The sequence below is a fragment of the Caballeronia sp. AZ10_KS36 genome (genome assembly GCF_023631105.1).
GTDB lineage: Bacteria > Pseudomonadota > Gammaproteobacteria > Burkholderiales > Burkholderiaceae > Caballeronia.
Genome location: NZ_JALQDQ010000009.1, coordinates 55,218 through 107,816, shown reverse-complemented (window position 1 = coordinate 107,816; position 52,599 = coordinate 55,218). Strand labels below are relative to the sequence as shown.

The window sequence follows — 52,599 nt, the reverse complement described above, 5'->3', positions numbered from 1 at the left end:
GCGCGTTGAGGTTGATGATTCGGCCGCGCAGTTCTTGCTTGCGCGCAAACGCGAGCAGTTGCTGCGTGAGCGTGGACGCACGCGTGATGGCATCGCGCATCCGCTCCACCGGCATCACGAACCGGCTGAGATCAAACCGCTCTTCGATGCCGAGCTTCATCACATCGACATAGCCGCTCATCACCTGCAACAGGTTATTGAAGTCGTGCGCGATGCCGCCTGTCAATTGCCCGAGTGCTTCCATCTTCTGCGATTGCCGCAGCGCCTCTTCCGCGTCGCGGCGGCGGCTGATGTCGAGCTGAGACGCGAAGAAATACACGATATCGCCGGCCTCGTTTCTGACCGGCGAGATAAACAGTGCATTCCAGAAGGTCGATCCGTCCTTGCGATAGTTCAGCACCTCGATATTGATTTCGCGGCCTTGCAGGACGGAATCGCGAATCTCGGACACGGTGGCCTGGCTCGTCTCGGGCCCTTGCAAGAGCCGGCAGTTCTGCCCGATCAGTTCCTCGACGCTGAAGCCCGTCAGGTTAAGGAACGCCGAGTTCACGAAGACAATCGGGTTGTCGGGCTGATTCGGGTCGGTGACGAGCATGGGCATGCGTGTCGTCGAAACAGCCGCGAAAAAGATATCGTTCGAATGGTCGCTGAAGGATGGGCGTACGTTGCTTACGGTGGGGCGCTCGATGTTCAATTTTTGTCCTCGTTCTGGCCGCATCCACCGTCTGGCGGTGCGCGAGGACCGCCGAAACCCGGCGATGTGTCGACGAGGATTCTAGCTTGCGGCGCGCAACGTTGTCGCGTTCGCGTAGGCGTGAATCACGCTCTGGCCGCGCCGCTCAACTGCTCTTCTATCGTCCTCGTCAGCGGCGACTGCACGTCGCCCGTGTGCTTCGTCTCAACAGGCTCGATCAGCACGATCCAGCATTCTTCGTCGGCAACCGGGTTATGCAGCGTGCCGCGCGGCACGACGTGCATGGAGCCTGCGGGCAAACGCACGGCTCGGCCGCCTTCGTATTCGATGGTGAGATTGCCGCGCACCACGAAGAACAACTCGTCTTCGTTCGCGTGGTCGTGCCACGCGAGTTGACCGCGCACCTTGGCGACCTTCACATACTGATCGTTGACCTGCGCGACGACTTTCGGCGACCAATATTCGCGGACATCGCCGAACGCGGCTTCGAGGTCGAATGATTCGGCAAACTGAAGAACAGACATGGGCATCTCCACATGAACAAGACGTTTGGTCGAGCGTGACGCGGACTCTAGCGCATAAGCGGACGATCTGCCCGAACCGCCGTCATTCGATCAGTGCCGCGAGTTCATCCGCCGTGCCCGACGGAAACGATGCCTTGAGGTGCGCGAGAAATGCGGAAACGCGCGTGCTCAGCAAGCGCCTCGAAGGATACAGCGCCCACAACGCGATCTCCGGCCCCTCGACATCGCCCCAATGCGCGAGTTTGCCGGCGGCGATATCGCGGCTCACCAGCGACAGCGGCAGACAGGCGGCGCCCACGCCGAGGCGAACGGTGTCGCGCACCATGACGAGCGACGACAGTTGCGCGACCGGCTCGATGAACATGCGCGCCTTTCCCCGCGCGCCGATAACGTCCCAGTACGCAGTGCCTTCAGGCGCCACCCGAACGACTGCGCGAACGCTGGATTTGGCTGCCGGTCGCTTCAGTCCCGGCTGCGCGACGACGACGAGCCGGTCGCGCAGGAAGATGCGCCCGACCAGCGTCTCGTTCGGTTCAGGGTTGACGCGGATCACGAGGTCATACCCTTCTTCGATCATGTTGACCGGGCGATCTTCCGTCGTCACTTCGATGCGGACCTGCGGGTGCTTCAGGACGAACGACGCGACCAGCTTTCCCATGGCTATCTGCGAGAAGAGCGCGGGCGCGCTGATGCGCAAGCGGCCGCGCGGCTCATCGCTGCCGGATGCAATGGCGGCGGCGCTTTCATTGAGCTCGGCCAGGAGCGCGCCGGTGCGCTCGTAGAGCGCGCGGCCCTCCTGTGTGAGCGTGACCCCGCGCGCACCGCGTTCGAAGAGCCGTATGCGAAGGTCGTTTTCGAGTTCGGCGACGCGTCGCGAGAGGGTCGCCTTGGGCCGCTCGGACGCGCGAGCGGCTTCTCCGAAGCTGCCGTACCGCGCGACGAGGTTGAAGTCAGCGAGAGCGAGAAGGTCCATGCGGGTCCTAGTCAGCGTTCCTGGGGTGTTCCATGGGTGAGACGCCTCGTCTCTATATCACATCTTCCGGACATTCAGTGGATCACTTACCTTAGGTGCATGCCAACCACTTGAAGGAGTTCCACCATGACTATTCTCGTTACCGGTGCCACCGGCCGCGTCGGCCGTCAGGTCGTCGAACAACTCGTCAGCCGCAACGCGGACGTGCGCGTGCTGGTGCGCGATCCATCGAAAGCGCAGTTCCCGGGCAACGTGGCGGTCGCACAGGGCGATATGCTCGATATCGATTCGCTTCGCCGGGCCTTCGCCGGCGTGCGCACGCTGTTCCTGCTCAACGCGGTCGCGGGCGACGAGTTCACGCAGGCGCTGATCACGCTGAACATCGCGCGCGAGTCGGGCGTCGAACGCGTGGTGTATCTGTCGGTCATGCACGCGGAGCGGTTCGTCAACGTGCCGCACTTCGCGGTGAAGTCCGGCGCCGAGCGCATGATCGAGCGAATGGGTTTCAGCGCGACGATCCTGCGCCCTGCGTACTTCATCGACAACGAACTGATGATCAAGGACGTCGTCGTCGATCACGGCGTCTATCCGATGCCGATCGGGAGCAAGGGCGTCGCCATGGTCGACACGCGGGACATCGCGGAGGTCGCGGCCATCGAACTGTTGCGCCGCGACGAGGCCGCTGCGGATCTTCCCGTCGAGGTCATCAATCTCGTTGGACCGGACACATTGACGGGCACCGCGCTGGCGTCCATCTGGTCCGACGTGCTGGGCCGGCCGGTGGCCTACGGCGGCGACGATCCGAGCGGATTCGAGCAGAACCTTGCGGGCTTCATGCCGAAGTGGATGGCTTACGAGATGCGCCTGATGGCCGAGCGCTATGTCAGCGACGGCATGGTGCCGGAAGCCGGCGACGTCCAACGCCTTGTGCGCATGCTGGGGCGTCCGCTGCACACGTACCGCGACTTCGCCGCGCAACTGGCGAGTTGAGCGTCGCGCTTGCTGATCGACGAGGACGAATCGGCACCCACGGGTGCCGATGAAGGGAGGCGTCGGCGCGCATTGAGAAGCTATCGTGGTCCCCCCGACAGGAATCGACGACTTCCTCTGCAGGTTATATCAAAGTTGCAGCAAAGCTCATCAAACCCCTTCCCATAAAGGCCGTCGGCAGTTTGCTGCCGCACTTTTGCGGCCCCAAAGAACTATCAAACGCCACCAGATTTCGGATATGCTTTACGCCAAATTTACGCCAACGCATGGTGAAGCATGGCAACGTACAGGAAGCGCGGCACGAGCTGGCGAGCGGAGGTGGCTAAGGCAGGCATTCGCGAGTCAGCCACGTTTGACACGAAGGCGGAGGCCGTTGAGTGGGCGACGAAGCTAGAGGCGGAAATTGCTGGTGGCAAGCGGCGCGCGTATTCAAAGGTCCAGAAGACGCTCGGCGACGCGATGGACAAGTACCTCGACGAGATTTCGCCTAGCCACGCGAAACACGAGTGGAACGTCACTCGAATCGCATTTTTGAAGTCCGACTTGGCATTTGTCGGCGAGACTGTCCGGAACGTCAAACCTGAATCTATCGGCAAATGGCGTGACGCGCGCCTGAAGGAGGTCAAATCTTCAACGGTAAATCGCGACCTGAATTTGCTGTCGGCGGTGTTCGAGGCTGCCAAGACGGAGTGGAAATGGATTCACGACAATCCGGTCCACGACGTGAAGCGGCCGAAGGATCCGCCGCCGCGGCGCCGGCGCGTCCCTGACGCTGACGTTACCTTGATGACGACAGCATTGGGTTTGAGCGACGGGAAAGCGATCGAAACGACGCAGCAATACACGGCGATGGCGTTTCTCATCGCCATCGAGACGGGTATGCGGCAGGGTGAAATTGTCTCGACTGTCCGCCCGAACGTCCATGCCGAGCATCGCTACGTTCATATTCCGAAATCAAAGAACGGAGACGCTCGGGATGTACCGCTCAGCGCCCGGGCGTTGGCCCTTTGGAATCGCCTTCCGATTGTGGCAGGAGAACAACGGTGCTTTCCGGTCTCACAGGGGAGCGTCGATGCTCTGTGGCGAAAAGTCAGAAAGAAGGTGGCGCAAACTCATCCCCACATGGCGGACCTGAATTTCCACGATTCGCGACATGAAGCTTGCACACGCCTTTCGAGGAAACTGAACGTCCTAGCGCTCGCTAAAATGATCGGTCACCGAGACATTCAATCGCTCATGATCTATTACGACGAGACACCGGCCGAGTTGGCGGCGCGGCTTGACTGAGTTTCTCAGCGTTATCGCGACACGCTGTGATTTGAGCGCGAGTACGGACTCAACGACTTGCACACGCGCTTCTGACTGTGATGGCCCTCTTCCAATCGGATCCCGGCGTGCGCCACTGCCGCAGATGCGAGCACTGGGGTGGAGACCTTGCGAACGGCCTCCATGCGCTGTGTCTGCATGGAGGCCGCCAACAGGTGAAGGCGCTGCCGGAGAACGGTTGCGCCTTCTGGGTCCGCGCGATCGGGCTAGACGAAACAGAGCCACCGCAAGGGAAAACTGAAAAGTTCGAAGACGAACCCGCATGGCCAGACGGAAGCGCGGATTAGACGGGGTGCGCCGCGATGAAGTTCTTGACGGCGGTATATCGTCCCTTCTTCGTGGTCGAGTCCGTGCCGAGCAGGCCGAAATTGACCTCGTTCGTGTTCGAGCCATCGGACGCCGCATCGGCGAGCTGGTACAGCATGCAGCTGAGGATCGGCTGCGAGTAGCTGTTGCGGATCGCGTACCACTTGTCGAGGAGATACCCCTGCGTCGTGAGCGCCGCGGAGATCGATGCCTCGTCGGGATAGAGCGCCGTGTACGTGCCGTCCGTGTTCCGCTTGTACGTGTTGACGCCGTACTCCGAGATCACGAGCGGCTTGCCGTAGCCGCAGGCGCGCGTGATGCCGTTGCTGATCGGCTGACCGACTAGCGCCTCGAAGTTGTCCGAGCTCGTGCTGTTCTGCGTGTAGACGTGCAGAACAGTAATGTCCCACGTAACGATCTTCGTGGAGTCGTACGTCGTCGGCGCGGAAGGCGTCGAGCCGTCCGACAGCATGTCGAGAAATCCGAAGTGGAGCCACGAGATAGCCGGGCCGCCGACCTTGTATGCCGGATTCACGGACTTGATGCCGGCGATCATGCCGCGCACCGAACCGCGCGCGCGCAGGAACGCCGCATTGTTGTAGTCTGTCTTGGAGTTACCCGAATTGCTGACGTAGCCGTTCTCGAATTCGTTGCCGCACTCGAAATACGGCACGCGACCGCCGAGCTTGGTCGCCGCGTCGACGCCCAAGTTATAGCCCATCGTGTACGCGGTCGTTTCGGTGCCTGTGGTTGCGTTGTCGTAGGCTTTGTCCCACCGTGGCAGCAGGACCGGGACGACCGTAATATCGGGATAGGCGTTCATGAACGACAGGAACGTATTCCCGTCGCTCGACGTGATTGCGCCCGTCGACGAGTCGTAATTCGCGCTGTACCCGTTGCGATACGACATCGTCCCCAGATCGCGAATCGCCGTCGCGTTGTTGCCCCAGTTCGTCGACGTGTAGCCGGGTTGGCTCCATGTCAAATGACCATTGATGCCCCAGAACGGCAGCAGCGCGCTCGTGCGCGGATCTCCCGACACCGACACCCACGCCGACCCGCTCCATGACCACCAGTTACCCGCCGCGTTCGACTGGTAGATCGTGCCGTTGTAGTAGAGCAGGATCACGACCTGACTGGTATAGCCGGCCGCCGCGCCGTTGCGCATGATGCGACCGTCGTACGTCAGATACCAGCCGTTCCCGCTCGCGTCGATGAGCCGGGAATTGCTTTTCGAGATCGCCGTGCCGGAAGCATGCGCGGGCAACAGAAGCGGGTATGCCGTCTTCGTGAATATCTTGCCCATGATTATTGATTCCAGACGCGCACGTGCCAGTGATTCAGCGTCACCGTATTCGCGGTCGAGCCCGCCGCGAAGCTGCAGGTAACGGTCAGGGTCTGATCCTGCGTGAAGTCGATCGCCGTCTGCTGCATGCCGATGATGCCGGTCTGAAACGGCGCATTGTTGTTACTCGCGCGCACCATGTTCGCGGTCTGCGAATTGGCGTTCTGAATCTGGATATAGCTGTCGAAGCTCGTCGAGCCCGAGCCGTTCGAATACAGCCAGAGCGTGACGCCGCCGATCGCGATCGTGATCGTCTTCGCGTTCGACGTGTCCGTCATGGTCAGGGCCGGCAGGAATTCGAGCAGGCCCTGCGGCCCCATCGTGTTCGCCGGGATAACCAGTGACAGCAGACTGAACGTCGTCGAAAGACCTTCGCCGGCGTTATGCGCGACAGAGACGCCGGTCTGTTTGAACCAGATGTTGCTCGTCACGGCGTCCGCGCCCTGATACGCGACCGAGTAAGCCGTTGACGTGCTCGCGTCCGTGTAGGTCGTGACGGTACGCGTCCACAGAAACTGCCCCTGCGTAAGAGCCGGAACGGATCCGGACCATGTCCCCGTTGGAACCGTAGTTCCCGACGCGGACGTCTGGTACGTCACCGCAGCCGATGCGACTCCGACGCCGGAACTACCGGGGTTGCCGTCCGCGCCCTGATACGCGACTGAGTACGATGTCACCGTCGACGCATCGGTCATCGTGAGAATGACTCGCGACCAGAGATACTGGCCCTTGCTCACAGCCGGAACGGCGGCGGTCCACGTGCCAGTGGGAACGGTCGTGCCAGATGAAGACGTCTGGTACGTCGTCGCCGACGAAGCGACGCTTACGCCGGCGTTGGCGGCGAGATACGCCTTCAACTGCGCGGCCGTCATCTTCTTCTCGAGGCCGCCCTGCGCTGCGAATATCAGATCGGAGTCTGAAATCGTCCCAGCCGCGTCGAAGTCCTTAAGCTGCTTGCCGCCCGCGTTTGCCATGTTCGGAGCCTAGAAATGAGAACGCCCGCGCAAGGCGGGCGTGGGTTCGTAACGCTGCTGGATTCCAGCGATAGATTAGGGATTCAGAATGGACAGCTTGTAGTCAGCGCAAGTGACCGTCGACGCAGCGTTGGTGATATTGCCGATGATGTTGATCGTGCGCGCGACAGTGAAGTCGAGCGCAAGGTTTAGCAGTGCCGTACCGGTGCCAAAAGCAGAGACCGTGCTTGACGAGGCGGCGACCTGAGCCTTTTGGTTGTTCTGGTTCGAGACCGACGTGAGGCTGCGCAGGCTTTGACTGGCTGCGAAGCCCGTCGACTGTAGAAGGACGATGCCCGTCGCGTCGTCGGTGATCTTGATCGTCTTCGTGTTTGAGTCGCTCGAAAAGCCCCAGAGCACCTCCAGATCGAACCTGCCAACAGGCCCTAGCGCGGGGATGACTATCTGCTTGATCTTCTGGTCAGCGTTAAGCGTGGTCGACACAGTCGATGTGGGTATGCCGTCGCGCTTTGTAGTGCTGGAGGCTGACGATAGACCGGCTACCGAAAGCAGTTGCATGAACTCGGCGTAATCAAGGCTCATTGTTTCACCCACACAGGCTTTCCCGACGGTTTCTGCACGCCGTTGACGTTCGTGTATGCGTAGGTCTTGACCCACGTCGCGCCGCCGTAGCTGATTGACTCCGTTGCGAGCGTTCCGTCGCCGTTGTAGGCATATGACGAAGGCAGTTGCTCGCTATCGATGTGCCCGGACGGCGACAGGTCCGTATAGATGATGGTCATTTCAGTCCTTCTTCTGTGGACAATTTCTCGTGTAAGCAAGGTCGTGCGCGAGGATCTGTTGCTTCGTCTCGTACGTGTCGGAGCTGCTTGCTGTGATAGGTCTGACCCAGTCGCATGCAGTGTCAATCACGCGGGTGACCGGCTCCGGCGTCGGCGTCGTCGCGCAACCAGCGATTGCCAGAACGCAGGACATAAGGATGGCCGGCCTCTTCATTTGTTGCTCCTGAGTGCACCGATTGCGGCGAGCTGTGCATCGATGTCTTCTCTCGGTACAGCCGCAGCCTGCTGATCAGCCTCCGTGCGATTGACGACGGCTTGTTCGCCGGCCGCAGACGCCGCAGCATTCGCTTGATCGACCTGGCTCTGCTTCGCTGCAACAGTTGCGGCAGCCTTTGCTTCGACCTTCGACGCCTGCTGATGACGAAAAAAGCCGAAGGCGAGACCCCCGGCTCCGAACAGTGCCGAGAGGATAGTCACGGCGTGGGCGATGAGGAAAGTAACGATGAGAGTCATGACCAAACCCCTGTTAGGAAGAGACTGCGTTCTCGCGCGCGGCGCTTCACAAGCCCCGGCATGACTTTTCCGGCGGCGATATTCCAACGCGTGAACTGCTCGGCTGCGCCGTCGTAATCACCGGTGTTGAGCAGCTTGAGCAGCGTCGAGGTCGAGAGACTGCCGGTGCCGACGTTGAACGAGAAGTCCACCAGCGCGGCTTTCTGCTGAGCAGTCAAGGGAACCTTGACAAGTCCATCGACGGCCGCGCCGAAGCGCAACAGGTCCGCCGTCAAGCGAGTGTCCGCTTGCTCTTGCGTCCAAACCGTGCCGCGCCCGATGCCTTTACCGGTCGCGCCATAGCCGCACGTCCACGGATCGCCGCCGCTCGCCGGGTCCGGATAGGCTACAAGCTCGCAGCCCTCAGACGCCTTGACTAGCGGTTCACAGAGCGCATACCACGCCGGATTGGCGACGGCCGGCGTCTCGACTGTCTCTTCGAGCGGCGGCGTAGCAGCGGCGGGTGGCTTGCTTGGCGAGATCGACGGCGTTGGCGCCGCGCGAAGCGGCGGCGGAGGCTTTTGTCGCCAGAACATGGCGACTAACGTGTCGAGCCAGTTCATTGCGATACGGCCGGCGCCACCGGCTGAGGATTAGCCGCAGCGGTCGCCTCGCGCAGCTCGTACTGCTTCACGATGCGAGCCAGCGGCACCGCGACCGAACACGCGATCGTCAGCAACCCAAACACGTTCTTCGGCACGAACGCCTGAATCATCGGTAACTGATCTTGGAACTGCGCGAGCGCGCCGAAGAACGTCGCCAGCATGCCGAAGCGCGAGGCCCACGACTTCAGCAGCACGGTGCGCGCTTTTCCGACCAGTTCAAATCGAATAGACATGACTTCTCCTCGCGCGGGCTGCGCGTATTTGAAATAGATGGGTGACTTTTTCCGTTATCGGTATTTCGATAACGAGAGGGCTATCGGCGGTTGCCGGCCCAAGGCGTCGGCGGGACAGCTGCCGTCGGATGTGTTGCGGTTTCCAGCTTCTTGCCGACAGACTTCACCGCGCTTGCCGCCTCGTCCGCTTTAACGACGGCGACGTTGACCTTCTGGTCGACCTTCTCCACGGTCTGCTTCGCGTCCACGGCCGCCGCCGCGGCTACCTTGGATTGCTTCAGCATTGCGGCCGTGCGCTGATCATTGATTCTTGCGCGGTCCCCGAGAAAGCGAAGCGTGTACGCAGCGAGCTCGTGTGTATCGTCCATCTGCTTCTTGAGGTCGGCCAGCGACTGCGCGCTCTGCTCGTTCAACTGTTGGAGCTGCTGCACTTTGCCTTCGTATTCGGCGACACAGGCGTTCCGCGTCTCGGCGCGAACCTCCGGGAAGCGCTTGATATACCCCGCGCGCTCCGTTTGCCAACTGGAACGCTCGACGGACATGCCCCACTGCCCCACGAAGTAACCTACAGCCGCCACGCCGAATAGACCAACGATGATGCAAAAGCCGACCACCCACCAACGCCAATCACGAACTCGAGACATCTGAACCCCTCCGGTTACCGACCGTCGCTTCAAGGCGCTCGATCCGCGTCTTCAGTTCTAGGACTTCTGACTCTGCGCGTAACGCGCGCCGGTTCGCCTCATCGGCCCGTTGCTCCGCAGACCGCATTAACTCTTCTGCTCGGTCGGCACGCTGCACCGCGAGAAGCTCGCGCGCTTCGGCGCGGCCGGCGCGCTCTTCGGCAAGAGTCGCGAGCCGCTCGAAGCGCGCGATGGCCTCGACCTGTCCCGCTGAATCTGCTGCGGTGATGCGCGCCTCGCCTTCGCTTTCGGCCTGGCGTCGCCGGTCGATCTGCCGCCACATGCGGCCTCCGACCCAGAACGTCCCCACACTGCCGAGTGCCGTCACTATCGACTTGACGCCCTCGTTCCAGAATTCCGACATCTGGCACACCTCGTACTTTTGCCGGTCATCCGGGCATAAAAAAAGCCGCCTCTATGGGCGGCTATTGGATCCGGCTTCAGTTAGCTGGTGCGGTCGGCCAGACTGGACTCGCTTGCGTCAGGTCTACTCGACTGACGGCGACGCGGTATTGCTTCCACTGCTTCAGCAGCGTTGTCTCCGCGTCAGTTGCCTCGTCGATATCCACCGCATCCTGCAGCGGCGCAATCGCGAGCGCCGCGATACCAAGTAGGTTATCGCGCATCGCCGTGTTATTAGCCGCGATCTGCTCCGGCGTCGGTCCTATCACCGGCGCGGGCCCGAACGTCGAGCCGTCATAGACCCAACCGACTTGCGGCACCGGGTTGATGTTGCCGATGTCGACGCACTGCGCGACGAACTCTGGTGTGTAACGATCGGCGATAGCGATTTCCTGTCCGGTTCTGGCGACCCATGCTGCCCAGGTATCGGGGTCCACCGAATCTTTGGCAGATTCGTCCGGTTGAGGCCAGACGACAGGAGTGATGATTTCGCGAACCACGTTGTCGTCGATGTAAGCGTAAGTGCTCATTTAAGTTGCCGCTCCGAATTCGTAAACGATGACGACCCCATTCCCTCCACGACCGCCAGCTATAGCCGATTGGCTTGGGCCGAGCATTGAACCGCCGCCGCCTGCACCTTGACTCGGCGAAGGGAGTCCCGCAACGTTGATAACGCCGGGTCCACCGCCGCCCCCGAAAGGCGACGAGCCACCCGCAGCGCCGTAGCCGGCCGTCGTAGAAAGAGCCACCGAAATACCGCCCGAGGCACCGGCCGCCCCGGTTATGTTGCCGCCTGTTGGCGCAGCACTGGTGTTCACGCCTGTAAACCATGGAGGTGTCGTGGGGCCCGCCGATGTTCCGCCCAGGCCTCCGGGGCACGACACAAGCGAACCGAACGACGATGCAGTGCCAGGGTTGCTCGCAAATCCGCTTGCCGGCGCTCCGCCGACACCGACAGTAACCGCAACACCGGAGAACCCGCTCGTAATGAGCGCCTTGGCATATGCCCCAGCACAGCCACCAGAGCCTACGGAGATCTGGGACGCACCGGTGGCGGCACATCCGCCGCCCGATCCAGCACCGCCAAGAACTTCGACGATGACAAACTTGGTTCCCGCAGTGGGCGTGTACGTGCCATTCGAGGTGAACGTCTGAACGTTGAGAAGTTTCCCGTTCGTCAACGCCTTAATCGCAGACAGCACCTGGTTGTATGCCGTCTTGCTCGGCGTTAATCCTCCGGCCACAACGATGGCGCGAAGCTCTTCCTGAACCATGTTGAGGAACGAGGCGCGCACCAGTGTTGCGGGAGTTCCTGTCGCTGGGTTGCCCTCCGTCCAGTAGCCTTCCGTACCGGCCGCTTCAGGCGTGGGCAGGCTAGACGCAGCGGTTGCATCGTCGATTCGAAACATGTGACCTCGTGGATTCTTAAAGTGCTATGACGCGGTGACGACTGGCGTCCCGTCGCTTGTGATGACCATGGTTCCGTCGGAAGTTAGAACAGATCCCGCGACGGTGGCGCCACCGCCATAAGAGAAGATCGGTACCGTGTGTGCCGGCATAACGGCGCGGATCTCACATTCGAGGACAGAGTTTCCCCATGACGCTAACGGGTCACCCGCGACTGATGAGCCAGCCCGAGCACGCACGATGGTGTTAGCCGGCGCGTTGATCTGCCATGCGAACGCCCAAGCCACCCCGTTGTCTGCTTGCCCAGCCCGAAGTTGCCCCACACGCGCGGGCACGAACTGTGTGATCGAGATCGCGTACCCTAGAGATGCAGCAAAAGCAACGATCTGCGGTATCGACGCGCCGCCGACGGCGGTGAAGCGCGCGATGACTTGAGCACGCCGTTGCGCCAAACTTGGCGCAGGACCTGCACAAGGGTCTGGCAAGCCAAGCGTCTCTTCCCATTCAGGAAGAAGCTCATAAGTTGTCGACGGGAATGCGTCGACCAGCAAATAATTTGCGCGCGCGGTCTGACGCTCGTAGCACGGCGTCAATCCTGAAAGGGTCTTCGTCTGAACCGAGTCTGGATCGCGAGGCCAGACTCTCCCGCGTGGAAGCAATGCCTGCATCGCGGCAAGGAAATCGGCCGCTTTATAGTTCGGTGCGAGCATTGATACCTCAGACGTAGTTCACGCCGGCCAGAACCGGCAGCTGCCCCACTCCACCGGTGATGTTCCCCGGATAGGTTGTCGTGGTGCCTCCGACAACTCCTTGCACGAGCGTGATGACGAATCCACTGGTTCCCGAGACAGACGCGATCGCGGACTCGATGTCAGATCGATTGATTGTTCCCGAGCGGGGATCGCCGTTCCGGAAGAACACGTCGGAGATAGCCGCAGAGATCGCGGCACGGGTTGCCGTCGTCGCGCTCGTCAATCCTGACAGTGTGAAGGTGAGATTGTTCGGGACTGGTGCGCACGAGTAGACCAGAGCGGTAACCGGCTGCTGATTGATGATCGAGTCAGCGACAACGAGTTGATCGCCGGTCGCCACCGTCCCGCGCGGCGCGCCGCCGGGCCCTTCGTCGTACTGCGATACCCCGTTCGTTCCTTGGGGAAAACCGTTATGTGAAGCTTCGGCCACATCCCACATGGTATAGATGACGACCGTCCCCGCTCCGAACCCGTTCGGTGCGACCCACGCGCGAGTCACGCCAGCAACGTCCGTCGCCCAGCCGACATAATCCTGCCGGTCTCCCCCTTGAGGAGTGTTCTGATAGGCGGCGAGCATGCGCGTACGCAGAGCATCGTTTGTCTCGATGTCGGATCCCGATTGCACTGTGCCAGTCACGACGCCCGTCGACTGAAGACCTGCTACGGCAGTGCCAAGATTCATTGCCGTGCCCGCGTCGGCGTTTCCCGCCGTGCCCGCTGTCGTCGCAATGATCGTCACGGCGAGCGACCCGCCACTGCCGACGGTTGCCGTGGCCGCTGTCGTGTACGTTGCGCCGTCACCACGCACGACCTGAGAGCCCGCACTAAGGACGGTTCCCGGGGTTCCCTGGAATGATGCAGTCAATTGCGCCTGCGATGCCGCCTTTCGATAGACGCTCTTGAGCGCCGCCCAGCCCTCTAGATATTCGTCCGTCGCGGTGAATGGCACCGCTTGCTTCGCGATCCAATCGAGGAAACCGAACTGCGCATTCGACAAGCCCGCCTGCACCTTGCCGATGACTTTCAGCACGGTGAAACGCAGCGTGGCATCGGCACCTTGCAAAGCCGAATTGATGTCGGCCGCCACCTCTGCGATGAGAGTGGAAAGTGTTTTTCTCGCGAATGGCATGTCAGGATAGCTGTTGCCATGCCCATTCGAACGTCAACGTGACGCCCGGGCCGGCCGGTTGATAAAGCACGATCTGCGCACCAAGAAACGTGGCGCGAGTCCATTCCGTCTGCACATCCATTCCAGCTACCACGCCGTCGTCAACAAGCCATTGAAGCGCCTCGATGATGTAATCGCGCGCGTTGCTCAACACCTGCTGAGTCTGTTTCGATCGATCGAGCAACCATAGCCGTGATCCGATCGGCTTTTCCTCACCGAAGTCGCCCCACCATCCGCGCGGGTCGCCGGATCCATCGGGGATAACATCGTCGGTCCGCGCGATTCGGTCTGTGAAGAGGCTGAGAAGGACGGAGGTCTGCAGGTCGTAACCGGTCAGAAGATCGGGTCCGAGTTGCTTCCAATCGCCGCGACTACTCGCGACGTCCCAGACAATCCGGATGTCGGACATGCATCACTCCAATGTTGTCGGGCCGTCAGTGTTTCCGCTGCCGCGCTGCACGCCGCTATGTACGTGCGCATTCGCAATGGCACGCATCCCAGCGACGGTACGTGTGTTGGTCTGATAGTTGTCGAGGATGTCGCCTTTGCACTTCAGCATTGGCGTGTCTGCATCGATCTCCGGCGTGTTCGTGATCGTGACTGGTTTTCCTCCACCGTCGAGCACCATACCGGACTTGGAGAGATAGACCTTCTGCCCCGTGTTGTCATGCACACAAACCTCGCCGCTCGCGAGACCGGTAACTCGGTACTGGGCGTTTCCCGTCGCGATCACCACGCCATTAGAACGATCTCCGGCGACGAAAAGCACGATCGCCTCGGAGTTCGCCGGCGGGTTCGAGGTCATGCCGTACTCTGCGAACCGCGGCACCTTATCGATCGTCTGCATCGCGCTCGCGACGACTTGGATCAGTTGCACCTTGCCCGAGTCATCGACCAGCGAAATGGTCGCGCGCGCGAGCGCCGACATCACCCTCTGCGACAATCGCCGCAGGGAATGCATTAGGTTTTCCGACATGGTCTATTGAGTTGCGCCCAGCACCGTGTCTGGTGCGATGTTTTGCAGAATGATCGGCTCAGGCGTGAAGGCACTCGGCGGCATCAACACCAGATCCGCGTGCGTGCCGTTCTCGTCGCGCCTATATGTCACCTCGGCGATCAGCATCATGGTGCCTTCCGGAATCTTCAAGATCGGCAGATCAACCCGCAGCTGCGCATTCGGCTCCCAGAGCGTCCCCGCCGCGTCACGCCAACTATCAACGGTCACGTGCACAACTTGCGACTGGCCCGCGCGGCGTGATTGCTCCCACGCCACGCGTGCTTTCGCGAGCTCGAAGCCGGAGATGATCTGCTCGCTTTGAAAAAACAGCTTGCGAGGTCGAAGAACCGTCTTATCTTCGGCCGTCGCCACTGGTCCGATGTTGGCACCGTAGTCACCAGCGGTCATCATCGTCTGCTGGAACGCCGAGATTTCGCTGTATCGTTGATCTGCGGACCACTCGAATACCGCGCTCTCAACGTTGACGCCCTGCGCCACGCCGGACGACATCAAGCCACCGCCAGCACGGCCAATGAATAGATTCCCGTCTGTTAGCTCGTACAGCAAAACACCGGCATATCGAGCCACACGCTCCAAGATGTCGTTGGCCGTTTCACCGACGCAGATACTGAAAAGCGGTATCTGCGGCCCGTCGTTGCCATCGCTGGTCACAAGAATATGGTAGGGACTGGCTAACTTCTTCGCTAGCTGTAACAGATTCGACGCCGAAATCTGTCCAGATGGCCAGTCGGCCGAACAGTCCACGAGATCTTGGCATTTGCCCCTTCCTCGCACCCGAATCGAATGTTTCGTCGTCGAGATTGAAGGGCTGACGGCGTCGATGTAGCCAGTCACGACTTCATCAGATCCAAGCAGGACCGAGCACGGTTCACCAGGAATCGCGATGATCTGATTCAGCGTGTCAGGCTCAATATCTGTCAGTTCGATGTCGAAATCAGATGTGAGACGTTGAATACCCCTCGTAACGCGGATTCGTGTCCAACCCGACACTCGGATACTATTCAAATCCAGGCTCAGATCGTCGATCAAGGATGACCCCATGAAAACAAGAATTCTGCTGGCAGCCGCGCTCGCTTTTAGCGTCGAAACATCTCACGCCAATCCGGTCTATGAAGTTACAGCCGAAAGTACACACGCCTGCGGCATGTATCCCGAAGACGGATGCAAAGATTTTCCAAAGGGATTTCGCTTTGAGGCGTCTAACTGGCAGCGTGGTGCGAAGACTGTAGGCGGAAAGCCTGTCGCCACAGAAGGGCAAACTGGCTTCCCCACTTACTATCAATTCGATGGCCACGATGTCGCGCCAGTCCTTGACGCCCAAGGCAATACGACTGAACCGACCTGCCAATGGCCGACAGGCGGCGTCATGCAGCACGCAGTCACAGATGCGCAGGGACGCGTCTACATCAAGCGCGTCGAGGTCGTCACCAAGTGCGTCAACGGGAAGATGACGACGATCCAGCGGGCTCTAAACTGACAGCGCCTTGAACGACAGCGGCATAAACGCGGGATGGATCGGATCAGCTTCCTCGACGAGCTCGTCCGCGCGCGTGGCATCACGGTACATCCGGTTCGCCAGCGCCAGCGATGGCAGGCTTCCTGCAAACTGAAACGTCTTGATCGCAGCCAGTGCGCCGCCGCGCGCGTTCAGGTCGGCCACGACCGCCGCGCGCAGCGTCTTCATGGCCCCATAGGTGTTGTCCTCACCCTGGTCGCCCGCGATCTCTATTTCCGAGTCAATGAGTGCCGTCACCGTGTCTCGCATCGCTGCTGCGTCGTCGCTTGACGTCGGCTGATATTCCGACGACGCCTGAGCAACCGCCGCAATGCATGACCGGCGAAATAGGTCCGTGGATGCGGATTGCACCGTGGACATTGCCGCCCCGATCGCTGACGACGTCGTCTGACCGCTGCTAGCGAAGCTCGACAAGGAGATCAGGAGCCGAATCGCGTCATCCGGCGCCGCCGCTGCGGCGAGAACGGCTGACGCCATGTTCGCCGCCGCAGCAGCAAAGGCGTCACCGCTCGCCATGCTGAGAGCGCTTGCGGCACTCGACAGAGCTGATCCAGCAGCATCTACTGCTGCGCGATTCGCGACCGACTGTGCCGTCAGCGACGCCACGGTGTTTTGGGAGTTCGAAACCTCTCCAGTCGTGCTGAACGCCGGTACCGATGAGCTGCCGGCGAACCGTCCGAAGTCGCCAGGAAGATTCACCAGCAGTCGGAACATGTTCCGGGCATCAACGACGATGTTCTTCGCAGCGGTGTACCAGCCGACGGCAGTGTCCACCACCGCGCCTAGCACCGCCGCCCCCAAAGACAGATTTTCGAGCGCGTTAGCTGCAAAATCCAACGCCGCCGCAGCATTGGCGCCAAGCACCGCCGCGAGAAGTGCGTTGCTTGTGCCCGAGAAAGATGACGGGAAGACTTTCTGGCCAGACTCGACGAACTCGAACTCAAGCTCGAAATACCGGCCTTTATCCCATCGCTCGATCGTGCGGAATTGCAGCAGAGTGACGTCCAACTCGCCGAACGTCGGGTGCATCAAGGTAGCGACGCCGTCGAGCTCGCACGCAGCGATCATCGTGTCGCGCTGCTGAATGACGTCGTCGCCGACTAGATAGCCAGAGATCGCAAAGTGCCGGGTGGCGCGCCCGAGATCCTCAGCCCATGGCTTGTCTCGATACGGGTATTCGTGGACATCAACACGACGTCCGAACGTCGATGCGCCGCCGAGCGACACGAACCGGACACCACGAAACTTTGCAACGTTGAGCTGTTGGAAATACGTCTGCGCCGAACCGCCTAGGCGCGCTGCGAGCGAATGCGCCAGATTCTGGATGCCCGACGATGCGCCTAGCACGGCTCCAGCGCCGCTCGCGATGCTCATAACACTCCTCCTGCTGCCTCACGCGTGCCGACGCGCGGCTCGACGTTCCCAGACGAACTGACCTGGGTCGTCGTGCCGCGCGGCGCACCGCGCAGATTGATGTCCACCTTCACCGTACCGCCGCCGGCCATTGCGCCGTTCGCGAGTGCGCCGTTCGCACCACCTTCGGCGATCGCGGCCGGCGTACGGTTCCCATAGATCGACGGCGCGATCTTGTCCATATAGGCCTGTGTTTCCGCAGGCGCGGCACCGAGCCCCCTTCGATCGACGTTTCCCTCGCCCCAGTTGTATGCGGCCGCGACACGCCGGTCGTCATCGCCATATTTGCCGTACAGATAGTGAAGGAACCGTGCTGCACCCGCCGCCGAGTTAGCAAGGTCATCAGGGTTCGTAACACCGAATTGCTTGGCCGTCGGATCCATGAAACCGAAATGCCCTTTTGCTCCGGCGGGTGAGCGCATGTTTAAGCCGCGCGACGATTCGGCGAACCAGTACTTATCTAGCGTGCCAGGCTTCAAACCTTCTTTTCGCTCGAGCGCGGCGAAAAGAGATGTCGAGTCGGCGCCAACTACACCGGCTGGAATCTCCTGAATGCTCATGCTGCCATCGTCTGGCATTTGCATGATCGCACCGGGCTGCTCGTCCGGCGCACCGCGGCCGCCGCGGTTCGCTGGACCGTTGAAATCGTAGGTGCTCGGGTCGATGCCCGCATCAGCAAACGCCTCCTCGCGCTGCCGGATGTCGGACAGTTGAGCGCCTTCTCCCGCGTTCAGGTCTTTGCTGTGGAAAAACAACCCGAGTGCGCCGAGCGCCTTAAACAGTGCTCCGCCGGTCAGAGCATTCCCCGCGAAAGTCAGCTTCGTGATGCCGGCGGCCAGCGAGTAGACGTCAGCGATGATTCCAGCCAATTTGATGCCGGCCAGACCGATCAGCACCACCTTCCATCCACCTACCGCCTGCGCCGCATCGTTCGCGTTCTGCACGAACTTCTCAACGCCGCCCGTAATCGCCTTCCAATCGATGCCGCGCAGGTAGTTGCTCAAGTCGCGCACGAAGTCGCTGACGCGCGTCGCGACCAGTTCTCGATTCTGCGAAACCCAGCCGCTCAGTTCGACGATCAGCGGCTCAAGCACCGGAATCAGCGCATTGCCGACACTGTTCTTCAGGCCGTCCACCGCTAGATCCATCATCGAGATGTTCTTCGCGTACTGCTCGGCGTTCTTGATCTGCTCCGGGCCCATCACGAACCCAAGCTTTTTGGCCTCTTCGACCATCTGCTCGATGTATTCAGGACCTTTCACCAACATCAGCAGCAACGGCTCAATGTTGAATGCTTGCGCGATCTTACGTGCGCCTTCAATGTTTCCGCCAGCTGCAAAGTTGCGCTGAATGATCGTCGCGACATCCTTCAAAGCTTGAGTTGTGTCGACGGAGCCATCCTTCAACTTGTGCATCGATACGCCGTAGGCGCTCATGATCGCGAGCGCCTCGGGCGCGCGGCCGAACATCGCCCCCTGGAAGGTGTCCCCCAGGTTTTGCAAGCCAGTGCTCATGTCTTCACTGGACAACCCCGCGAGCTTTGCAGCCCCGCGATAGGCTTGCAACTTTCCTGTCGACGTCCCGACGAGAAGAGACGTGCGCGAGATCTCTTGTCCGGCGCGCCCCCAACCAGTAGCCAGAGAAGCAATACTCGCCACGCTCCCCACGCTCAATAGGGCCGCAAGCGCGGGATGAATCGACAAAATGCTGCGCGCCGTGTCGACCGCAGAGCGGCCAAGGCTCACCAGCGACTTGCCGATCTTGTCGAGGCCAGATTCCTTCCCGAACGCGGAAAGCGATTTGCCGAGGTCCGTTACCGGGGCCATCAGTGTGGCGAAGGAGTTATTGACCTTGCGGACGGTGGCCGTCGCGTTGTCGACTGCCGAGATGACAATCTGGAACTGGTTCGCCACCGTTACCCCTTGCTTCTATGTATTCGCTGCGCGTGCTTCACGCGCCGCAGCGTCTCGGTCCACGTCATGTTCCAGGCTGCATCTGGATCCCAGCCCATTACATGGCCGAGATCCTCAATGCACTCTTCCCATCCCTGAGGGATCAGCGCCACTTCAGCGATCAGTCGTTGTCCGACGTCGCCTTGTGGCGCCCCTGAAAACCCTTGAAGTACTTCGCCGCCTCGAGGAAGTCTCGCGCGCACATCGATCGAACTGCCGCCACGGGCACGCCAGCGTTTCGCGACACGAGAGAAATGACGGTGGCCCATGCGCCGCCCGCCTGACCTGCCTTGCGGCGCTGCAGGTTGGTCGGCTCCGACAGGTTGAGCGCGGCATAGCTCGGCGCGTCATCGCCGTCACCGACCTTCGCCGGCGCGCGCAGCTCTAGGCGGAACTCGTCTTCACTGACGAACTCTTCGCCCATGCCTTCGGGTGCGAACGTCGCGAAGTAGTCCATGGCCTCATCGACGACTGTCACACCCATCAGGTCGACGGCATCGACCGGCACTCCGGACACGAGCGACACAAGCGCGACGTCGTAGCCGCATTTCATCGCCATCTTCTCTGCCGATTCGAACTCGCCCGCGCGCGGCTCGCGCAGCGAAATCGAATCGAAGGTGCGTGCGGCATCGTCCTTACCGACGGTCACTGGCTTGCGCAGCTGAATGACTTTCGAGTCGCTCATCGATCAGTTCTCCGTGACCGACGGGCCTTCCCACGTGACCGGCACCGTGCCGTCTTCGGCTTTCGCGCTCTGGTCGTCCACCGTCCACATGTTCCGGCCGATGATGACCTTGCCGTTCGCGAGTTCGACGACGATCGTCACGTTCGTCATCGCATTAAGCGCCGCCAGCGAGAGACCCGCCATATCGCGAAGCGTCGCCTTGATTTGACCCGCGCGCGGCTTCTCGCTATAGCCGTCGACACCGCTCTGGCCGGCGAGCGTCGAGCGCGTGACCTTGCTGGGGTTGTATTCGAAATCGCCCGCAACGGACAACGACTGACCGTCGGCGGTCAGGTAAGCGGTCCCGGCGATCCGGTTTTGCGTGTTGGCCATCGCTGGCTCTCCCTAGAAATTAAAACGCCACCCGAAGGTGGCGCAAACCGTTGCTGGGCCGTTACTGCAGGCGGAACTGCGCGAGCAGCGCGAAGATGCGCAACTGATCAACCAGCGTGCCAGGCCAGAGCACGTCGACCCGGTTCGGGTTCTGCGCGTTCTGCTGCACGATGAGCGCTTGTGCGAAAGCGTCGCTGTTTTGCACGAAGCCGTCGTACTCCATCTCCTGATAGAGCGCGATGAGGTCGGCCCGGATCACTGCCGGCGTCACGATGTTCGAGCCCGGCGCGAAGCGCGTGCCGTCGGCCGCGAGCTTCACGCGCGCGTATTTCGTCGTGACCATCGTGTTCATGCGACGCAGCACGTACATCAGCTGGAACATCGTCTCGATTTCGAGATAGCTGTTGTCCGGCTGACCGTACGCGTTCGTCTGATACGTCGTGATCTCATTCTCGATTGCGACCGTGCCGTCGGCAGCGACGGTGAACGTCGAAATGCCGTCGTAGAGCAGCGTGTTGCGCTGGCTCAGATTGAATCGCGATTGCAACGGCGGTGCTTGAATGCCTTGCAGCACGACCGTCTGCATCGGCACGCCCGGATCTGCGCGAACGCTCACAGCAGTGGCGCCGGCGAGCGCCGCCGCCCATTGCCACGCGGGCGTCGGCGAATCGTAGAAACCCATCACAGTTTCATGCTGGTTGTTACGAGCGGTGCCGAAGGTCGTCAAACCCGCCCATGTCGACCGGTATGCGGCAAACACGTGACCGTAGACCTGGTATTGCCAGCTCCAGCGCCCCGTCGAGTCGTTCAAGAAGGCCTTGAGCGCGTCGAGCGACGCCGTGTCGGCGAATGCGCACGCGATGAAGTCGAACGGCTGATCGAGAAGATTGCCGAGAGCCGTCGTCAGCGTCGGGTTCGTCGCGCCGCCCGACATAGCCGTGATCGTCGCCGCGAGGCCAACGGGCAGGGCCTCGCCAGCAGCGGTTCCGCCGTAGTTAAACCGAATGTCGATGTCGTTGCCGACCAGCCCCTTGTTGTCGGCGGTCAGCGTGACGGTGCTCGTCGCTGCCGCGGCCGTCGCCGGCATCGCCGGAATCAGGTTGATCGCTGCTGCCACCGCCGTTGCCACTTGCGCGGTCGTCATGCCGGCCGTCACCGGCACCGTGACAAGCTGGCCCGCGATGTATAGCGAGATCGTGCCGTTCGCCGTCGGAGCCGACGTGAAGGCGATCGATCCACTTGCCGCTGTCGCGCCGGCGGCGTCCTGCACCGGCAGATACCACAACTCGCCGAACTGGTCGTTCGCGCGGTAGGCAGACGTCATCAGCGCCAGCACGGAGTTCACGCCGGCTTGCACGCCTGCGTCACCCACGCCCGACGAGATCAACGGTACGTTCGGTGCCGCAATGCCGGAAGAAAGCATCGGCCCGATGAGCAGCGCGCGCTGCGCTGCGCTAGCCGTGTTCGCGTGCGACGCATCGAGTTCAGCAAAGAACAGCGGCGTGCGGAGATTCTGCGGAACGTTTTTGAACGGAATCATTGCTTGTCGGCCTCTTCATCGACGGGCGCGGCGAGCGCGGCGGGTTGATCCTTCAGCGCGTCTTGCTGTGCCGACTCGACCGAATCGCCTTCGGAGAGCTCGACATCGCCATCATTCGCGACGCGCGTCCAAAAGATGTCGCCATCCGGCACGGCGATGCCTTCGGGCGGCAGGAATTGCTTCGTGTCCGGATGCCGCACTTTGAGGCCCGGTGCAGGTTTGACGATCATTCGTCGCTCCTATTGAGAAAATTGAACGTTGACGGTGCCCTCGGCACGTCCGTCAGGACCATGCGTGCGCGGCGCCGGCGTCACAGCGTCAGGAAAAGGCGGATTCGGATATGTCCCAGTGTTATCTGCGACGTCCATCAGGTCGGCGACGAGGTTCACGTCGAGCAGTTTCGTATCGATGTCGGGGGCAAAAGCCTCCGGATATTCGACACCGAGCACAATCGACATCACGCCGACATGTGACGAGCCGTCTGCGACTACATCGGTTTGCGTCTCGCAGCGCGGGAAGTCCTGAGCGAGGGATCGAAGCGGGATGCTTTTGAAGACGACCTCTTCGAACCACGCCGCGAAACTCTCGAGCGATGCCAGCGCTTCGGGGCCCGAATTCGCCTGGACCTCAAAACGAATCTCGAAATCCGACACCGTGGTGAAAGCTGTCTGACCGATTCGGCCACCGCTCTGCTTCAGGTCTCGGCCCTGCCTTAGCTTGACCGCGGGAAGCTTCGGGGCCGGCACGTTCCAGTCGCCAGGCGAATAAACCGTGACTCCCGGAATCGTCTTGAGGATCGAGATGAGCATTGCGCGCAACTGCGCGCGCCCCGTTGTGTCAGGCATCGATCTGTCCCGGAACGTTAAGCATCAACCGGCCGCCGCCGTGGCCGTCGAGATGAACCTCTCTAACCTGCCACTGCTCGCCAGTCTTGTTGATGGTGAGGGCGTCGTACTGCTGCGGTTCAATGCCGAGGAGCGTGAACTGCGACACCTGAATGCCGACCGTCGGCTGATTCGTCACGACCGTCGATCCCGTCACAGGATCGACGCCAAAGAACGCCTTGTCGTATGCACCGGTGATCTGGAACGAACCGCCGGCGGCAGGCATGTATGTGATGGCAGTACCGAACTGCGCCATCAGCGGCCCAAGAATCTTGCCGTCGACGATGTCGTCCCAATCCATCACTCACTCCGACTCGTTGATCGACACCTGACCGCCCGAAATTTGCGCACCTTCGAGCTTGACCTCCTCGACCTTTTCGGGGACGAGGAAGCCGAGACCACGCAAGCGCTTCACTTCCGACTCGGGCAATCGCACCGTTTGACCAGCCGTCTTGATGACCGGCTCCTTGTCCTTCTCGGGTTGGACATGGATGGTGCGATTGCGCGCGACGATTGCTTCGATGAGTTTCTCAGCCATCGTTCACCTCACGCGACAGTCGCGGCGAGCGCGGCATTGACGCGGCTCGGGATGATGATCGGAGCCGATTGCATCATCAGAAAGCGCTGGGCCGGGTCGTCCTTCAGCCAGGTCTTCGGCGCGAACGGCAGCGAAGCGTAGTTGAACGCCGGGTCGATAATCATGCCGAAGGCACGGGTACCGTCGAGATCGGGGCCGGTCATGATGAGAGTGCCGTCGGGGATCATCGGCTGTTCGACGTTGTTGTCGTCAACGAACCAGTCGTTGTAAAGCCAGAGGTTGAATTGTCCCCAGACCCCCTTGGACACCGCGCCTTTCTGGATCTGCGGTCCGACGTTCACGACGTTGCCGTTTTGACCGAGTGCAGGGTAGTAAATTGCGCCCTTGAGCAGTGGATCAAGCTTGAAGCCGTTCCACGATTTCGGCGTGAAGATGATGTCGGTCACGCCCGCGCCCGAGGACTTCAGCACCTGCTGTTGCCATGTTTCGATGTTGCCGGTGGGATTCGCGGTACCGGCAGCGATGTTCGCCGCGGTCCACTGCGCGCCGCCAGTCAAGGCGATCGTCAACGATCCGTCGCGGCCGAAGTCAATCACGGTCGTCGGGAAGCCTTCGCCCGACACAGTGAGCGTGCCGGTCACCAGCACCTGCGCTGCCATCCATTCCAGACGGCGGGTCAGCATATCGATCTGATCTTCGAGTTCGAACGACAGATTCTGTGCTTCGCGCTCTTCCGGTTCCATGTCGCCGCCGATGCGCTCGCCGATCATGCGGCGCACGGGCTTGCGCAGATCCGGCGCGCGCTTGTCCTTGATGTAGGGCGGCTTGAAGGTGTTCGTCTGATAGCGTCGGCTTTCGACGAGCTTCCCCTCGACGAGCGGGGAGCAGAACGGCGACATGCGACGCTTGCCGACGTCCACGTCGATTGACACGAATTCCGTGTCCGACATGATCATGTTCGGGAAGAACCGATCGAGCATCCAGCTCTGTGCCGTTTTCAGGTTGCGAACGACCTTGATCAGGCTGTTCGTGTCGTAAATCAGGTTTCCGGGCATTGCTCTCTCCGAGTGTGTGGCCCAAATGAAGGAGCCCCGCTCGGTGGCGGGGCTCCTTGCATCAGTTCAGGTTTTGTTAGCTCGGGTCAGCAGCCGAGACCGAGGACTTGAGATGGATGCCCAAGGGACGCAGAGCGTCTTGAGCAGCGGTCGCAGTGATGCCCGTGCCGAGCGTCACCGCGTTGACGTTGAACTCACCTTCGAGATAAACGCCTGCGACCACATCACCGGCACTACCGTCTGCGTAGTCGGCCAGGATCGCGACGGGCGCCTGGCTGCCATCGGACGATGCGGAAAGCGCGGCCGTGAACTTGCCGCTCGCCGTAATCTTGCCGAGCACCGTGCCGCGCACGAACGGGCCGCCGGTGATTGTTACGTTACGGGTGATCAGTTGCTTCGGACCCGCGATCAGCTGATCGGGGACGAAGGTCTGTGCGGAAGCCGACGGGACTTGGGGGTTCTCCCCGACCGTGGTAGGAGTCAATGCCATCTGAGTTTCTCCGGGTTTGGGGAGGGGTTACTGTTCACCGCGGCGGCGCTTCCCGGCCGCGAGGATTCGGTCGGCAGCGTCCGGCTCAGCGGCGCTAGGTGCCGAATTGCCGGGGTTTGCCGGGCGGGAGTGCGCCATGCGCTCGTCGAGCGAAGGCTTGCGTGCAGCGGGTGCGGCTGCTGCGGGCTGATCCGGCTGACCATAGGCCAGCGCACTGATCGCTTCGCGCGCGCTCATGCTGGTGTCGAACGCGAATGCGCAAGCTTGTTTGACCATGCCGCGCTTCACGCCTTCGGCGACAATGGCGGCGCAGCGAACGCGCTCGCGCTGGCGCGCGCCTTTCGCGCGACCTGCACGCTTGCCTTCTTCCTTGTCATCCTTGTCATCGGCTTCCGCGTCGACATCGTCGTCGCTTTCTTCCGCGCGCTTCGCTTCCTTGTCCTTCTCTTCCTGCTCGGCCTTCTTGGCCTTGTCTTTCTCGTCCTGCTCTTCCATGCGCTTGGCGTAGTCCTCGTCGGATTCGCCGTCGCGCTGCTTGCGATCCTCGTCGTCTTCCGCGCGAGCCGATGCGGCCGGCGCCGACTCTGCAGCACCCGGAAGCCCGAGGAAATGGGCGAACGGCATTGCGCTCGCGATCTTCGTCAGTTTCGACATTTGACTTCCTATGGAGATTGTTTAGGCGAAGGTCGCTGAGACCAGTGCCCGAAACGCGGCATCAGGCGCCGCCACTTCATCCGCAAACCCAACGGCCACGCTGTTCTGGCCCATGAAGGTTGCGGCTTGCGTATCGCGCACCGTGGCGGCCGCGATATTCCGGTTGCGGGCGACTGTCTCTACGAACAGTTCGCCCATCGTGTTGATGTCCGCCTGAATGCGGGCTTGCGCATCGTCAGACAGCGGGAGTTCCGGCCGACCGTCTGCCTTGAAATCCCCGTAGGTAATGAAGGTCACCTTAGCGCCAGCCTTCGTCAGCGCTTCTGAAAGATCGACGTGCGCGCAGATCACGCCCACGTGACCAACGCCACCGGTCCGCGGAACAACAATGCGATCAGCCGCGCTCGCAATCGCGTATGCAGCGCTGTAAGCTGACTCGTTGACGATCGCCCACATCGGTTTCTGGCCGCGCGCGCTGTAGATCGTGTCAACCAGATCGAAACAGCCCGCTACCTCGCCGCCGGGGGAATCGACATCGAACGCGATCGCGCTGACGTCCGGATCTGCGATCGCGGTGAGCAGGTTCTGACGGATACCGTCATAGCCCGACATTCCGCTGTACGGTCGCAGAGATCCGAGTTTCTGCACCAGCGTGCCCTGGACCTCAATGATCGCGACGCCGCCGACGGTGTCGTAGCCCGCGCGCGGCGTGCGGCCTGGCTCAGCGAAGCCGTATTCCTCGTCTTCCATCATCATCGGCGCGATGCCCGAACCGTCGAGACGCACCATGCTGCCGATGCCAAGCCGATCGGCGAGCGCCGCCACCACGATCTCCGCCTTGCGCGGATGGATGGCGACGGGCGTATTGAACATCCGCGTCGCCAGTCGTGGGAGAAGGTTGTTCATTGCGCCTTGGGTTCCTGTGTGACCTCGTCCGCCGTCGCATCGTCCTTAAGCGTCGACGGAAGAGGAATGCCGCGATCCTTGAAGTACTGGATCTCGATCGCGCGCTGATCAATGTTGTCGCGCCAATCGTTGCCCGATAGCTGCGCGGACTCGTCTTCGAGCGTCGACAGACCCGACTCTATGCCGAGCGCCGCGCCCTGACGTTCTTTCATCGGATCAACATATCCGCGGCCCGGACCGATCCACCACGCACGGGTGTATGCCGCGCGCGCCATCGCGAATTCGGGTGCCCCCGCCGGAAGCGGAAGCTCGCCGATGTCCATCATCTCTTCGACCATGGCGCACAGAATCGGCTGACCGAATCCGCGACCAAAGTCGCTGCGGCGCCGATCGAACGTCTTCCAAGCCTCAAGCGCAGCAGCGCGGTACGACGAGTAGTTGACGTCCGCCCAGTTCTGCGTGATCTGCTGCGCCGACATGCCGGTGCCCGCCGCGACATTGCGAAGCATGGCGTTCTCGAACTCGGCGAAGTTGCCGGCCGGCCGCGTAGCCGACACCGTGTTTATCTGCTCGCCGGGGAACAGGATCGGCAGCCGCGCGCCGCCGAGGCGGAGATCCGTCTTGTCGTGGAACTCGGCGCGCGCGTCCTGATAGCCGTTGTATCCGTCGACCGCCTCTTCACCATCACCAAGAGCCTCGGTGACGAGCTGCTTGTCGAACGGGCTCGTGACGTAGGCGCCGAAGATCGCATTGATGATCGCTGCGTCGAGCTCAGTTCCGTCGTACTTGATCAGCATCTTGAGCCGCTGCAGCACTGGCGTCAGGATGCCCGCGCCGCCGCGATGCTGCGACGCGCGATCGAAGTCGTAATCATGGACGACGATCGGACGGCCCCAATCTGTTTCTGCGGCGATCCGCTCCCATGACACCTGCTTGTTGCCGCTAAACCAGTCGCCCTGGTGCGCCTTACGGATGTGGTACGCGACGGGCGCGCCGTATTCATCCACCTCGACGCCGCCACGCATCGTCTGATTGTCGAAATTCTGCTGCGGGTTCGACAGGCGGTCGGGATCAATCAGTTGCAGCACAGTCGCGTAACGCGCGCCGCGCGGCAGCCGCTCAGGCATCCACTGAAGGATCGCGAGCGCATCGCCGTCGACGATCTTGTGGCGGAAGGCCAGTCGCATCATCTGCGGGATGGTCAGCTTACGCTGCGCATCGCAGAAGTGCGCCGGGTCTTCCGACCACGTGCGCCATCCAGCTTCTAGAGCGCGGCCAAATTCGTCCGCCCAGACGTGATCGAAGCTCTTATTCCCGGTCATCGCTGCAAGCGCCCGATAGTCAGGCTTCGAAATCGGCCGGAAATCCGCGCCGATCACGTTGTCGAGCGTGCGTGTCACCGCCGCCGATGCCCATCCGTCGTTGCGCACCAGGTCGCGCACACGCGAGACGATGCGATCGCGATAGGGATTCAGTTCACCATCGGGCGACCACAGCACGGGATTCCACTCGCGCATGTGCTGGCCGTAGATGTCGGCCGCGTCGTACGCGCTGTGCCCGCCGTAACTGTTATAGCTCCCGTTCAGCGCGAGCGCACGGCTCTTGCGCTCCGGCAGCGGCTTCCCGTCCGGACCAAGTAGCTGTACGTTCGATTCCATGCCTTATCGCCGTGAGAAAGTCAGTCTGTTTGCTCTGCGAGGCGAATCGACGATGCCGAGTTGCGCCTGCATCAGTTGAATCGCGGCGGTCAGTTCCGCGAGATTCGCCCGGGTGTAGGTCACCGATCGCGTGCCGTCGCCCTGCGTGTACGAATACGACTCACCTTGAGCCCCTGACATCAACTGAATGTAGATTTGCTGAGCCTGCAGAAGGCTCTGTCGCAGCGCCGTCTGATCCATGCCGGCGAGCAGACTACGGCTCGGGTCGAAGCATCGCAAAGTGGTTCTCCTATGCGTCAGCCGGCGAGCCGCCGGATCCGAGAGCGTTTCTCAGGCTGCGCCTGTTTGATGATCGGGCCATCTGGGCGCACTGGCCGAGCTGCGCTCACAACATCGAGCTCGACCTCCTGCCGCGTCTCCGGAGCAGGCGGCTCAAGATCAGACGGATCCGACTGCACCGCTTCGACGCGCCGGTTCAACTTCAGGCCCATGTGCATGAGGCCGCACAGCGCCGCATATCCGTACACCCGAATGTCGAGTGCTTCGTTCGCGCGGCCAGGCGGCAATTCCCACACCCGGAATTTCTGCCCGTTGGCGAACTTCGTCACCGAGCGCTCCGAGATGAGCTGCGCGAAGTAATTGATGTCGCGGTCAGCCGGGAAGTGCATGTATCCAGCCGGGTACGTCAGCACGCCATCGGTGTCTTCCGGATCCCGCCGCAAGCGCTCGCGTATCACGTCCTTTGCTGCGTTCACGCCGATGATGATCGGACGGAACGTCGATTTCGTTCGAGACGACGGCCGCTTCGTCGGCCACACAGGTGACCGCGCGCCGCCGCGCGCCGACTCGCCCTTAATCGCCCAGACGCGCCGCCCGAGTCGCGCCTTCGCGAACTCGTACACCTTCTGCGTGTGATGACCGCCGGAGTCGATACAAGCAGCGGAGACAGCGAAGCCGCGACCGTCAGCGCGCCGCCAGACTCGCTTCAGATACTCATCGACGCGTTTCCATAGCTCCGCGCTCTCGGGGTCGCCCTCGATGACCGCGTGGTCGATCGACCAGCTTTCCTCGTTGTGCCCCCAGCCGATCGTTTCCAATTCGACGCGATCGTCCTGGACGTCACCACCGACCGTGATCAGCCCGACGCCGTCGGGCACTTCTGCATCCCAGACTTCCGTGCGAGCAGCCAGCCTCGTCTCGCTCAGTGCGCGATCGCCCCGATCCTCGTACGGCTCGCCGAGCACCAAGTTGATGAACGTCTGCCGCGCGAGCGGGTCGTCCTTCACGCGAAGCCATTCGGCAACGAGATTCGACCAGCACGCGTTCGGAAACAGGCTGTATCCGGCCCAGATATGAAATCCGGCATGTCCCTTGAATGGCTTCGTCGCGCGCCACTCGCCGTTCGTCACCATGTCGGCCTTGTCGGTCTCATGGATGATGCAGCCGTTGTGCCGGCAGACGTAGTAGACGCTCTCCGGGATGCCGTTGCCGTGCTCGTCCTTGTCCCACTTCATGCCGTACGGCGTTTCGGGACTGCCCCATTCAAGCACTTGGCGCTCGCCGCAGTGCGGGCAGGCGACGAAGAAATAGCGCTGGTCGCTCTCGCTGAAGCTCTTCTCGATCCGGCTATAGCCCTTCACCGTCGGCGTCGAGCCCAGGACGATCTTGCGATTCCAGAAGGTCTCAGACCGCTTCGTGCCGAGCGCGATCTGATCGCCTTCATTCCCCGCGCCGTCGACCGGATAGGCGTCGACCTCGTCGAACATCACGACGCGCGACGTGATACGCCGGAAGCCAGCCGGGCTGTTCGCACCGACGAGCGTCAAGCTCGCCCCGTTGCGGAACGTCTTCGCGAGGATGGTCTGATCGCTGTTCTTCGCCTTCTGATCGCCCGCGATCGCCGCGAGCACCGGCGTGTCGCGCAGCATCGGCGCGATTTCCGTCTTCGAATAGCTCTCTGCATCCTCGACGCGGGGCTGAACGACGAGAATCGGCGAAGGATCCTGGTGGATGAAGAAGCCGACCGCGTGATCCATCAGCTTCGTATAGCCGACGCGAGCCGACTTCATGACGCTGATCTTCTCGACGCTGGGATCGGTTACCGCATCCAGCATGCCCCTCTGATACCCGAACGCCCGAAAACGACCGGTTTGCGCGCTCGTTTCGCGCGAGAGCACCGCATAGCGCTCCGCCCACTCGCTCAATGTCAGCTTCGGCGGTGGCGTCAGGTTTTGACGAAGCGCCGCCGCGAGGCCCGCGCGCAACGCCTCATAGCCGCGAGCGTACCGCCGGGTGCTATTTAGAGTTGCCTGCTCCATCGCGAGTGAGTTCTTCGAGTGCTTCTGTGATGACCTCCTGCAACATGTCCTGCAATTCGGCAGGCGTCTTGCACCGATGGAGACGCGGAGCCTGTTCCGCGGGAATCGACAGCAGGCGGGTTCGGACCTTGGCGTATTCGGTGCCGACGGCTTTCGCCACTTCGGCTACGTCGATCACCAGGCCGGAATCGCGGTCGTATTCGAGCTGAGCCTTCAGCCCGAGATAGTTCTCTTTGAAGCAGCGCGCGTCGTCGAAGTCGAGAAGCTGCACGTTGCCCGACAAGATGCGGTCTGCGGCGTCCGCCGCGCTCTCGCGCTCGCCGAGCGTTACCTCGCTCGCCGCCTGGGTAACGGTTTTCGGTTTGTTACCTGCCGACGCCTGGGTAACAGGAGGGGTAACAGCGGGCGTGCCGTCGCGCCGATACTTTTTCAGCAGCGCATTCGACGCGTCTACATCGACTTCGTCGCCCGCAAACACAAGCCAGCCGCGCTCCTTCCATTTTGTGACCGTCTTTCGACTGACGCCGTGGAGAGTTGCAAACTCGCTCTGATTCATCGCCGCTGGTGTTACCCAAATTTCAAATTTTTGTGGCTAGAGAAAGATCGCGCGCGCGCAGTGCCCGCGAAGCAGAAGGGCGGAGAGGGACCCGCTGCAATATGTACACGAATTACTTGGGAGATCCCACATAAACCATCCACGAATCGCATTTCTTACAACATCCCCGCATCATCGCGCTGTCGCGAGAGCCCTTGCGAACGCCGTCTGGAATTCACGGCGATACGTGGCCGCAACCACGTCGCGTGCACGCTTACCGAAGTCGAGATGCTGGCGCACTGGCTGCGCATCGCCGAAGCGGATTAGCAAACGCAGATGGCCTGACTTGTTCACGCCACGCAATGCAACACCGCGCTTACCGCTGCGCTTGATTGCGCTGACGTCAGTCGGGCGCTGCCACACACCACCGATCGAATCACCGCTCTTCGTCTTGATTGAGCCAACGAATATGTCTGGCCGTCCTTCCAGTCGCTTCAGCGTCGACTTGCTGAAGTTGCCGTACTGGTTGAGCAGCGCGCGGTCTTTCGGATTGAGCCAGGTCTTTCCTGAACCGATCAGTTTGTGCGTGCCGCCGAACTCGTACGGCTCTAGATAGGCAGCCGCGATGTCCTTCACGAACACCAGTGCTTCCTGCGTGTTCTTCCGTGCCGCTTTGACGCCGATCGAGTTCACCGTGAACGGCGTCGGCCTATCGAACACGTGCGGCAACGCAGCCTTCTCAGCGGCTTGAACGTTCTTCGCAACTGCCGTCAGCGCCTGCGCAGACGCAAAGGGCAGCTGCTTTTTCTCGAGATCACTGAGAACCCGTGTCAGGCTGCGCAGGTCTGCCGATACGTTGATGCGGACCGGCGTGGCCATTACTCGGCGTCGCCCTTGACCTGCGGATGGTTCTTCAGGTCTGCAAGGCGCTTAATCAGACGGTGGTATTGGTGCAGCGCCGCGTTGCCGATGAGCAGCACGAGCGCCTCGACCTCCGCGATGATGGCCAGCGGGTGTTCGTCTTCTTCAGCGGACGCGCTGAGTTCCGGCGAAACCGCCGGAGCCGTCGGGATCGGGTTCACGGCGCTGCCTGCTCCGCCATCCGCCTCTTCGGCAGCCGCGACCGGCACCGTGTCAGCGGAAACACCGGTAGGCGCGGCCTGCGCGTCGGTGTTCGGCGCGGCCGGCGTGGGATTGAGGTCCGATGCGCCCGCGCCGCCGGCATCGGCCTGCGCGTTAGAAATCACCTCGGGCGAAGCGTCGACTGATTGCGAGTCGGAGATCGCGGGCGTAGCTGTTTCGTTTCCCGCTTCTTTCGCGACATCAACCGTCGATGCCGTAGATGCGCCGATAGAATTCGAGTCGATCGCCGGTTGCGTATCGACGCTCGATGCGGAGTTCGCATCCGGCGCGGCGGTCACACTCGGCGAGCCAGTGACAGCCGCATCCGCGTTTCCCGCGTCAACGCCCGTACCCAAGCCGGTCACAGGCACAGCCGGGGCCTGAGCAGCCGGGGCAACGCCATCCGTCACGGCTGGCGACGAGGTTTGCTCCCCCACGTTGGCGCTCGGGTCAACGCCCGCTCCGTTTGCGATCAGGTCAGGGATCTCGTCACGCGTGATCTCGCGAATCGGCTCGATGGCCGGCTCGGTATTGTCGAAGATCACCTTCGTTTCAGGGTTGTACTTGAGCACAGCAACCTCCTAAAAAGGAAACGCCTCGGCGATTAGACCGAGGCGTTCAGAAGGGCAGTTGCCCTGAGGAGACACGCGCAAACGTGTTTCGAATGCGAGAGCGGCCTGTGCCGATCTCCGGCTGACTGACCACTCCGCGCGGAAGCTACTCACTCTCACGGAAGCGGTCTGGTATGAGCTGCGCGTCAAGCCACCAGACCAAGATACGGTGCGCTACCGTGAAAGCAAAGATGCGCGCCGCCGGCATGGCAGAATCGAGGTCTCTGACCTCCTCCACTCACCAGCCGGTGCGCGCATGACAAACGAGCAAATTCAACAGCAGTTCAAGAAGTTTGAGGCTGAGATCGATTTCCTCAGAGCACGATGCGACGTCCTTTCGCTCGCTCTCAAATACAAGATCAGAACCGAAAGGAACGCCGAGCCTCTACTCAGCTTGATCTCGAAAAAAATAGAGGAAACAAGCGAGCTAGGGCTTTTCTCGAACGTTGTGTCAGACGCATATCTTGCGGCATATCGGGGCGCTGGGGAAACAATCGCCCGATGGCGCGAAGCTCTGCCTCCCGCTGACGAATGATGTCGACCCAGTCGGCTCCGTTCGCGTCGTTGGTATCGGACCGGAGTTGACTGATGGAATTCATGGCGCACCAATGAAAAAGCCCGCACGCGGCGGGCTCAGAGGGACTTCTGCAATCTGACGAAAATGTAGCATCAATCCGCCACGTACACAAGCACTGAATCGAAGCGGGGGTTACTTGTCGCTTGGCATTTTGATCGGCTCGGACCACCACTGCGCCAACGCGAATAACACGTCGTCGGTGAAGCATGCTTCGTCACGATGAAAACCGATTCGATGCACCTTAACGCGACCAGCGTCGTCTCCGGATTGAATCGGTTCGATCTCGACCATCTCTCCACCGGCCTGCGCTTCGGACCAGCGCAACCAGTAATAGCCGCGTAGCGTAGGAGCATTTCTCAGCCACCCCATTTTCTGCATCTCCTTATCAACGGCACCTCGCCTATGCCGGTTGATGATCCTTCAGCCAGTCGCGTAGCGCGTCATTCATCCGCGACTGCCATCCGTCTCCTGAGGCCTTGAACCGCTCGACGATGTCGGCATCGTAGCGAACCGTTAACTGCACCTTCGGCGACTCGAGCCGCGGACGCCCACGCGCGCCGAGTCGCTTCATCTTCTTGAAGTCCTCTGCCGGCACTTCGTACGTATCCGGGTCCGCGGCGATGCCGCGGTTGATCGCCTCATTCTCTTCTTCCGTCGGCATGATGATCTTAGGCTTGCTCGACATAGTCTTTAACCTCGCGCTTGTTTGCCTTGCGCATGCTGATGATGTGCATGCTGTCGCCCCGCTGCGTGAACACCACGCAGTAGAGGCGCTCGTCGATGACGCCGAAACCGACTTCACGAACTTCTCTGTAGTCGCGACGCGCATCAACGTAGGCCAGCACGTCCGACCAGTCCAAGAAACCTGCCAACTGCAGGGAAACACCGTGTTTTGCGATGTTAGCTTCGTCTTTGGCCGGGTCGAATGTGATGTCCATGTGAATAATTGTAGCTACAGAAATACAATCGCGCAAGGAATATTTGTAGCTACGGATTTCATGCTGTTTCGAGGCATTCCTCGGCGCTTACCACCCCTCCGCGCTCGAACAGCGGTTGTAGTCTGTCGACGGCCTGGCGCTCCAGCAGTCGAAGCCGCTTGCGAATGGTGAAGGCAGCGCGCTCCAGCGTCCGGACGGGGATGCCGAACTCTTTCGAGAGGTTGGCGTATGAGAAATCTTTCTCGCGCTGATGCGGGAAAGCGTGGGCCGCGATCAAAGCGATGATTGCCTCTCGGCGGTTGATCGTTAGTGCGGCGCGCATCTCGTTCGCGAGACCGAAGACGCCTCGCCGCCATTCGCTGGACGGCGGCACGCCAGGGTCGGCGGCCACGGTGGCGCTCTTGGGCCGTGCCGGGATGCCCCGCGCAAAGCGGATCCACAAGGCGTTGCGTTCGGGCTCGGGAAGCTGATCGGAGACGGCCGCGACGACCATCGCGCATTGGGCACGCACTTCGTCAGCTGAGAGACCTGAGAAATCCACCGTGCCGCTCTTCTCGCCGCGCAGGTACGCAAGAAACGACTCCTGGCGATCGCTCAGCCGGCCAACTGACTCCAACGCTTGAATCAGCGCCATGCGAAACGTGTTCTTCTGCCGCGCGGGCATCGAAACGATCAAGAAGCTTACGTGCAGTGCCTGCTCGGTGGAGTCGAAGATTCCAGTCATTTTTTTATCCCAAAGGTACGAATGTCAGCACCGCGCAGGCGATGCCCTTCCAACAACACGAACTTGCCAGTCCGCTCCACGAATTTCGCGACGATCACCTCGCCGCTGCGTAAAACGACGCGCACCCGAGTGCCGCGCGCACAGCTCGTATGCGGCGTCTTCATGACAGAAATGCTTCCGCCTGTCGGCGGCGCAATTCCTGAAAATCCGCAATGATTTCGGCAAGCACAGGACTTTCACCGAAGACACCACGGCCAACCGACTCCAAAAATTTGAGCTTCCGTGCGATCGCATCGTCGGGCATGGCGCCGAACTGCGCCGGCACCCTTCGAGCGCAGATGAGCCGGTATCGCGCCGCCTGTTCATCTGTGACGAAATAGCGGCTGAACTCGCCCTTGCGCGCCTTGGCGCGAGTGACGAAGCCCCGTGCAACCAACTTCGGCAGCGCCTTCTGGACAGCATCGCGCGAGGCCTCTAGCTCTCGCGCGATCATGGCGCTCTGCAGGCCCCACTCCGACTTGCTCAGAAGCATCACAATTTCGAACGTCAACGGCGGCCTCATATCGGCTCTTCCTCCTCATACTTTCTGCAGCGGCGCATCTCAATCCACTCGATCGACGCCTTCTGGAAACCCTTGCTGCACACGTATTTTCGAGTGCCGCTCCATCGAGAAACCTCTAACACCGCGCATCCGAGACACGTGCCCTCCTGCTTCCGCTCAAGCACGACTGCGGGGTCGAGATATTCGAAGCGCCTCATAGAACCTCGAGGTCACGCGCCGCGCCGCGAATAGGCTGCAAAAGACTGTCGTGGATTCCCGTGACTCGGGTTTTCTCGCCGTCGATGCGCATCCAAAATGGGCTTCGGATCGTCCAGCACACCTCGGCGCCTTGCATCTCCCGCTTCGTCACGGTGACGACTTTGCCGATCAAGCGTTTCGTGTACTTCCGATACGACTCGTCGCCGCTCGCTGCTGCTCGCACGATCACTGCGAGATCACCTCGCCTGCAATTCATCGCGAAGCCCTCGGTGAAACCTTCGACGCAGCCGGACGTTTGAGGCGATCATCAATCCACCCCATGAAGGGCTCAAGGTCTTCGACGTTCTCGACGAACCATCGCTTGTGCGATGCAGACCACCTTGCACCCTTACGCCTCGCATCGCCCTTCTGAGAGAACGGAACGTTTAGCCACACGATCATGTTTTTCGCCCTTCACGGAAAAAATTCTGTCTCGCACAGTTCCCGCATACACAGAACAGAGCCCCATATGCTGGAACGCTTTTCCTTACTGCACCTGCCTCACGAGGGCATAACCCCTGCGTGGCCACTTCCAAAGAACCACACCCGTAGCGCGGCCCTCAAAAACTCTTGAGCCTCGTCGCGGTGGGTATATCTCGTCTAAACCGACTGCCGCGCCCGTGTGCGGTGGCCATCCATCGGTTCCAGGGGTACATCCCCACTGTTCGACATCGTTTATTGAGCTGGCGCGACACCAGTTATTCAGGGCTGGGTTAGTGGCCCCCCATCGGCTTTCTTCTATTCCGCTCTGCCTATTCGCGGCCCGTCGCCTACTACTTTTCGCCGCGAATCATCCCTCGCACCATCGTCACAACCGATCCCAATCCAGAAGCTCTGTGCATGTCGTTGGCGTCCTGCCCCACCATCGAAGGCATTCCCCACGGCAAACCCGTCGCCTCAGCAGCGCGCCGCCCCGTGTCGCTTTCATCGTTGTCTGCGACCACGAAGCGACGGCCAGCTATCAGCGAAGAGACGTGCTTGAGATTTCCTGCGGAAAAGCAAACAACGACGCGCGCCGGCCGATGCAGCGAACGTAGTGCCTCGCGCACGCTAAGGCCCGTGGCAAACCCCTCGACCAACCAGTGCTCGCGTCCTACGCCCATCGTGAAAATCGAGCCCTTGGCAATGCCGCCGGGCAGAAACTTCTTGGTGCCGTCCTCTCCAATCCATTGCACGCTGTTGATCGTCGAGTAGTCGGCCGCCGAACGCATCGGAATGACCAGCCGACCGTCCGTGTCGACGAGACCGCGCTCATTCGGGAAACCCTTGCGTGTCAAGTAGTCGTGAGATGTGTATTCACAGCGCCGGACAATCTCCGCAGCCTCCGAGCGCGCGCGGGCGCGCCGCCGCTCTTCGTCGCGTGCCTCAGCAGCGCGATCGCGCCTCGGCAACTCGATTGGCCGAGCATCGGTGCGGTCCGGGCGCCAGGCGATGGCACGCTCGTGGACGGCCCAGTTCTGGACCCAGCCCGAATGGCCATCGCACATATATGCGCCGTTTCGCTTTCGTGGATGATCCTCCGTCGGCACGCGGTGCGGCTTACCGTCATACTCGACGCCGCGAATGATCAGGCCGTGCACGCGGGCGAATTCCTCAAACTGCATTCGACCTCCCCGCCTGATGCGCGCGACGAATAAGCAGTGACTGAACCTTTCCCTTCAGTTCACGCGACGGCGCTTCGAGATCCACGGTCGAGAACTCGCCTTTGGGCCAGCAGCCATAGAGGTTTCGAAACTGGGCGAGTGCGAACTTGCGCGCCGCCTCTTGATCCTTCGGCCGACGCTCGATCGCCAGGCAGCAGAGCTGACGCCATACCGATGTGCGGTCGCGGAGATACTCAGGGACCTTCGCACGCGCCGCCGAAACCTCGCCGACCACCTCCATGACGCCCGCGACGTTCTCGACCATCGATCGACGCTCGCGCTCTTTCCCGCAGGCCGGGCACGCCGTGCATGCCGGCGGTAGCACGAATCCGCAGGAGCAGACGATCTCCTTCTTTTCCTTCTCGGTCGGCTCGGCCCGCACTTTCGCGTCAAGCGCGCCGTCGTCAAGGCGGTTCAGGCCTTCAGCGAAGATGCGCTGCGTGTCGGCTCCGAAGCGCATCACATTGCCGCAGTGATCGAGCCAGAGACCGAACGTCTTTCCCTCAGACGGGCGCATCACGCGCCCGAGTTGCTGTATGTGGCTCGAAAGGCTTTTGCGATACGGACGAGCGCCAATGCCGCAGAGAATGTCAGGTACGTCGAAACCCTTTGTGAACACCTCGCAGGACACGAGGCCAGTGATGGTGCTGTCCGGCTTGCGGAATTCGTCGATGATGGCGCGCCGCTCGTCGTCGCTGCCATCCAGATAGCTGATCTGCTGGAAGTTGTAGCCATGCTCATTGAACTGGCGACAGAGTTCATGCCCGTGCTCGACCGTCGCGCTGAAGACGATCGTTTTGACCGGGCCGCCAAAATGAAGGTTGGTTTTGTCGATCCACTCGGAGACGACGTCGCCGACGATCGCCATGCCGCGCTGCTCGATTTCCTTGTCGGACCATTCGCCCGCCACGACTTTTGCGCCCGTCATGTCGATGGCGCGCGCCGCGTACGTCTGCAGTGGTACGAGGAAACCCTCTTCGATCAGTTCGTTGGTCGTGCAGACGTTTACCAAGTTCGTGTAAAGCTCAGCCATCCCTTTGGAGAATGGCGTGGCGCTCAGACCAATAACCCGAAGATCGGGCCGGTTCTGGATAAGCTGTGCGGTCGCCTTCCGGGTCGCGTGGCACTCGTCAACGATCAGAAGGTCGAGTTGCGGAAAGAAACCGCGTTTCTCGATGGTCTGTGCGGAACAAATCTGGATGCGCTCGTAGGCGCGATTTCGCCAATGGCCCCCTTGCACCACGCCATGCGCAATGCCATACCGATCGAACAGTGCGCTGGTTTGGTCGACGAGATTGATACGATCGACAATGAACGCGGCGCGCCGACCTTTGCGATCGACCTCTTGTGACAGATGCGCACCGATCACCGTCTTGCCTGCGCCAGTCGGCGCCATCAGCACCTGCGCGCGGTGCCCGTCGCGCGCGCCGACTCGAAGACCTTCGATCGATGCCAACTGATACGGACGGAGCTTGATTTCTTCAGGCATGTCCGCGCTCCAGTTGGCGCTTGAGGCGCTTGATTTCCTTCAGCGCCTCGGCGTGCTTGTTCATCCAATCATCGCGGATAGTTTCGAGCCGGCGGCATTCCGCTTCGAGCTTCGCGACACGCTTGTTCGCTTCGATCAGCTTTTTCTCGCCCTCGCCCGTCTCGGCCGATCGATAGGCCTCCAACTCGAGCTCCAAGTCGCGCGCCGCCTGGCTGACGTCGGCCAATTGGTCGCGAAGGTCCAAAATGATGGACTCAGCTTCCGCCAGCGATGCATCTTCTTTTCGCGGCTGGCGCGGTGAGGACTGCTCATCGCTGTGCGGCAACGAAAACGGCTGAACTGCCGGCGCCTCATCCGAACCCTCTTCGCCTTCGAGGGTCCGGACAACGTCGGATGGTTTGCGCGCTGCCTTGATCTGCGCGTCTGCCTGCTTCAGGCTGATCTCGCCGGCGATGACAGCCTCGCCAAGGCCGGCTTCGTGGGCTGCTTTAGCGTGACGAATGGTGCGCGTGCTTACGTCGGCTTCTCGGGCAAGATCTGCGTTCGTGGCTAACGTGGCACCCGGTGCCACGTTAGGCTTCCCGGCGGGCGCCCATTGCGAGCACGCGACCACTGCGGCCGCACGTTGCGATGCAGTCAGGTGACGCCGATGGAGGTTTTTCGAAAGAACGAAGGCGACCGGATCCACGTCCGGATGCTCGTCTTCGAAGTCGACCCAGTTGAAATCGACGCCCGCGAGTTCGCACGCGCAGTAGCGATTCCAGCCGTCCAAGATCATCCCGTCGAGCATGAGGCCGGATTCGCGCTGCCCGAACTGGCGAATGTCATCTGCAAGAGCGGCGAGATCTTCCTGCGAGAACGTGGGGAACGCTGCGGAGAGCGGGTGGCGCAAGAACTCATTTGACACGGTCGGACCCCTGCGCCTTACGCTCAATGTAGTCCCAATCCATAGGAATGCGTCGGCGAGTGTCCGAAGCACCCTTGCGCTGCGTCCAACGGTCATTGACCCTGTCATAAGCAATCACACCGCGTGACTCGCGGTCGATCGCGACGCAGAGTTGCGGGCTTGCGGGTTCGTTGCCATAGCCGATCTGCCGCAGTCGCAGGAAGGTTGTCCCGCAGGCACTCGCGAACAAATCACGGCGCTCAGCAGGCAGATCGTTTAGAAATGTGTGGAGGTCCATAGACGCAAGATTAGATCTTTCTAATCATGGTCGTCAAGAACTTTCTTCAGCTACAATTAGAAACCTCTAAGGACCCATTCATGGACACTTTTGCACTCCGTCGCATCAAGTTGAAGCAACTCGTCGATACGTTGGCAAAAGGCAACGTCCGCGTATTCGCGGCGCGCTTTGGATACGCTCCGGCTCAGATCTCCCAGTACCTGTCGAGTACATATAACGAAGGGCGCAGCATGGGCGAGCGTGCCGCGCGGGCTCTCGAGAAAAGAGTGAACGTCCCGCAAGGATGGCTTGATCAACCGATTGAGCCGATCCCTAGCGATCATCCGCGAGCAGCTTACGCAGCGGCCGATCACGTCGCCTCGGAAAACGTTGGTCTCGCGTTTCGTCGAATACCAGTACTGTTCACGGCTCACCTGAACGAGAATGGCCTCGTGCATTTAGAGCCGACGTCCGAGGATGGGCCGGAGCGTTTTGTCGAGTTCGTTAGTCGAGACACCAATACATATGCGGTACAGATAAAAGGGCAAATGCTTAAGCCCCGGATCCGCAACAACGAGTTCCTGATCATTGAGCCGTCGCTTGAACCAGCACCAGGTGACGACGTCCTGGTGAAGTACATCAACGACGAGTCCGTGGTGATGCAGTTCCTCTACAAACGCGGATCGGAATGGACCTTCGGCCCACTTAACGAGACGGGTCCGAATGTCTCCTGCGACGAGTCGGAAATCGTATCGGCGGCGACCATAACTGCGGTCGTGCGGGCTCCCCGGTAGAAAATTTAGAAATATATTTAGATTTTTCTTGCGGGCTTCTTTAGAAAAATCTATAGTGTTCTCATAGTCACACGACATTGAGAGCCCAGATGGACCTCCCTCAAGCAGCAATCATCGCCCTCCTCTGGGCAACGTTCGCAAGTTGTATCTGCGCATTCGTGCGCGGTGCCAGCGACCGCCGGCACGCCGAATGGAAGCGCGCCGTCGGTATCGACGTCAAGCACCCGGCCGCTAGCACCTCTGCAATGGAGGTGTTTTGATGGACGCACTGATCTCGACCACGTCTAACAGCTCGTCCATCTCCACTATTGAGTTGCTGGAAATGGTCAACGAGGCGCGCCGCGACTTCGGTGAGAGTGAGGTTCGGCGCAATGACTTCACCGCTCGATGCAAGGATGAACTCGATGGCGAATACTACGAAAGTTTCGTAGTATCGAATCCCCGCGGGCCGGCCTCCGAAGCCCTTCGCATTAGCCGCGACCAGTGCATGTACGTACTTATGCGCGAATCCAAGTCGGTGCGGCGCAAGGTTACCGCGAAGCTCAATGAAAAATCTCAGGCCGTCACTCCGCTCACGTCGGCCGAGCTGTTGCTCCAGATGGCCCAACTCAACGTCGAGCATGAGCGTCGCCTCAAGCAGACGGAGCAGGCAGTCGCTCGTGTCGAGCAACGCATCGAGGATCTCACCGAGACCCGCGCTTTTACATCATGCCCGAGCAACGCAGAGCCGATCACGCATATCCGGAGACGTATCGGAGAGGAGTTCGGTCTCTCTGCGAGGATCGTCGACGAAGTGCTCCGTCAAAGTCCGATCGCGCCCAAGCCTGCCGGCGAAGTGAAAAATAACCACGAGGATGCGAACGGATCGACCTATACCGTCTGGTGGAAGAAAGATGTGACGGCCGTGTTCCGCCGGTTTGTTGGAGAGTGCCAACAAATCACGCCAGCGCAATTTACGCATCCGTTCATCGATTTTCGCTTCAAGATCACGCCGCGTGAAAGCGGGGAAAACAGATCAGGCGCCGGTGACAGCTGCAATTTAGACATTTTTCACTGAAACGTCACTTGTCTTCCGAACCGGCAGCGTGTTGAGAATAGTCGGCAGAAGGATATTGGGTCGCCGCAAGCCGAGACAGCTGGTTGAACGACGCGCGTGCTCTATTCGACTCTGTTCGGAGCCGTTCCACGTCGTTTTGAGTACCGTTTTTGTATTGAGCTAACAGCAGCGCTTCATCCACCACTTCGATAGTTTTTTTCAGTTCATCAAGCACCAAAGAAAGCACGGTCCCGTACTGATCGCTGTTCAGCTTCATCGTCTGTGAAAGCTGAGTTATGACCCGGTGGAGATGGTCGACGTCTGTTGAATGACCGATGCGACGCACCAGCTCTGTATTAAGCGAATGCCCCGCCGCCTGCGCCGCGACAGTAGCGTCAGCGTGCAAGTGCCGGGGAAGCCGGAGCGCGGTCTTTACGTAGTCGTCTTGTTGAGCCATGCGTCAGATTGTAACCCGTGTTACCAGTGCCTTCAAATTTGCAGCACAGAGCCGTTGCCTCAGAATTGGAGGCACGCTAAACTACAGTCATGCCTCAGAAATGAAGGCACTGGAGAGATGATGAACGAAGCAAAGATCCAACTCCGTTTGCCACCGCACGTTCGCGACTGGCTCGCGGGAGCAGCCAAGCACGCAGACCGCTCAATGAACGGGCAGATGGTCGCGATTTTGAAAGAAAAGATGGCCGAATCCTCGGCCGCCACGCGCAAAGGGGCAGCAAAATGAAATTTCCTATTCCCAAAGTCAACTACGACGAAAGTGGCTGTGCAGCGAATCTCGCTTCGGAGATCCACAGGTCGGGCGTAGCTCTGTTCGAAATCGTAAACGCCGACAAGGCAACGTCCAAAGCGATGCTCGAATCAGCCAAGGAAATAGCGGCAAATCTCGCCAAGGCGCGCGATCGCGCTGTTCTCAACATTGGCATCTCAAACTTGTCCGCAAGTGGTGCCGCGTCCAACCTCTCAGTCGTCGCAGCTATTTTGGATGCTTCCACGTACAGCCAAGAGATCTTGCATAGCCTCAGCGAGTTGAGCGAAAACGATACCCCTGAAGACGTGTGCTGCATCTTGTCAGATCTGGCCATCGAATTGCATTCACATGACCATGCTAAGTCGACGGCGGACTGGGTAAGCGATAGCGCCGCGTAGCGGCAGCATAAATCTTCGTAACTTCTTTGTTACAAATACTCAGTTGTACTACTGAGTGGGAACGCTCGTACCTGTGATTTGGAATTACCGAATTTTTAAGACGCCGAGAACACGGCTTTGAGAATGACGCGCCGCCGGTGGCAGCCGAGGCGCGTCGCACAACGAGGATTGAGACATGAGCACGTCGGATTTTACACAACTGGCTAGCGATGGCAAGCGGGCCGCAGTCAGCGAATTCGAGGAAAGTAACCAATACAACGGTCGCTATGACCGCATTGATGCGTCGAAGCTTCCGTCGGCCGAGTCGGGACCTGCATACGTTCTCAACGGTATTCACCGCGCGCTGACGGGCATTGCGGTCATCAACACCATTCTTTCTAACGACATGTTGTCGTCGGATAACGGGCTCGAGCCTCTCAACGGGTACATGACTGGGGGTCTTCATTCAGCGATTCAAGCGCTGGCCGAAATGGCGATCGACAAGATCGAGATCTATGCCGACCGGATCGACGAAGTGCGCCAAGAAAACCAAGCGGTGCCGCAATGAGTGAACGCTACTTCGCATTGCGCGCCGAGTCGCGCGACATGCATCCGCGGATCAAGGTCAATGAAGTCGTCATCTACGACACCGAAGATACGGCGGAGCCCGACGACGACGTCGTGATCAACCTAACGAACGGGCAGACGATCGTGCGCTCGCTGGTGTCCTTCGACGGGGACAAATACCGGCTGCGCTCTTACTCCCCAGCCGCTGCAAGTACGTTGCGCCGTGAAGATGTCAAAGCCTGCTATCCAATCATCGGCCGCTGCAAAGCAAGTTTCTTCGCCGAGATCGAAGCCAAGGAGTCGGCGTGAGAACGGTCCTCAAGCGGTTCCTCATGTTTCTCTGGTGCTGGAGAGTTATCAGCGACAGTGACTTGAACCGGCTCATACGGTTCTTCCACCTCAAGGACGCGTGACATGACGCGAGAACAAATCGAACACATCAAGCGCGCCGCCAAGTCGGCGCAGGCCATGAAACTCGATCCGATGTTGCCGGCCGTCTTCGCTTTCCGCGCCGTCGACATCTTTGCGCAGCTGATGACGCCCGAAACCGTCATCGCCCTGTGCGACGAAGCGTTGCAGCGGCAGCACAACAACGAATCCGAACGTCGTTCCAGCTAACAAAACTACAGGTTCCGAAATGTTCCAACTCCTCGTCATCATCTTCTTCGCTAGCGCTATCGCGGCCCTCGCCGCGATCGGCAGCGCGCTCATGCGCAAAGACCACCAGCCTCAATATCGTTACAGCGTTATCGCCTTCTTCGTCGTCGCGATTCTCGGAGGCCTGCTGTCTTGCTTCACGCAGGTGTCGCAATCCCACGTCGGCGTCGTGACGACTTTCGGCCACGTTGAAACGGATACGCTCGGCGAAGGTCCGCACTTGCTCAATCCGGTGTCTCGCGTTCACGAGGTGTTCATCGGACTCGATGTCGCGAAGGTGCAAAGCGCACAAGCAGCGTCGAGGGATCTGCAATCGGTACACACGGATCTGACGATGAACTACCGCGTCGATCCGAATAAAGTCCGCGCGCTATATTCGATGGCACCCTCTCTCGAGTACGAAGCATCGTACGTTCAGCCGGCGATGTTTGAGGTGTTCAAGTCCGTCGCCGCCCGCTACACCGCCGAAGAGCTGGTGACGAAGCGCCAGCAGGTGTCGAGCGACATCCTCGCCGGGCTCGTGACGAAGCTGAAGGGCTACGGCTTCCTGATCCAAGACATCAACATCACCAACTTCAAGTTCAGTGCTGCGTTCGATGCGGCAATCGAGGCGAAGGTGACTGCTAGCCAGCGCGCCGAGCAAGCGGAACGTGAGCTGGCCCGCGTCAAGTTCGAGGCCGATCAGCAGATCGCGAAAGCCCGCGGCGAAGCGGAATCTATCGCAATTCAGGCGCAGGCTGTGAAGACCAACGGTGGGCAGGAGTACTTGCAGCTCCGAGCAATTAATCGCTGGGATGGGAAGCTTCCGACGTACATCGCTGCGGGATCGCCAATGCCCTTCCTAAACCTTAGTAAATAGTCATTCGAGGGCGCCGGGTACGCCGGCGCACGCTTATGGATCGACAAGCCCAGATTGACCAAACAGCTCAGATGGAGCTGCACCCTCGTTTCGAGGATTTTCACAGGATGGTGACCGAGATGGTAGCGGCACAGATCGTGTCGGGCACGAGTTTCACGAATCAGGAGATCGCCAATGACCTGTCGTGCATAGCACTTAACCATTACGACGAATTGCCAAAGATGACTGTCGTAACCCTCGCAGCGATCATCGCAACACTTGCAGCGCGCGACATGCCTTCTGAGATGCGGGAATCGATTGGAACAGGTCAATCGCATGGAGTGCACTGATATGGACTTGCAGAAGATTCGCGGCGATCTAGAGGACGCCATCGCAGAAGCGCTCGGCTACTACGACTTTCCCGCGCCCGCCGGCATGACGGCTGATTGTGCAATCCTCGCCGTGACGTTGATGGGCAAGGTGTGGGAGGAGTTTGAGCCGTCCCTGATCGACGCCTCGCTCACCCTGTGGCCGGAGTTGCAGCCCAAGGTAGCCGATGCGGCTGGGGATGAAAGCAAAGACGTTGTGACCCGTGAGCAAATCGTAGATTGGGCGAGATCTGCGGGTATGAATGACATGCTGAGCGAGGGCCGCATCGCTATGCTGGCCGACTTCGCGATTTTCGCCCGCGCTGCTGCGAGTGCACCAAGCACCGCAGCATTGCAGCGCATCCGTGAAAGGGGCGAAGAACATCAACGATTCCGCAACTGGCAAAACGCCTTCATCAAGGAAACGGGGCACCCGCCTGAAGTAGTAGATGCGTGGCAAGCAGCCCGCGCTGCTCTCAATGCTCCGGCCGCCTCGAGTGCCGAGCCGAAAGCAGCGTTCGATGATCCGCGCGTCCAGACCGTGTACGAGTTGATCTGTGACGGAACTGAAGCGCCGCAAGGCGAGCATTGGGACGGCTTTATTTCGCGTCGCATCGTCGATGCGCTGTTCCCTGCTACGGCGAGCGCGATCGACACGCTAGGGCAGGTTCACAAGGTCGATCCGATTGATCTAACACAGCCTACCCCGACCGCAGAGGATCATGACTATCGCGAGGGACTCACTGAAGCCCTCGGTCTGCCGACGAATGGAACGCGCGATGGAAAGAAGGTGGGATTCGCGTGGGATTACCTGATTTCTCTGGTTCGCGACTTGGCCGACGCCGGTTCGTGGCGAGCATCACCTGCTGCGCCGTCGAGCGATGAAACGGTCGCGCATTGGATTAAGGAACTGCGCCGCGCCCATGTGTACCTGGACGAAGGCAAGCCGTTTTTCAGCGGCAAGGATTGCGCAGAACTGGCAGACATTATCGAAGGCTTTGCTTCTGTGCTGTCGAGCGATGCGCGGGACGCGGCGCGGTATCGTGCGCTGAAGGCGTTCGCCCATCACAGCTATAACCAGAAGGTCGAGAGCATCGGACGCGGCGCGTCACTGAGGAAAGAGCACTTCATCACGGTTCACGCGGGATCGTGGGAAGAACTGGACTCGCACATCGACGCCGCAATCGCAGCGCAGGAGAAAGCTGCGAAGGAGCCGAAATGACGAAACTGCGTACGCAATGGTTTCCATGCACGATACCACCGGTAAGGCCGGGGCTTTACGAGTGCCGATACCACGGCGGATCACCGATCTTCATGTTTGAGTGGACGGGCAAGCAATGGCAATACGAGGGCGCAAATCGTACGCCATTCGGCAACCAAATGTTGTTTCGCGGCGGCGACAAATGGCGCGGGCTAATCAAGGAAGCCGCGCAGGAGAAAGCCAAATGAGCAGCGCATTCGACAAATGGTACGCCGAGAACGGGCAGCGGTTCGACTATGACGATGCGCTCGAAGTGTGGAACGCGGCAGAGCGGCAGACGCTCGAACGGGCGATTCAGGCGATCGACGAATCGGGTGCACGCCCGATGGACATCGCCGCTATCCGCGCCCTCACCGAGAAAGACGTGAGCAAGGATAAGCAGCATGGATGACGTGAAGCCCTGTCCGTTCTGTGGGAAGCCGCCGCACGTCGCAGAAGAAATGGACGAATGGGAGTGGTGGTTCGTCGCCTGCCGAACCCCGGGATGCATTCTTCCTATCGCAGGGGGCACACGTCTATCGAATCGGCAATCGCTCGGTGGAACCGCCGCGCAATCGCCGCGCAGGAGAAAGCAAATGGATGAGCAGCAAAAGCAGCGATTCGAGGCGCACATCGAAGACACCGCGTCGTATGGCGTGCGCTGCACAGTTGCCGCCGGAACGCCGTTTTTCTGGGCGCGAGAGCCCGAGGAAGTAAGAACATGAACAACGAGACAATCGAAAACGCCTTGATTGGGGACACTCTCATCGAGAGACTGATCGCCGCGCTTGAAAATCGCCGGCCGCTAAGCGAAACACTTTGGAGCGTCGACCAGATTGCCCAATGGCTCGGGCTGTCAAAAGTCACTGTTGAGATGCGGGTCGTTACTCGCCCTGGCTTCCCCGCACCGTTGCGTCCGGTCGATTCGAAACAGGCGCAGAGAAGGTGGTTTGCGGGCGAGGTGCTCGAATGGGCTCGATCGAATAAAGGCGTTATCCCGGCGGGCCGACCAGGCCGTCGGCGCCGCCCGGTCTAGGGACCAGCTCCTCAGTGGCCGTCGATATTTCGACGGCCATATCACCGACGAGGCTAATAAGCGTGCGCAAATGTCCCCCGGATAGCTACAACGGAAGTGCGACGCTCCCTACTGTGGATGTTTCGGGTCGAAAAAACTCACTCTGGGAAACCTGACGCAGATCCGAACGGGCAGCCACCAACTATGTCGTCGCGGCCGTGTGTAGCGTTTTCGCGGTCTGGACGGACTGAGTTGCCGCGTGTTGATCAACCGCGTCACCAATTTCGTAATCCGCTTGAACGCGTGCACTCACCAACGTGCGCAGGGTCTTACCCAATGCAATCGACCTGATGTATTTTTTGTTCTGCCGGCTGATCGTCGGATTATTGAGCTGAGCGATCAGTTGTTCGTGGCGCCCCGACGCGTTGCCTACCGACCCGGGCGAGGGAAGAGCTTCGTGAAACTCGCGCGCTGCGTGATACGCGCCGTAGTAGGCACGACTGCAAACAGCACGAAAGACAGGCTCGTCCTTCGCACTTTGCAACATGACTTCGGCGCAATCGATCAGTTCTTTCGGGGTGGCGCTCATGCAACAGCCGCCTCAAAAACAACATCGAAGGCAACATCTTTCTCGATTCCTGCTTCCAGCTCTTCGACAGCAAGTTCCATGTTCATCGCAAACGCTTCATCAGCGGAAACAGGCACAGGAAACGCGTATGTCACGCCTTGAAAGAAGCCCGCAGCGGTTGTTACTCGCGGCTCGACATTCGGGCGAATGTGGTGGCGCCGAAGGATAGTACCGGCAACGTCCAGATGTTGCGCGATCTGTTTGTCCGATACACCCGCCGTCCTAAGCATTTCTCGCATGTTTGCTATCTCGTCCGCGCGGCTTTCGTCCAGACTTATTTTCATTTCCTTGGCCCTCTCTGCGTAGCTCAGAGCCAGTTCGATCGCGCCAGCGCGAATGCCCATTGCAAGAAGCTTCGAAAAATACCCTTGCTCGGGATCGCCGACCTGCGCAAACGCGTTCTGGCCCTCGGTGAACATGCCGAGATTCAAGCAATTTACGACCCAGTTCATCCTGTTGGTGCCGGAGTCGCCAAGTGCCAAACTCGCACTGAACCCCTCCTGCACACCCTTCCAGTCGCCGATCAACGCCTTGAGGGCCCCGGTTGCCTCCCAAGCCGCGCGTGCGTCGACCTTAAAAAGCGCATCTACGTCCCGCTTAATTCGTCGATATGCACGCGAGCGCTCCGTCAGTTGCATCGGATCAACGTAGTACGGGGATGCCGCCTGCACTGCGTTGATTTGTTCGATGATCTCTTTCGTTTTTGGCTGCGGTATTGCTTTCATGTGCACCTATGGCTGTGCTTCCACGGGCGCGCGCAGCAGACTGAACACAGCCTACAGGGTATGCCGAGAGCAAAGATTCGATTTTGCTTCGCAATGTGTTCCGTCGCACCCTGCTCATCAACGCGCGATTCTGGGCCTTGAGGCCGTTAACGGCAACAACACTGACTTTTTTAAGGTCCGTCCTCGAGTGGTGAGGGCCGAGATAGGATCTTACTAACATTGTAACGACTCTGCACGGCTATCGACGGCTCCGTGCAGTACGCCAAAATTACGCCAAATGACTGCAAGATCCACCAACGACGGGCGCGCGCGAGCGGCTCCTGGTCCCCCCGACAGGAATCGAACCTGTATCTAGCGCTTAGGAGGCACTCGTTCTATCCATTGAACTACGGGGAGCGGACCGCACGTCCCGCCGAGGGCCGGATCGACTCAAGCTGCACCCAAGCGGGCGTCCGGGCTGGCGGGAGCGCAGAGTATAGCAAACGCATTCGCAAACGCATTCGACGGCCATGCGCACGCCGGACGAAAAAGCATCGGCGCAAAGGTTTGGCGACAAAACCGCGGGTTTATCCCTATCAAGTTCCGCGCGAGCGCGCCGCCATCGGACACATGGACCCCCTATCCGATATCAAGCCCCAGGGCGCGTTTTCGGCGTTGCTGGCAGACCAGGACCTCGCGCATCTTCAGAAGGTGCTGCGTCGTTCGCTGTCTTGCGATCTCGGCGGTCCATTGCTGCCGCCCTCGTACTGGCGCGGGCGGCTTGCTGCCATCACGCGGCAGGCACACCTGTCGCATACGCAGATTCAGATCGTTCACCGGCTCTATCTGGTGATCGATGCGTTCGAAGCCGCGCCGGCCAATAGCGATGCCGATGCCGAAGGCCCCGCGCCCGAAGAACCGCTCGCCGCGTCAGGCGCTTGAGCGGCCCGTCGGTCAGTGCCGCTGCCTGAGCCACCACTCGCGCAGCGAATGGCCCGGCGCGGCTGCGCGCGTCGCTGTTTTCGCGCGATGCGCCCGCCTCTCGCGATATTCGTCGCGCCAGTCATGCGCGAGCAACACGAGGCCGATCGCGGCGAGCGCCGCGACGCCGATGAGGATGTCGGGAAAATCGAGCATGGCGCCCTCCTGCTTGCGGCTGCGGTCATGCTTCCATGATAGGCGGCGCGCGGCGCAAGTCGCTGCCATTTACGCGCCAGGTTTCCTACGCTGCCTGCCGGGCGCGCTGCTGCTGCGCGTGCGCCGCGAGCCGCACCGCCGCGTTCGCCGCGCCGTAGCCGTCGTAGCCGCCGCGCCGCTCGATCACTTCCAGAAAGAAGCGCTGATCGAGCTGCTCCGTGTACGCGTGGAAGAACTCGCCGCCGCGCTCGTCGCGGTCGTACAGGATGTTGTGCTCGCGCATCGCGTCGATCTGCTCGTCGGGCAGACCGTAGCGCGCCACGAGGTCGTCGTAGTAATTGCGCGGGATGCGCAGGAACTGCACGCCGTCCGCTTCCAGACGCGGAATCGCGTCGAAGATGTCGGGCGTGCTGAACGCGACGTGGTTCAACCCCGAGCCGCGATACGTCGAGAGCGATTCGGACACCGCCGTGAAGCGGTCCATCGACGCGTTGAGCGCAATGCGCACCGAGCCATCGCGGCTTCGCACGGCGCGGCTGCGCACGAGCCCGTACGGGTCGGGCACGAGCACGCTCGCCTCCGTCTCGAAGCCGAACGCGCTGCGGAAAAAGAGCACCCACGTATCGAGCGCCTCGGCCGGCAGCGAAAGACACACGTGATCGATGCGCGAAAGCGGCCCGACTTCGTAAGGGCCGTCGATATCCGTCAGGACGAAGTCCGATTCCCAGAGCGTCGGCGCGCCGGGCGCTTCATCGACGAAGTAGTCGAGGCTGCCGTCCGGCGACTGCACACCCGGCACCACGCGCTCGTTCGGTCCCACGCGGCCCGAGAACGGCTTCGAGCCGTAAGCGGCGGCGCGCTCGAACGCGCATTTGGCGTCATCGACATGAAACGCCGACGCGCACAGCGACAAGCCGTGCTGCTGAAAGAACGCGCTCGCGAACGAATCGGCTTCTGCGTTCAGCACGATCGATCCCGCGCCGTGCCGATACAGCGTCACGTCCTTCGACCGATGCGTGCCCGCGAGCCGGAAGCCGAGCTTGCGCAGCCAGTCGGCGACGTGCTCGCGCGTCGTGTCGTCCACGGCGAATTCGAGGAACTGAAAGCCGATGTGCGCAGGCGGCGCGGGCGGGTCAAAGAGTGCCGCGGGCGCGCGCTCGCCCATGAGCGCGCGCGTCTGCTCTTCGAGAAAGCGCAGCGAGCGATGCCCGTCCGCTGCGGTGATAGCGGTCGGCGCGGCGCGAAAGCCGTCGTTGAAGATTTCGAGCGAGAGCGGCCCCGTGTAGCCTGCCTCGAGCACGCGCGCCGTGAAGCCGGCGACATCGAATGCGCCCTGCCCCGGAAAGCAGCGATAGTGACGGCTCCATTCGAGCACGTCCATCGACAGCACGGGCGCATCGGCGATCTGCACGAAGGCGATGCGATCGCCGGGAATGGCCGCGATCTCATCGAGTGAATCGCCAATGGACAGCGTATGGAAGCTGTCGAGCACGAGACCGAGGCTCGGATGATTCACGGCATCCACCAGCCGCCACGCGTGCTTGTACGAGTTGACGTGCCGGCCCCACGCGAGCGCCTCGTAGCCGACGATCACGCCCGCTTCCTCGGCGAGGCGCGCGAGCACGCCGAGCTGATCGACGATGAGCGCGTCGTCCGCGACGGTGTCCGGCGACACGTTGCTGCACGCGAGCATGCGGTCCGCGCCCAGTTCGTGCATCAGGTCGAACTTGCGTTTCGCGCGCTCGACGTTCTTCGCGAGCCGCTCGCCGCTCACGCCCTCGAAGTCGCGAAACGGCTGGAACAGATAGATGGCGAGGCCCAGGTCGTCGCACAGGCGGCGGACGTCGGCGGGCGTGCCGTCGAAGTACAGCAGATCGTTTTCGAAGATCTCGACGCCGTCGAAGCCCGCCGCGCGAATCGCCTTCAGCTTTTCGACGAGCGTCCCGCTGATGGATACCGTCGCGATGGATGTCGGGATGGAACGCGGCATCGCTGCCTCCTCTGCATTTCGTTGCGGGGTGAACCGTTAGAGTGTAGGCGCTCTGCGCGCAGTCCACGTCAGTGTGCGCCAGCATAACAAACTAACTAGATGGTACAAAATCCGTGAAAATACCGAAGGACAGGTTGCGCGCGCACGCGCACACTGCGCTTGCAAT

At 60.7% G+C, this 52,599-nt stretch carries 73 protein-coding genes and 1 tRNA gene (1 of these 74 cut by a window edge); 19 read left to right on the top strand and 55 right to left on the bottom strand.

The window, feature by feature from the left end; all coding sequences use genetic code 11:
* The 3 genes from NCR35_RS05795 to NCR35_RS05785 all read right to left on the bottom strand — a co-directional run.
* Positions 1-718, bottom strand: partial view of a histidine kinase famiy protein gene (locus tag NCR35_RS05795; protein WP_284502890.1) — the start only. It extends 902 nt beyond the left edge of the window; 718 of the gene's 1,620 nt are visible here — the first part of the coding sequence; the start codon lies at positions 716-718; its stop codon lies beyond the left edge, outside the window.
* A gap of 101 nt (positions 719-819) precedes the next feature.
* Positions 820-1,218, bottom strand: coding sequence for a cupin domain-containing protein (locus tag NCR35_RS05790; RefSeq protein WP_250533576.1), 399 nt, complete (start codon positions 1,216-1,218; stop codon positions 820-822).
* An 82-nt stretch (positions 1,219-1,300) separates the two neighbouring features.
* On the bottom strand, positions 1,301-2,191 hold the full coding sequence (locus NCR35_RS05785; protein ID WP_250533574.1) for a LysR family transcriptional regulator: 891 nt from the start codon (positions 2,189-2,191) through the stop codon (positions 1,301-1,303).
* Positions 2,192-2,317: 126 nt separating this feature from the next.
* On the opposite strand from NCR35_RS05785, the gene NCR35_RS05780 reads away from it, so the two are divergent.
* Both NCR35_RS05780 and NCR35_RS05775 read left to right on the top strand, forming a co-directional pair.
* Entirely contained in the window at positions 2,318-3,181 is an 864-nt protein-coding gene (locus tag NCR35_RS05780) for an SDR family oxidoreductase (protein ID WP_250533573.1), read from the top strand.
* A gap of 318 nt (positions 3,182-3,499) precedes the next feature.
* On the top strand, positions 3,500-4,468 hold the full coding sequence (locus NCR35_RS05775; RefSeq protein ID WP_250533572.1) for a tyrosine-type recombinase/integrase: 969 nt from the start codon (positions 3,500-3,502) through the stop codon (positions 4,466-4,468).
* A 322-nt stretch (positions 4,469-4,790) separates the two neighbouring features.
* On the opposite strand, the gene NCR35_RS05770 is transcribed toward NCR35_RS05775, so the two are convergent.
* The 16 genes from NCR35_RS05770 to NCR35_RS05695 all read right to left on the bottom strand — a co-directional run bounded on the left by NCR35_RS05770 (position 4,791) and on the right by NCR35_RS05695 (position 15,763).
* Complete coding sequence (locus NCR35_RS05770; RefSeq protein ID WP_250533571.1) at positions 4,791-6,119, bottom strand: hypothetical protein; 1,329 nt, start codon at positions 6,117-6,119, stop codon at positions 4,791-4,793.
* Between the two features lie 2 nt (positions 6,120-6,121).
* Positions 6,122-7,132, bottom strand: a complete 1,011-nt coding sequence (locus NCR35_RS05765; RefSeq protein ID WP_250533570.1) for a hypothetical protein — start codon at positions 7,130-7,132, stop codon at positions 6,122-6,124.
* Positions 7,133-7,207: 75 nt separating this feature from the next.
* Positions 7,208-7,714 carry a hypothetical protein gene (locus NCR35_RS05760; protein WP_250533569.1) on the bottom strand — a complete coding sequence of 169 codons (507 nt, stop codon included), beginning with the start codon at positions 7,712-7,714 and terminating at the stop codon, positions 7,208-7,210.
* Entirely contained in the window at positions 7,711-7,914 is a 204-nt protein-coding gene (locus tag NCR35_RS05755; protein WP_250533568.1) for a hypothetical protein, read from the bottom strand. The genes NCR35_RS05760 and NCR35_RS05755 overlap by 4 nt, the downstream gene beginning before the upstream one ends.
* 210 nt (positions 7,915-8,124) lie before the next feature.
* Positions 8,125-8,427, bottom strand: a complete 303-nt coding sequence (locus NCR35_RS05750; RefSeq protein WP_250533567.1) for a hypothetical protein — start codon at positions 8,425-8,427, stop codon at positions 8,125-8,127.
* Positions 8,424-9,029, bottom strand: a complete 606-nt coding sequence (locus NCR35_RS05745) for a lysozyme (RefSeq protein ID WP_250533566.1) — start codon at positions 9,027-9,029, stop codon at positions 8,424-8,426. The genes NCR35_RS05750 and NCR35_RS05745 overlap by 4 nt, the downstream gene beginning before the upstream one ends.
* Complete coding sequence (locus NCR35_RS05740) at positions 9,026-9,304, bottom strand: DUF7940 domain-containing protein (RefSeq protein ID WP_250533565.1); 279 nt, start codon at positions 9,302-9,304, stop codon at positions 9,026-9,028. The genes NCR35_RS05745 and NCR35_RS05740 overlap by 4 nt, the downstream gene beginning before the upstream one ends.
* An 80-nt stretch (positions 9,305-9,384) precedes the next feature.
* On the bottom strand, positions 9,385-9,846 hold the full coding sequence (locus NCR35_RS05735; RefSeq protein ID WP_250533564.1) for a hypothetical protein: 462 nt from the start codon (positions 9,844-9,846) through the stop codon (positions 9,385-9,387).
* 85 nt (positions 9,847-9,931) lie between these two features.
* Positions 9,932-10,351 (bottom strand): hypothetical protein, encoded by a 420-nt coding sequence (locus tag NCR35_RS05730; protein ID WP_250533563.1) that lies wholly within the window; start codon positions 10,349-10,351, stop codon positions 9,932-9,934.
* A 76-nt stretch (positions 10,352-10,427) separates the two neighbouring features.
* Entirely contained in the window at positions 10,428-10,919 is a 492-nt protein-coding gene (locus NCR35_RS05725) for a tail fiber assembly protein (RefSeq protein WP_250533561.1), read from the bottom strand.
* Entirely contained in the window at positions 10,920-11,798 is an 879-nt protein-coding gene (locus NCR35_RS05720) for a glycine-rich domain-containing protein (RefSeq protein ID WP_250533560.1), read from the bottom strand.
* 24 nt (positions 11,799-11,822) lie between these two features.
* Positions 11,823-12,506: a YmfQ family protein gene (locus NCR35_RS05715; RefSeq protein WP_250533558.1), complete on the bottom strand. Its 684-nt coding sequence runs from the start codon at positions 12,504-12,506 to the stop codon at positions 11,823-11,825.
* A gap of 7 nt (positions 12,507-12,513) precedes the next feature.
* Positions 12,514-13,677, bottom strand: coding sequence for a baseplate J/gp47 family protein (locus NCR35_RS05710; RefSeq protein WP_250533557.1), 1,164 nt, complete (start codon positions 13,675-13,677; stop codon positions 12,514-12,516).
* A gap of 1 nt (position 13,678) precedes the next feature.
* On the bottom strand, positions 13,679-14,125 hold the full coding sequence (locus tag NCR35_RS05705; protein WP_250533556.1) for a phage GP46 family protein: 447 nt from the start codon (positions 14,123-14,125) through the stop codon (positions 13,679-13,681).
* A gap of 3 nt (positions 14,126-14,128) precedes the next feature.
* Entirely contained in the window at positions 14,129-14,677 is a 549-nt protein-coding gene (locus NCR35_RS05700; RefSeq protein ID WP_250533554.1) for a phage baseplate assembly protein V, read from the bottom strand.
* Between the two features lie 18 nt (positions 14,678-14,695).
* Positions 14,696-15,763 (bottom strand): phage baseplate assembly protein, encoded by a 1,068-nt coding sequence (locus tag NCR35_RS05695; RefSeq protein WP_250533553.1) that lies wholly within the window; start codon positions 15,761-15,763, stop codon positions 14,696-14,698.
* Positions 15,764-15,773: 10 nt separating this feature from the next.
* Between NCR35_RS05695 and NCR35_RS05690 the strand changes: the two genes are divergently transcribed.
* On the top strand, positions 15,774-16,211 hold the full coding sequence (locus NCR35_RS05690; RefSeq protein WP_250533551.1) for a hypothetical protein: 438 nt from the start codon (positions 15,774-15,776) through the stop codon (positions 16,209-16,211).
* Here the strand turns inward: NCR35_RS05690 and NCR35_RS05685 are convergent.
* From NCR35_RS05685 to NCR35_RS05545, 30 genes are all read right to left on the bottom strand, one after another.
* Positions 16,203-17,624 (bottom strand): DNA circularization protein, encoded by a 1,422-nt coding sequence (locus NCR35_RS05685; RefSeq protein WP_250533549.1) that lies wholly within the window; start codon positions 17,622-17,624, stop codon positions 16,203-16,205. The two genes, NCR35_RS05690 and NCR35_RS05685, sit on opposite strands and share 9 nt — an antisense overlap.
* Positions 17,621-19,576 carry a lytic transglycosylase domain-containing protein gene (locus NCR35_RS29985; RefSeq protein WP_250533548.1) on the bottom strand — a complete coding sequence of 652 codons (1,956 nt, stop codon included), beginning with the start codon at positions 19,574-19,576 and terminating at the stop codon, positions 17,621-17,623. The genes NCR35_RS05685 and NCR35_RS29985 overlap by 4 nt, the downstream gene beginning before the upstream one ends.
* Before the next feature lie 160 nt (positions 19,577-19,736).
* Entirely contained in the window at positions 19,737-20,300 is a 564-nt protein-coding gene (locus NCR35_RS05675) for a phage tail assembly protein (protein WP_250533546.1), read from the bottom strand.
* A gap of 3 nt (positions 20,301-20,303) precedes the next feature.
* Positions 20,304-20,672, bottom strand: coding sequence for a phage tail tube protein (locus NCR35_RS05670; protein WP_250533545.1), 369 nt, complete (start codon positions 20,670-20,672; stop codon positions 20,304-20,306).
* 61 nt (positions 20,673-20,733) lie between these two features.
* Complete coding sequence (locus NCR35_RS05665; protein ID WP_250533543.1) at positions 20,734-22,212, bottom strand: phage tail sheath subtilisin-like domain-containing protein; 1,479 nt, start codon at positions 22,210-22,212, stop codon at positions 20,734-20,736.
* Positions 22,209-22,442 carry a DUF2635 domain-containing protein gene (locus NCR35_RS05660; protein ID WP_250533542.1) on the bottom strand — a complete coding sequence of 78 codons (234 nt, stop codon included), beginning with the start codon at positions 22,440-22,442 and terminating at the stop codon, positions 22,209-22,211. The genes NCR35_RS05665 and NCR35_RS05660 overlap by 4 nt, the downstream gene beginning before the upstream one ends.
* Before the next feature lie 9 nt (positions 22,443-22,451).
* Positions 22,452-23,057 (bottom strand): hypothetical protein, encoded by a 606-nt coding sequence (locus tag NCR35_RS05655; RefSeq protein ID WP_250533541.1) that lies wholly within the window; start codon positions 23,055-23,057, stop codon positions 22,452-22,454.
* A complete protein-coding gene (locus tag NCR35_RS05650) occupies positions 23,050-23,397 on the bottom strand; it encodes a head-tail joining protein (protein WP_250533540.1) in 348 nt (115 codons plus the stop codon). The genes NCR35_RS05655 and NCR35_RS05650 overlap by 8 nt, the downstream gene beginning before the upstream one ends.
* A gap of 3 nt (positions 23,398-23,400) precedes the next feature.
* The gene (locus NCR35_RS05645) at positions 23,401-23,634 is read right to left on the bottom strand and encodes a hypothetical protein (RefSeq protein ID WP_250533539.1); all 234 of its coding nucleotides are present in this window, start codon (positions 23,632-23,634) and stop codon (positions 23,401-23,403) included.
* A gap of 8 nt (positions 23,635-23,642) precedes the next feature.
* Entirely contained in the window at positions 23,643-24,689 is a 1,047-nt protein-coding gene (locus tag NCR35_RS05640) for a major capsid protein (RefSeq protein WP_250533538.1), read from the bottom strand.
* 76 nt (positions 24,690-24,765) lie between these two features.
* A complete protein-coding gene (locus NCR35_RS05635) occupies positions 24,766-25,179 on the bottom strand; it encodes a head decoration protein (protein WP_250533537.1) in 414 nt (137 codons plus the stop codon).
* A gap of 27 nt (positions 25,180-25,206) precedes the next feature.
* Positions 25,207-25,674 (bottom strand): hypothetical protein, encoded by a 468-nt coding sequence (locus NCR35_RS05630; protein ID WP_250533535.1) that lies wholly within the window; start codon positions 25,672-25,674, stop codon positions 25,207-25,209.
* Between the two features lie 180 nt (positions 25,675-25,854).
* The gene (locus NCR35_RS05625; protein WP_250533533.1) at positions 25,855-26,739 is read right to left on the bottom strand and encodes a S49 family peptidase; all 885 of its coding nucleotides are present in this window, start codon (positions 26,737-26,739) and stop codon (positions 25,855-25,857) included.
* A complete protein-coding gene (locus tag NCR35_RS05620; protein ID WP_250533532.1) occupies positions 26,736-28,256 on the bottom strand; it encodes a phage portal protein in 1,521 nt (506 codons plus the stop codon). Before NCR35_RS05620 ends, NCR35_RS05625 begins: the two co-directional genes overlap by 4 nt.
* A gap of 144 nt (positions 28,257-28,400) precedes the next feature.
* Entirely contained in the window at positions 28,401-28,676 is a 276-nt protein-coding gene (gene gpW, locus NCR35_RS05615; RefSeq protein WP_250533531.1) for a gpW family head-tail joining protein, read from the bottom strand.
* A 17-nt stretch (positions 28,677-28,693) separates the two neighbouring features.
* Positions 28,694-30,715, bottom strand: coding sequence for a phage terminase large subunit family protein (locus NCR35_RS05610; protein WP_250533530.1), 2,022 nt, complete (start codon positions 30,713-30,715; stop codon positions 28,694-28,696).
* Complete coding sequence (locus tag NCR35_RS05605) at positions 30,693-31,271, bottom strand: hypothetical protein (RefSeq protein WP_250533525.1); 579 nt, start codon at positions 31,269-31,271, stop codon at positions 30,693-30,695. The genes NCR35_RS05610 and NCR35_RS05605 overlap by 23 nt, the downstream gene beginning before the upstream one ends.
* A gap of 171 nt (positions 31,272-31,442) precedes the next feature.
* The gene (locus tag NCR35_RS05600; RefSeq protein WP_250533523.1) at positions 31,443-32,129 is read right to left on the bottom strand and encodes a hypothetical protein; all 687 of its coding nucleotides are present in this window, start codon (positions 32,127-32,129) and stop codon (positions 31,443-31,445) included.
* The gene (locus NCR35_RS05595) at positions 32,129-32,944 is read right to left on the bottom strand and encodes a hypothetical protein (RefSeq protein WP_250533522.1); all 816 of its coding nucleotides are present in this window, start codon (positions 32,942-32,944) and stop codon (positions 32,129-32,131) included. The genes NCR35_RS05600 and NCR35_RS05595 overlap by 1 nt, the downstream gene beginning before the upstream one ends.
* 748 nt (positions 32,945-33,692) lie before the next feature.
* Positions 33,693-33,929: a hypothetical protein gene (locus NCR35_RS05590; RefSeq protein ID WP_250533520.1), complete on the bottom strand. Its 237-nt coding sequence runs from the start codon at positions 33,927-33,929 to the stop codon at positions 33,693-33,695.
* Between the two features lie 31 nt (positions 33,930-33,960).
* Positions 33,961-34,245, bottom strand: coding sequence for a BrnA antitoxin family protein (locus tag NCR35_RS05585; RefSeq protein WP_250533519.1), 285 nt, complete (start codon positions 34,243-34,245; stop codon positions 33,961-33,963).
* Positions 34,229-34,498, bottom strand: a complete 270-nt coding sequence (locus NCR35_RS05580) for a BrnT family toxin (RefSeq protein ID WP_250533518.1) — start codon at positions 34,496-34,498, stop codon at positions 34,229-34,231. Before NCR35_RS05580 ends, NCR35_RS05585 begins: the two co-directional genes overlap by 17 nt.
* Positions 34,499-34,556: 58 nt before the next feature.
* Positions 34,557-35,222, bottom strand: a complete 666-nt coding sequence (locus NCR35_RS05575) for a hypothetical protein (RefSeq protein WP_250533514.1) — start codon at positions 35,220-35,222, stop codon at positions 34,557-34,559.
* A complete protein-coding gene (locus NCR35_RS05570) occupies positions 35,219-35,386 on the bottom strand; it encodes a hypothetical protein (protein ID WP_250533512.1) in 168 nt (55 codons plus the stop codon). Before NCR35_RS05570 ends, NCR35_RS05575 begins: the two co-directional genes overlap by 4 nt.
* Positions 35,383-35,772, bottom strand: coding sequence for a MarR family transcriptional regulator (locus NCR35_RS05565; RefSeq protein ID WP_250533510.1), 390 nt, complete (start codon positions 35,770-35,772; stop codon positions 35,383-35,385). Before NCR35_RS05565 ends, NCR35_RS05570 begins: the two co-directional genes overlap by 4 nt.
* A gap of 205 nt (positions 35,773-35,977) precedes the next feature.
* The gene (locus tag NCR35_RS05560; protein ID WP_250533504.1) at positions 35,978-36,211 is read right to left on the bottom strand and encodes a hypothetical protein; all 234 of its coding nucleotides are present in this window, start codon (positions 36,209-36,211) and stop codon (positions 35,978-35,980) included.
* Positions 36,212-36,234: 23 nt separating this feature from the next.
* Complete coding sequence (locus NCR35_RS29980) at positions 36,235-36,423, bottom strand: DUF5710 domain-containing protein (RefSeq protein WP_350029185.1); 189 nt, start codon at positions 36,421-36,423, stop codon at positions 36,235-36,237.
* Between the two features lie 371 nt (positions 36,424-36,794).
* Complete coding sequence (locus NCR35_RS05555; protein ID WP_250533502.1) at positions 36,795-37,625, bottom strand: primase/helicase family protein; 831 nt, start codon at positions 37,623-37,625, stop codon at positions 36,795-36,797.
* Positions 37,615-39,153, bottom strand: a complete 1,539-nt coding sequence (locus tag NCR35_RS05550) for a DEAD/DEAH box helicase (protein ID WP_250533501.1) — start codon at positions 39,151-39,153, stop codon at positions 37,615-37,617. Before NCR35_RS05550 ends, NCR35_RS05555 begins: the two co-directional genes overlap by 11 nt.
* Positions 39,146-40,060: a ParB/RepB/Spo0J family partition protein gene (locus NCR35_RS05545; RefSeq protein ID WP_250533499.1), complete on the bottom strand. Its 915-nt coding sequence runs from the start codon at positions 40,058-40,060 to the stop codon at positions 39,146-39,148. Before NCR35_RS05545 ends, NCR35_RS05550 begins: the two co-directional genes overlap by 8 nt.
* A gap of 357 nt (positions 40,061-40,417) precedes the next feature.
* Here NCR35_RS05545 and NCR35_RS05540 point away from each other — a divergent pair, with 357 nt between their 5' ends.
* From NCR35_RS05540 to NCR35_RS05530, 3 genes are all read left to right on the top strand, one after another.
* The gene (locus tag NCR35_RS05540) at positions 40,418-41,110 is read left to right on the top strand and encodes a S24 family peptidase (protein ID WP_250533497.1); all 693 of its coding nucleotides are present in this window, start codon (positions 40,418-40,420) and stop codon (positions 41,108-41,110) included.
* Positions 41,111-41,199: 89 nt separating this feature from the next.
* The gene (locus tag NCR35_RS05535; RefSeq protein WP_250533496.1) at positions 41,200-41,370 is read left to right on the top strand and encodes a hypothetical protein; all 171 of its coding nucleotides are present in this window, start codon (positions 41,200-41,202) and stop codon (positions 41,368-41,370) included.
* Positions 41,370-42,167 (top strand): hypothetical protein, encoded by a 798-nt coding sequence (locus NCR35_RS05530; RefSeq protein ID WP_250533495.1) that lies wholly within the window; start codon positions 41,370-41,372, stop codon positions 42,165-42,167. The genes NCR35_RS05535 and NCR35_RS05530 overlap by 1 nt, the downstream gene beginning before the upstream one ends.
* Positions 42,168-42,171: 4 nt before the next feature.
* Here the strand turns inward: NCR35_RS05530 and NCR35_RS05525 are convergent, their stop codons facing one another.
* On the bottom strand, positions 42,172-42,603 hold the full coding sequence (locus NCR35_RS05525; RefSeq protein ID WP_250533494.1) for a hypothetical protein: 432 nt from the start codon (positions 42,601-42,603) through the stop codon (positions 42,172-42,174).
* A 117-nt stretch (positions 42,604-42,720) separates the two neighbouring features.
* On the opposite strand from NCR35_RS05525, the gene NCR35_RS05520 reads away from it, so the two are divergent.
* The 12 genes from NCR35_RS05520 (at position 42,721) to NCR35_RS05465 (ending at position 47,995) form a co-directional block, all read left to right on the top strand.
* Positions 42,721-42,888, top strand: coding sequence for an Arc family DNA-binding protein (locus tag NCR35_RS05520; RefSeq protein ID WP_250533492.1), 168 nt, complete (start codon positions 42,721-42,723; stop codon positions 42,886-42,888).
* Positions 42,885-43,310, top strand: coding sequence for a hypothetical protein (locus NCR35_RS05515; protein ID WP_250533491.1), 426 nt, complete (start codon positions 42,885-42,887; stop codon positions 43,308-43,310). Before NCR35_RS05520 ends, NCR35_RS05515 begins: the two co-directional genes overlap by 4 nt.
* Positions 43,311-43,485: 175 nt before the next feature.
* Positions 43,486-43,857, top strand: coding sequence for a hypothetical protein (locus NCR35_RS05510; protein ID WP_250533490.1), 372 nt, complete (start codon positions 43,486-43,488; stop codon positions 43,855-43,857).
* Positions 43,854-44,165: a S24 family peptidase gene (locus NCR35_RS05505; protein WP_250533489.1), complete on the top strand. Its 312-nt coding sequence runs from the start codon at positions 43,854-43,856 to the stop codon at positions 44,163-44,165. The genes NCR35_RS05510 and NCR35_RS05505 overlap by 4 nt, the downstream gene beginning before the upstream one ends.
* Positions 44,166-44,270: 105 nt before the next feature.
* Positions 44,271-44,474 carry a hypothetical protein gene (locus tag NCR35_RS05500; protein ID WP_250533488.1) on the top strand — a complete coding sequence of 68 codons (204 nt, stop codon included), beginning with the start codon at positions 44,271-44,273 and terminating at the stop codon, positions 44,472-44,474.
* 19 nt (positions 44,475-44,493) lie between these two features.
* Positions 44,494-45,372 (top strand): prohibitin family protein, encoded by an 879-nt coding sequence (locus tag NCR35_RS05495; protein ID WP_250533487.1) that lies wholly within the window; start codon positions 44,494-44,496, stop codon positions 45,370-45,372.
* Positions 45,373-45,407: 35 nt separating this feature from the next.
* Positions 45,408-45,701, top strand: a complete 294-nt coding sequence (locus tag NCR35_RS05490) for a hypothetical protein (RefSeq protein ID WP_250533486.1) — start codon at positions 45,408-45,410, stop codon at positions 45,699-45,701.
* Between the two features lies 1 nt (position 45,702).
* The gene (locus tag NCR35_RS05485) at positions 45,703-46,941 is read left to right on the top strand and encodes a hypothetical protein (RefSeq protein ID WP_250533484.1); all 1,239 of its coding nucleotides are present in this window, start codon (positions 45,703-45,705) and stop codon (positions 46,939-46,941) included.
* The gene (locus NCR35_RS05480; RefSeq protein WP_250533483.1) at positions 46,938-47,168 is read left to right on the top strand and encodes a hypothetical protein; all 231 of its coding nucleotides are present in this window, start codon (positions 46,938-46,940) and stop codon (positions 47,166-47,168) included. Before NCR35_RS05485 ends, NCR35_RS05480 begins: the two co-directional genes overlap by 4 nt.
* Positions 47,165-47,371 carry a hypothetical protein gene (locus NCR35_RS05475; protein ID WP_250533482.1) on the top strand — a complete coding sequence of 69 codons (207 nt, stop codon included), beginning with the start codon at positions 47,165-47,167 and terminating at the stop codon, positions 47,369-47,371. The genes NCR35_RS05480 and NCR35_RS05475 overlap by 4 nt, the downstream gene beginning before the upstream one ends.
* Positions 47,364-47,684: a hypothetical protein gene (locus NCR35_RS05470; protein WP_250533481.1), complete on the top strand. Its 321-nt coding sequence runs from the start codon at positions 47,364-47,366 to the stop codon at positions 47,682-47,684. The genes NCR35_RS05475 and NCR35_RS05470 overlap by 8 nt, the downstream gene beginning before the upstream one ends.
* Positions 47,681-47,995, top strand: a complete 315-nt coding sequence (locus tag NCR35_RS05465) for a hypothetical protein (protein ID WP_250533480.1) — start codon at positions 47,681-47,683, stop codon at positions 47,993-47,995. Before NCR35_RS05470 ends, NCR35_RS05465 begins: the two co-directional genes overlap by 4 nt.
* A gap of 181 nt (positions 47,996-48,176) precedes the next feature.
* Here the strand turns inward: NCR35_RS05465 and NCR35_RS05460 are convergent, their stop codons facing one another.
* The 3 genes from NCR35_RS05460 to NCR35_RS05450 form a co-directional block, all read right to left on the bottom strand.
* Positions 48,177-48,563: a hypothetical protein gene (locus NCR35_RS05460; RefSeq protein ID WP_250533479.1), complete on the bottom strand. Its 387-nt coding sequence runs from the start codon at positions 48,561-48,563 to the stop codon at positions 48,177-48,179.
* Entirely contained in the window at positions 48,560-49,327 is a 768-nt protein-coding gene (locus NCR35_RS05455; RefSeq protein ID WP_250533478.1) for a hypothetical protein, read from the bottom strand. The genes NCR35_RS05460 and NCR35_RS05455 overlap by 4 nt, the downstream gene beginning before the upstream one ends.
* 321 nt (positions 49,328-49,648) lie before the next feature.
* A tRNA-Arg gene (locus NCR35_RS05450) sits at positions 49,649-49,723 on the bottom strand.
* Positions 49,724-49,936: 213 nt separating this feature from the next.
* On the opposite strand from NCR35_RS05450, the gene NCR35_RS05445 reads away from it, so the two are divergent.
* Positions 49,937-50,248 carry a hypothetical protein gene (locus NCR35_RS05445; RefSeq protein WP_250533476.1) on the top strand — a complete coding sequence of 104 codons (312 nt, stop codon included), beginning with the start codon at positions 49,937-49,939 and terminating at the stop codon, positions 50,246-50,248.
* A 12-nt stretch (positions 50,249-50,260) separates the two neighbouring features.
* On the opposite strand, the gene NCR35_RS05440 is transcribed toward NCR35_RS05445, so the two are convergent.
* A complete protein-coding gene (locus NCR35_RS05440) occupies positions 50,261-50,443 on the bottom strand; it encodes a hypothetical protein (RefSeq protein ID WP_250533475.1) in 183 nt (60 codons plus the stop codon).
* 85 nt (positions 50,444-50,528) lie between these two features.
* The gene (locus tag NCR35_RS05435; RefSeq protein WP_250533611.1) at positions 50,529-52,421 is read right to left on the bottom strand and encodes a bifunctional sugar phosphate isomerase/epimerase/4-hydroxyphenylpyruvate dioxygenase family protein; all 1,893 of its coding nucleotides are present in this window, start codon (positions 52,419-52,421) and stop codon (positions 50,529-50,531) included.
* Positions 52,422-52,599: the final 178 nt, after the last annotated feature.

Excerpts from the sequence above, each read along its gene's own strand:
- NCR35_RS05630 (WP_250533535.1), bottom strand. The coding sequence starts at position 25,674 with ATGGAAGAGCAGGACGAGAAAGACAAGGCCAAGAAGGCCGAGCAGGAA.
- NCR35_RS05790 (WP_250533576.1), bottom strand. The coding sequence starts at position 1,218 with ATGTCTGTTCTTCAGTTTGCCGAATCATTCGACCTCGAAGCCGCGTTC.
- NCR35_RS05640 (WP_250533538.1), bottom strand. The coding sequence starts at position 24,689 with ATGCCCGGAAACCTGATTTACGACACGAACAGCCTGATCAAGGTCGTT.
- NCR35_RS05600 (WP_250533523.1), bottom strand. The coding sequence starts at position 32,129 with ATGGCCACGCCGGTCCGCATCAACGTATCGGCAGACCTGCGCAGCCTG.
- NCR35_RS05535 (WP_250533496.1), top strand. The coding sequence starts at position 41,200 with ATGGACCTCCCTCAAGCAGCAATCATCGCCCTCCTCTGGGCAACGTTC.
- NCR35_RS05505 (WP_250533489.1), top strand. The coding sequence starts at position 43,854 with ATGAGTGAACGCTACTTCGCATTGCGCGCCGAGTCGCGCGACATGCAT.
- NCR35_RS05720 (WP_250533560.1), bottom strand. The coding sequence starts at position 11,798 with ATGTTTCGAATCGACGATGCAACCGCTGCGTCTAGCCTGCCCACGCCT.
- NCR35_RS05475 (WP_250533482.1), top strand. The coding sequence starts at position 47,165 with ATGAGCAGCGCATTCGACAAATGGTACGCCGAGAACGGGCAGCGGTTC.
- NCR35_RS05515 (WP_250533491.1), top strand. The coding sequence starts at position 42,885 with ATGAAATTTCCTATTCCCAAAGTCAACTACGACGAAAGTGGCTGTGCA.
- NCR35_RS05755 (WP_250533568.1), bottom strand. The coding sequence starts at position 7,914 with ATGACCATCATCTATACGGACCTGTCGCCGTCCGGGCACATCGATAGC.
- NCR35_RS05570 (WP_250533512.1), bottom strand. The coding sequence starts at position 35,386 with ATGAAGACGCCGCATACGAGCTGTGCGCGCGGCACTCGGGTGCGCGTC.
- NCR35_RS05520 (WP_250533492.1), top strand. The coding sequence starts at position 42,721 with ATGATGAACGAAGCAAAGATCCAACTCCGTTTGCCACCGCACGTTCGC.
- NCR35_RS05785 (WP_250533574.1), bottom strand. The coding sequence starts at position 2,191 with ATGGACCTTCTCGCTCTCGCTGACTTCAACCTCGTCGCGCGGTACGGC.
- NCR35_RS05690 (WP_250533551.1), top strand. The coding sequence starts at position 15,774 with ATGAAAACAAGAATTCTGCTGGCAGCCGCGCTCGCTTTTAGCGTCGAA.
- NCR35_RS05735 (WP_250533564.1), bottom strand. The coding sequence starts at position 9,846 with ATGTCCGTCGAGCGTTCCAGTTGGCAAACGGAGCGCGCGGGGTATATC.
- NCR35_RS05655 (WP_250533541.1), bottom strand. The coding sequence starts at position 23,057 with ATGCCTGACACAACGGGGCGCGCGCAGTTGCGCGCAATGCTCATCTCG.
- NCR35_RS05585 (WP_250533519.1), bottom strand. The coding sequence starts at position 34,245 with ATGTCGAGCAAGCCTAAGATCATCATGCCGACGGAAGAAGAGAATGAG.
- NCR35_RS05470 (WP_250533481.1), top strand. The coding sequence starts at position 47,364 with ATGGATGACGTGAAGCCCTGTCCGTTCTGTGGGAAGCCGCCGCACGTC.
- NCR35_RS05715 (WP_250533558.1), bottom strand. The coding sequence starts at position 12,506 with ATGCTCGCACCGAACTATAAAGCGGCCGATTTCCTTGCCGCGATGCAG.
- NCR35_RS05700 (WP_250533554.1), bottom strand. The coding sequence starts at position 14,677 with ATGCATTCCCTGCGGCGATTGTCGCAGAGGGTGATGTCGGCGCTCGCG.
- NCR35_RS05455 (WP_250533478.1), bottom strand. The coding sequence starts at position 49,327 with ATGAAAGCAATACCGCAGCCAAAAACGAAAGAGATCATCGAACAAATC.
- NCR35_RS05670 (WP_250533545.1), bottom strand. The coding sequence starts at position 20,672 with ATGGCCAACACGCAAAACCGGATCGCCGGGACCGCTTACCTGACCGCC.
- NCR35_RS05540 (WP_250533497.1), top strand. The coding sequence starts at position 40,418 with ATGGACACTTTTGCACTCCGTCGCATCAAGTTGAAGCAACTCGTCGAT.
- NCR35_RS05780 (WP_250533573.1), top strand. The coding sequence starts at position 2,318 with ATGACTATTCTCGTTACCGGTGCCACCGGCCGCGTCGGCCGTCAGGTC.
- NCR35_RS05605 (WP_250533525.1), bottom strand. The coding sequence starts at position 31,271 with ATGAATCAGAGCGAGTTTGCAACTCTCCACGGCGTCAGTCGAAAGACG.
- NCR35_RS05660 (WP_250533542.1), bottom strand. The coding sequence starts at position 22,442 with ATGATCGTCAAACCTGCACCGGGCCTCAAAGTGCGGCATCCGGACACG.
- NCR35_RS05590 (WP_250533520.1), bottom strand. The coding sequence starts at position 33,929 with ATGGGGTGGCTGAGAAATGCTCCTACGCTACGCGGCTATTACTGGTTG.
- NCR35_RS05730 (WP_250533563.1), bottom strand. The coding sequence starts at position 10,351 with ATGTCGGAATTCTGGAACGAGGGCGTCAAGTCGATAGTGACGGCACTC.
- NCR35_RS05610 (WP_250533530.1), bottom strand. The coding sequence starts at position 30,715 with ATGGAGCAGGCAACTCTAAATAGCACCCGGCGGTACGCTCGCGGCTAT.
- NCR35_RS05760 (WP_250533569.1), bottom strand. The coding sequence starts at position 7,714 with ATGAGCCTTGATTACGCCGAGTTCATGCAACTGCTTTCGGTAGCCGGT.
- NCR35_RS05555 (WP_250533502.1), bottom strand. The coding sequence starts at position 37,625 with ATGCAGTTTGAGGAATTCGCCCGCGTGCACGGCCTGATCATTCGCGGC.
- NCR35_RS05445 (WP_250533476.1), top strand. The coding sequence starts at position 49,937 with ATGGACCCCCTATCCGATATCAAGCCCCAGGGCGCGTTTTCGGCGTTG.
- NCR35_RS29980 (WP_350029185.1), bottom strand. The coding sequence starts at position 36,423 with ATGATCGTGTGGCTAAACGTTCCGTTCTCTCAGAAGGGCGATGCGAGG.
- NCR35_RS05725 (WP_250533561.1), bottom strand. The coding sequence starts at position 10,919 with ATGAGCACTTACGCTTACATCGACGACAACGTGGTTCGCGAAATCATC.
- NCR35_RS05480 (WP_250533483.1), top strand. The coding sequence starts at position 46,938 with ATGACGAAACTGCGTACGCAATGGTTTCCATGCACGATACCACCGGTA.
- NCR35_RS05740 (WP_250533565.1), bottom strand. The coding sequence starts at position 9,304 with ATGTCTATTCGATTTGAACTGGTCGGAAAAGCGCGCACCGTGCTGCTG.
- NCR35_RS05460 (WP_250533479.1), bottom strand. The coding sequence starts at position 48,563 with ATGAGCGCCACCCCGAAAGAACTGATCGATTGCGCCGAAGTCATGTTG.
- NCR35_RS05525 (WP_250533494.1), bottom strand. The coding sequence starts at position 42,603 with ATGGCTCAACAAGACGACTACGTAAAGACCGCGCTCCGGCTTCCCCGG.
- NCR35_RS05485 (WP_250533484.1), top strand. The coding sequence starts at position 45,703 with ATGGACTTGCAGAAGATTCGCGGCGATCTAGAGGACGCCATCGCAGAA.
- NCR35_RS05580 (WP_250533518.1), bottom strand. The coding sequence starts at position 34,498 with ATGGACATCACATTCGACCCGGCCAAAGACGAAGCTAACATCGCAAAA.
- NCR35_RS05710 (WP_250533557.1), bottom strand. The coding sequence starts at position 13,677 with ATGCCATTCGCGAGAAAAACACTTTCCACTCTCATCGCAGAGGTGGCG.
- NCR35_RS05675 (WP_250533546.1), bottom strand. The coding sequence starts at position 20,300 with ATGAGCGACTCGAAAGTCATTCAGCTGCGCAAGCCAGTGACCGTCGGT.
- NCR35_RS05745 (WP_250533566.1), bottom strand. The coding sequence starts at position 9,029 with ATGAACTGGCTCGACACGTTAGTCGCCATGTTCTGGCGACAAAAGCCT.
- NCR35_RS05650 (WP_250533540.1), bottom strand. The coding sequence starts at position 23,397 with ATGGATTGGGACGACATCGTCGACGGCAAGATTCTTGGGCCGCTGATG.
- NCR35_RS05665 (WP_250533543.1), bottom strand. The coding sequence starts at position 22,212 with ATGATTCCGTTCAAAAACGTTCCGCAGAATCTCCGCACGCCGCTGTTC.
- NCR35_RS05490 (WP_250533486.1), top strand. The coding sequence starts at position 45,408 with ATGGATCGACAAGCCCAGATTGACCAAACAGCTCAGATGGAGCTGCAC.
- NCR35_RS05685 (WP_250533549.1), bottom strand. The coding sequence starts at position 17,624 with ATGAGCATCGCGAGCGGCGCTGGAGCCGTGCTAGGCGCATCGTCGGGC.
- NCR35_RS05500 (WP_250533488.1), top strand. The coding sequence starts at position 44,271 with ATGACGCGAGAACAAATCGAACACATCAAGCGCGCCGCCAAGTCGGCG.
- NCR35_RS05770 (WP_250533571.1), bottom strand. The coding sequence starts at position 6,119 with ATGGGCAAGATATTCACGAAGACGGCATACCCGCTTCTGTTGCCCGCG.
- NCR35_RS05635 (WP_250533537.1), bottom strand. The coding sequence starts at position 25,179 with ATGGCATTGACTCCTACCACGGTCGGGGAGAACCCCCAAGTCCCGTCG.
- NCR35_RS05465 (WP_250533480.1), top strand. The coding sequence starts at position 47,681 with ATGAACAACGAGACAATCGAAAACGCCTTGATTGGGGACACTCTCATC.
- NCR35_RS05440 (WP_250533475.1), bottom strand. The coding sequence starts at position 50,443 with ATGCTCGATTTTCCCGACATCCTCATCGGCGTCGCGGCGCTCGCCGCG.
- NCR35_RS05625 (WP_250533533.1), bottom strand. The coding sequence starts at position 26,739 with ATGAACAACCTTCTCCCACGACTGGCGACGCGGATGTTCAATACGCCC.
- NCR35_RS05575 (WP_250533514.1), bottom strand. The coding sequence starts at position 35,222 with ATGACTGGAATCTTCGACTCCACCGAGCAGGCACTGCACGTAAGCTTC.
- NCR35_RS05765 (WP_250533570.1), bottom strand. The coding sequence starts at position 7,132 with ATGGCAAACGCGGGCGGCAAGCAGCTTAAGGACTTCGACGCGGCTGGG.
- NCR35_RS05550 (WP_250533501.1), bottom strand. The coding sequence starts at position 39,153 with ATGCCTGAAGAAATCAAGCTCCGTCCGTATCAGTTGGCATCGATCGAA.
- NCR35_RS05620 (WP_250533532.1), bottom strand. The coding sequence starts at position 28,256 with ATGCGCGAGTGGAATCCCGTGCTGTGGTCGCCCGATGGTGAACTGAAT.
- NCR35_RS05750 (WP_250533567.1), bottom strand. The coding sequence starts at position 8,427 with ATGACTCTCATCGTTACTTTCCTCATCGCCCACGCCGTGACTATCCTC.
- NCR35_RS05645 (WP_250533539.1), bottom strand. The coding sequence starts at position 23,634 with ATGGCTGAGAAACTCATCGAAGCAATCGTCGCGCGCAATCGCACCATC.
- NCR35_RS05495 (WP_250533487.1), top strand. The coding sequence starts at position 44,494 with ATGTTCCAACTCCTCGTCATCATCTTCTTCGCTAGCGCTATCGCGGCC.
- NCR35_RS05705 (WP_250533556.1), bottom strand. The coding sequence starts at position 14,125 with ATGTCCGACATCCGGATTGTCTGGGACGTCGCGAGTAGTCGCGGCGAT.
- NCR35_RS05510 (WP_250533490.1), top strand. The coding sequence starts at position 43,486 with ATGAGCACGTCGGATTTTACACAACTGGCTAGCGATGGCAAGCGGGCC.
- NCR35_RS05530 (WP_250533495.1), top strand. The coding sequence starts at position 41,370 with ATGGACGCACTGATCTCGACCACGTCTAACAGCTCGTCCATCTCCACT.